Raw genomic sequence first — 57671 nt, 5'->3', positions numbered from 1 at the left:
GTGCTCTAATTTTATCATACTCCTTCCTTTAAAAGTAATTTGGAGTGCATAAAAATTATTTATTTTAATGATATTCAGTATAAAGGATTATAGACGCAGGGAACGATATCCATGAGGTGAGACAGATGACAGAAAGCAAAAAAACTTATTATATCAACATCAGTGATGGCGAGATTCAAAGCGTATCGACTGCCTCTCCATGGAATTTCAAAATCGAGGCAAATGATGAGGAAATCACTGCATTAAGGGAAATATTCGACCAGGGCCATTCTACCGGCTGGCAGAATTTCATGAGGGCGCATGTTCCATATGTCCAATACCATTATGACCGTGAAAACGATGCGCTTGACAGACAATTGCTCCAGACATATGAAATGATCTACAAACTCGGTGATGAAGAAGCGAGGAACCATATTGAGAGCATGGGAATCCTTCCTGAAAAATAAGGCAGCCGCAGACAAATCGTCTGCGGTTTATTCATTGTTTGTTTTTCTATATAATTAGATCATGATATAGATCGGGGAGAGGAATCGATCATGGAAAAGTTTAAAGCAATGAATGGTGAGGAAGTCATCATGTCCTTTCAGGAAAATGCCTTTGATAAAATGGCATGCCATGTGCTGGTCATCTGTAAATATCGAGGCGAGTGGCTATTGACTAACCATCGAGTCAGAGGGCTTGAGTTTCCAGGAGGCAAAATGGAAAAAGGTGAAACTTTGCATGAGGCTGCCCGCCGGGAAACCATGGAAGAAACCGGGGCAGTATTAAGCAGGCTTGAGTTTATCGGTGAGTATCAAGTTATGTCGAAGAAAGATTCCTTTGTTAAAAGAATCTTTTACGGTGAAGTGGAGAAAATCATTCCCCAGGATAACTATCTGGAAACATGGGGACCCGTGCTTGTAAGCGGAGATCTGCTGTCGGAACGAATGAGGGATGAGTACAGTTTTATCATGAAGGACGATGTAATCAAACACACGCTTGAATTTTTGAATAAGAAATGATGTAAGGATGGAGGCAGCTTGTGTGATCGCCGGCTTTTTTTAGTTGAATCAATAAAAGGAGGCAAAATTCACATCATAGTTGGCCATAACTAGTGCAGTCAGCTAACTTATTGGCGAAAAATTAATTTTATTGGCGGAGTTCACAATTTTATTGGCGAAAATCTGATTTTATTGGCGAAATTCACATCTTTATTGGCGAAAATCTGATTTTATTGGCGATGGCACAACTAATTTTAAAATGAGAATCATTATATCAAAAAAGCAGAAAAAGCCGGACATCCGGCTTTTTTTACTGGTTACTTTTAATCAGTTTCTTTTCAAGCAGCTCGACCAGCTGATACATCACGGTGGCGAACACGGCGATGACCAGCAGCGACAGGAACACGAGCGTGAAGTTGAAAACCTGGAATCCGTAGATGATCATATATCCGAGGCCTCGTGAGGATACGAGGAATTCTCCGACCATGACTCCCACCCAGCTCAGGCCGACGTTCACCTTCAAGGTTGAAATGATCGTCGGAAACGAGGCGGGGAGGATGGCTTCTCGGAAGCACTGGGTTCTTGTCGCACCAAAGGTTTCCAGCACTTTCAAATAGTTAGGGTCCACTTCTTTAAAAGCGGTGTAGACCACGATGGTCGTGATGATTACGGAGATGATGGCGCCCATGGCAATGATTGAGGTCATATTGGTCCCAAGGGCGACAATCAGGATCGGGCCGAGCGCGACCTTTGGCATTGAATTCAAAATGACAAGGTACGGATCCAATATTCTGGATAACAGCGGCGACCACCATAATATTGCCGCAAGGATGGTCCCGGCAAGAGTTCCGATGATGAATCCAAGGACCGTTTCTGTCAGTGTTATGCCAAGATTGACAGCGAGCGAACCGTCAAGCGTCTTCTCAATCAGCAGCTTCCAGACTTTTGAGGGTGAGCTGAAGAGAAGGGGGTCAATCCATTTTTTCTGGCTAGATATTTCCCAGCTCGCAAAAAAGGCGATGAAAATCAGCAACTGGTAGAGGCGGACTTTGAGCCGCTCTCTGCTTAGCTGTTTCAGGTATTGTTGATGGAGGAGTTCAGTTTTCTTCTGGTTCAATGGATTCCAACTCCTTCCATATCGTCTGGAACAACTCATTGTATAAAGGGTGGTTCCTCGCCTCAAAAGGACTCAGGTTCCTAAGCTCTTCTGGCATAGAGAAGGTTTTATGCAAGCGTCCTGGCCTTGGCGAGAACAGGAATATACGATCGCTCATCGCAATGGCTTCCCCGATATCATGCGTGACCAGAATCGCAGTTTTTCCAAATGTCTTGAATGTATTTGAAACGAGGTCCTCGAGCTTTAATTTCGTTTGGTAATCCAGGGCGGAAAAAGGTTCATCGAGCATGAGCAGCTTTGGCTCGGTTGCCAGTGTTCTCACCAGGGCAACACGCTGGCGCATCCCGCCGGACAGCTGTTTCGGATAAAGTTTTTCTACATTTTCCAGCCCCATCTGCCCCAGAAGCGCTAAAACTTCGTCTTTTTTTGTTTTTTCCAATGTTCCGCTGATCTTTAATCCCAGCAAGATATTCTCCTCGATCGTTTTCCAAGGGAACAAGTAGTCCTGCTGCAGCATGTATCCGGTCTGATTCGCAGCTTCCTTGACGGATTTATCTTCGAGTTTTACCTGGCCGTCAGAAGGATTGATCAACCCTGCGATAATCGAAAGCAGTGTCGTCTTGCCGCAGCCGCTCGGACCCAGGAAGGAGACGAATTCCCCTTCCTGGACATCGAGTGAAATGTTATTAAGCGCAGTGACAGCAGATGTTTTTGTAAAATAGGTGTGATGGATCCCTCTTAATGTCAAAAAGTCCATTAGGCTGCAACCTCCTGTTATTTCATGACTTTTCCTGCCACCTCAGTATTGACTAAAGTGTCATGGCTGACCTGTTTAGGAAGTTCCCCGGCTTCGTCCATGATGGTCTGGAGATTGTTCCACTCCTCCTCATCCAGGATTGGGTCTGTTGCGTATGAACCCTGGCTCTTATAGCGGTCAATAACTGTTTCGATTAGTGCAAGATCTGTATCTTTAAAATACTCCTGGATTGCTTCTGCGGTTTCCTTGGCGCTGTGGGAATCAACCCATTGCTGAGCTTTGTAGACCGCTCTTGTGAACTTTTCGATCGTTTCCGGGTTTTTCTTCATGTAGCTTTGTTTTGCCATGAATGTGGTATAAGGTACATGACCGGACTCCGTACCGAATGAAGCGACGATGTGACCTTTTCCTTCTTTTTCAAACATGCTTGCCTGCGGCTCGAATAGCTGCACAAAGTCGCCGGTTCCGGAAGCAAAGGCATTTGGAATATTCGCGTAATCAATATTTTGGATCATCTTTAAATCCTGTTTTGGATCGATGTCGTGTTTCTTGAGCACGAATTCACCGACCATCTGCGGCATTCCGCCTGTACGCTGTCCGAGATAGGTAGACCCCTTCAACTGATCCCATGTAAAATTGTCGATTTTCTCTCTGGAAACAAGGAAGGTGCCATCTGTCTGGGTCAGCTGGGCGAAGTTGATGACTGGGTCGTTTGAATCCTGCGCATAGACGTAAATGGAAGTTTCCGAGCCAACAAGGGCAATATCTGCCGCATTCGACAGCACGGCGGTCATCGTTTTGTCACCGCCCCAGGCTGTCGTGAGCTCGATTTTCAAACCTTCTTCCTCAAAAAATCCTTTGGCAAGGGCAACATATTGAGGAGCATAGAAAATCGAACGTGTAACCTCTGCCACTTTTACAGTCTGTACCTTGTCTTGACTGCAGGCTGCTAGAGGTATAATAAGTACGGCAACCAAAAATAAAGCAAAACCAGCTTTCAACCATTTTTTCATATACATGCCTCCTAAAATCTGTCTTAATTTGGGCTTACGATAATGTATGAGGGGCGGAAAAATGTGTGAATGCCCAGTAGCAAAATAGAAAAAAATTCATATAAGAGGAGTGATCACGGTGGAAAATGACGGTCAAATGATATCAGCTTATAAATTTCCTTCCCCCAACCCCTCGGTCGAGCTTGAAATGGTGACCTATATAGCAGGCGGACTGCGCGTCAAGGGTCTGCTGGCAAAACCGGCTGATGGAAGCGGGACAGAAGGATTCCTTTATCTCCGCGGCGGAATCAAAAATGTTGGAAAGGTAAGGCCGGCCCGGATTGCCCAGTTTGCTTCCGAAGGATTTACGGTTTTCGCCCCTTTTTACCGAGGCAACCAGGGTGGTGAAGGGGACGAGGATTTTGGGGGAGATGACCGTGCAGATGCTTATGCCGGCTTCAGGCTGCTCCAATCCTTGCCAGGGGTGGAAAGAGTCCATGTCTTTGGGTTCTCCCGCGGGGGATTAATGGCCCTGCTGACCGCCATTAAATTTCCGGAGACAGCCTCAGTTGTCACCTGGGGCGGCGTGACCGATATGTTTTTAACCTATGTGGAAAGAAAAGACTTGAGAAGGATGATGAAAAGGGTAATTGGCGGATCTCCGAAAAAGGTGCCGAACCGGTATAAATTCAGGACGCCCTTATACGAAATCGAAAACCTTGAATCACCTGTCCTGCTGATCCACGGGCGCAACGATCGCAATGTGTCTGCTGAACACTCCTATCGGATCGAGAAACGGTTAAAAGAGTTGGACAAGCCAGTGGAAAGCTGGTATTTTGATGAATATACGCACTATTTTCCACCGTTCATGAACAGGAAAGTGGTCACTGATTTAACGAATTGGATGAAATCCCAGCCACAACAATGATAGAATGGATTTGAAGTTATTTGTGAAGAGGAGCGAAAACGATGGGGATGCCATTAGAGTTGAATACAATGATCGTGACAAAGGGCCGCGAAAAAAGGCTCAAAGACAATTTCTTCTCTTTGAAAAAGGAAGGCTACAGGCTTTATCCAATTGACATTCCACTAGAAGTCAAAAAGACGATCGAAGGCGACCTGACTGGAACAGGGGTCATCTCAAAAGTCGAGTGGACAGAAAAAGAAACAACCATAACGTATCAATTAGTTTCCTTGAATTCTACGAACTGAGCAGGGCACAATTTTTGTGCTCTGTTTTTTTGTGGAACTGCAGGTGTGAACGGAAGAGAGGAAACGGGAAAAAGAAGGATTGTACTCAAAAAACAAAGGCCATCTCTTCTCCGGAGATGGCCTCGCTCAAATTCTTATTTAACGGTTGGTCCGCCTTTTTCTTCGATTTCAGAAGGTACGTTCGTGAACTTTTTGAAGTTATCGCGGAACTGGTCTGCGAGTTCGTTTGCTTTTGCGTAGTAGGCGTCTTTGTCGCTCCATGTTTTGACCGGCTGGAGGACATCGTCAGGTACACCTGGTACGTGCAGCGGGATATCGAGGCCGAAGATTGAGTCTTTGGCGGTTTCGACATTGTTCAGTTCGCCTTCAAGGGCTGCCTGGACCATTGCGCGTGTGTAAGCAAGCTTCATACGGCTGCCCGTTCCGTATTCTCCGCCTGTCCAGCCAGTATTCACCAGGAATACCTTCGCGTTATGCTCATCGATTTTTTCGCCGAGCATTTCCGCGTACCTTGTAGCTGCTAGTGGCAGGAATGGAGAACCAAAGCATGTTGAGAACGTAGCCTGCGGTGATGTGATGCCGCGTTCTGTTCCAGCAAGCTTCGAAGTGTATCCGCTTAAGAAATGATACATTGCCTGTTCCTTTGTCAGCATGGCGATTGGAGGCAGGACTCCGAATGCATCAGCAGTAAGGAAAACAATCGCGTTTGGATGTCCAGCGATGCTTGGATCCACGATGTTTTCGATAGCCTGGATTGGATAGGCTGCACGAGTGTTTTCAGTCAGACTGCCGTCATCATAATCGGCTACACGTGTGTCGTCATCGACTACGACATTCTCAAGGACGGATCCAAAGCGGATCGCATCAAAGATTTGCGGTTCTTTTTCCTTGGACAAATTTATGCATTTCGCATAGCAGCCGCCTTCGATGTTGAACACACCGTTAGCTGACCAGCCATGCTCATCATCACCAATCAACCGGCGATTATTATCAGCAGATAAAGTTGTTTTGCCTGTGCCAGATAGTCCGAAGAACAAGGCTACATCGCCTTCGCGTCCGACATTCGCAGAGCAGTGCATTGAAAGGATACCGTTTTCCGGAAGCAAATAGTTCATTACAGAGAAAATCGATTTCTTCATTTCACCCGCATATTCCGTTCCGCCGATCAAGACAACGCGCTGTTCGAAGGAAACGATGATGAACGTTTCTGAGTTCGTTCCATCGACCTCAGGATCCGCTTTGAAAGTAGGTGCTGAAATAACCGTGAACTCGGATTCGTGCTCAGCAAGCTCTTCCTCTGATGGACGGATGAACAATTGATGGACGAACAGGTTGTGCCATGCGTATTCATTGATGACCTGGATTGGCAGGCGGTATTTCTTATCCGCGCCGGCGAATCCCTTGAATACGAATACTTCCTCTTTATCTTTAAGGAATTTCAATACCTTATTATATAGCTTCGTGAACGATTCCTCGGAAATTGGCTGGTTGACAGAGCCCCAGTCAATTTTGTCTTTTACGGATTCTTCTTCGACAATGAATTTATCTTTTGGTGAACGGCCAGTATATTTACCAGTAGTCGCTCTTACTGCACCAGTCGATGTCAAAAGACCTTCATTGCGGTTCAGGACCTTTTCGACAAGCTGGGGAACAGATAGCTGTACCTGTACATTGTTTCCGTTTAATAGTGCTGAAAGTTCATTTGATATTCCTACAACGTTCATCGGAGGATACCTTCCTTTTTCAAAGATTAATATTTTGTAAGTGTTTACATCACGGTATTAGTATAACACATTGGAGCAATTAATCTATACTAATGATGAAAAAATTACCTTGTACCTACCTTGCGTTATATAATTCTTTCTTTATATAGTCAAGTAAAAGGGGTTGGTTTGTCCTCATTTTATTTAAAAGAATATCTTTCAACAACAATCGACAATTTTACCGAGAAAATGATTGACATGGCCTTACAGGTTCGTTATGATTTTGATTTGAACGGATACTCTCTTATCCCGAGCTGGTGGAGGGACAGGCCCAATGAAACCCAGCAACCTGCAAACGAGAAAAACAGCCTATGAATAAGCTGATCTTTTCCGGGCAAAGGTGCTAACCTGACGCAAGGGAATTGCCCTTGAACGATAAGAGCGAAAGGCGCGGTTAAAGCTAAAACCTTTCCTCACAATTGGAGAGGTTTTTTATATTGCTTTTTTCTGTCCGATGCATGGAAATGCAATCGGAATGCCTTCTTTGGTGTCATTGCTCCCGTGGGTGAAAATTAGGAAAAAAGAAATTCATCATGAATACTAAACAAATTTTTCTAATAAAAACTCAGCGTTTATTTCATACTACATAGGGAATGAGTACCGTATCAAACGAGGTCTGTATTGGGACAGCCTCGATCAATTTTTATACATGAGGGAGGAACTCAGATGTCAAACAAACGCCGTTTGTTCACTTCTGAATCAGTAACAGAAGGCCATCCGGATAAAATTTGCGATCAGATTTCTGACGCGATTTTGGATGCGATCCTTGCTAAAGATGCTAACGCACGTGTTGCTGCTGAAACATCAGTTACGACAGGCCTTGTACTAGTTGCGGGCGAAATCACTACATCTACATACGTAGATATTCCGAAAATCGTACGTGAAACAGTCAAGGAAATTGGCTACACTCGCGCGAAGTACGGTTTCGACGCTGAAACTTGCGCAGTTTTGACTTCAATCGACGAGCAGTCTGCTGACATCGCGATGGGTGTTGACCAGGCGCTTGAGGCACGTGAAGGCCAGATGTCCGATGCTGAAATCGAAGCAATCGGTGCTGGTGATCAGGGCTTGATGTTCGGTTTTGCATGTAATGAAACGAAAGAGCTTATGCCTCTTCCAATTTCATTGGCTCACAAGATTTCACGCCGCCTTACTTTAGTGCGTAAGGAAGAAATCCTTCCATATCTTCGTCCGGATGGAAAAACTCAAGTAACAGTTGAATACGATGAGAACGACAAGCCAGTCCGCATCGATACGATCGTTATCTCAACTCAGCACCACCCAGAAGTTTCGCTTGAGCAGATCCAGCGTAACCTTAAGGAACATGTCATCAACCCTGTCGTACCGGCAGAATTGATCGACGAAAACACAAAATACTTCATCAACCCAACTGGCCGTTTCGTAATCGGCGGACCACAAGGTGATGCAGGTCTTACTGGCCGCAAAATCATCGTTGATACTTACGGCGGATACGCTCGCCACGGCGGAGGCGCTTTCTCTGGTAAGGATCCGACAAAAGTTGACCGTTCAGCTGCATACGCTGCACGTTACGTTGCGAAGAACATCGTTGCTGCCGGCCTTGCTGAAAAAGTTGAAGTTCAGCTTGCATATGCAATCGGCGTTGCCCGTCCGGTATCCATCTCGATCGATACGTTCGGAACAGGCAAGGTAAGCGAAGATGTATTGATCGATGTTGTTGAAAGCAACTTCGACCTTCGTCCAGCTGGAATCATTAACATGCTTGACCTGCGCAAGCCGATCTACAAGCAGACAGCTGCTTACGGACACTTCGGCCGTTCTGACGTTGACCTTCCATGGGAGCGTACAGACAAGGCTGAAACACTTCGCACTCAAGCTCAAGGTAAATAAAAAGTACAAAGGGAGTTGCATAGAAATATGTAACTCCCTTTATTATTTGGCGTCTAACTAATGGAAGAGAGGATAGTCCTCAGGTTTGCATCTGGTCCAAAAGGTGTAAAATAGAGTATTACCTTAAATTTCCCTCAGATTTTACTGCAAAAATTTTGCGTTTAATGGTAGTATTAGATGGTATGTTTTTAGCAAGTAAAATTACTGGAAAATCACAATAAATTTTTTCTGAAATGGAGAAGGTGAAGTACATAATGTGTGGCTTTATCGGTTGTGTACATGAAAATGCACAGGAATTCAGCAGCGATGACAAGCAGCTGTTTAAAAATATGAATGATATCATCACCCACCGCGGACCTGATGATGACGGGTATTTCTATGATGAGCATATCCAGTTCGGCTTCCGCCGTCTGAGCATCATCGACCTTGAGGCTGGCCATCAGCCATTGACTTATGAAAATGAACGCTATTGGATCATTTTCAACGGTGAAATCTACAACTATCTTGAACTTCGTGAAGAGTTGATTGAAGAAGGGATGACTTTCGAAACACACTCTGACACTGAAGTCATAATTGCCCTTTACAGCCATCTTAAAGAGCAGGCTGTCGACAAGCTGCGCGGAATGTTCGCATTTGTCATCTGGGATAAAGAGGAGCAGGTTCTTTACGGTGCGCGTGACCATTTCGGCATCAAGCCTTTCTTCTACTTTGAAGATGAAAAACGCACATTCTTCGGATCTGAAAAGAAGAGCATTTTGCTGGCGCTTCAAAATGATGTCATTGATTACAAAGCACTGCAGCACTATTTGACTTATCAATTCGTTCCAGAACCTAACACGATGTCTGAAGGCATTTACAAGCTTGAGCCAGGGCATTATTTTACAAAGAAAATCGGTTCGCCGATGGAAATCAAGCGTTACTGGAAAGCGAGCTTTTCGCCAATCCACAAAACAGAGGATGAATTCACGAAGGAAATCAGGGACGTCCTGTTCGAATCAGTGAAAATCCATATGCGCAGTGATGTGCCGGTTGGTTCTTTCCTTTCAGGCGGAATTGATTCTTCGATCATCGCGTCGATTGCGAAGCAATACCATCCTGGAATCAAGACTTTCTCTGTCGGATTCGAACAGAATGGTTTCAGCGAGATTGATGTCGCCAAGGAAACGGCTGACCGACTGGGAGTTGAAAATATCAGCTACGTGATCAGCCCGCAGGAATACATGGATGAACTTCCTAAAATCATGTGGCATATGGATGACCCGCTCGCTGACCCGGCCGCTATACCTTTGTATTTCGTTGCCCGTGAAGCAAGAAAGCATGTAACGGTTGTCCTTTCAGGCGAGGGTGCCGATGAATTGTTCGGCGGTTATAATATCTACCGCGAACCACAGGACCTAGAGGTTTTCAATAAGATTCCCGGAGTAGGGAAGGCGATGCTCAAGGGCATCTCGAAAATGATGCCAGAGGGCATGAGAGGCAAGAGCTTCATTGAGCGCGGCGTGACTCCAATGCAAGAGCGCTATATCGGAAACGCGAAAATGTTCACTGAAAAAGAGAAGAGCGAGCTGCTTCACGTTTATAATGGCCAGTACGATTACAGGGATGTCACGAAGCCTTTATACCGCGAAAGCAGAGGCTACGACCCGGTTGATACCATGCAGTACATTGATATCCACACTTGGATGCGCGGCGATATTTTATTAAAGGCTGATAAGATGACGATGGCCCATTCTTTGGAGCTTCGCGTACCGTTCCTGGATAAGGTTGTTTTTGAGACAGCATCAAAGATTCCTACAAGCCTGAAGACAGCGAATAATACAACGAAGTATATTTTGCGTAAAGCGGCTGAAGGAGTGGTTCCTGACCACGTGCTTACCCGCAAGAAACTAGGCTTCCCGGTGCCGATCAGACACTGGCTGAAGAATGAAATGAACGAGTGGGCAAAGAACATCATCAAGGAAAGCAACACAGAACATCTCATCAATAAGTCTTATGTGTTAAGGCTATTGGATGAACACTGCCAGAACAAGGCGGATAACAGTCGGAAAATCTGGACAGTGCTGATGTTCATGATGTGGCATGATGTATATGTCGAAAAAAAATACTCCTTCCAGAAGGAGTATGAGGCTCAAAAAGTATTGCAGTCTTAATAATCAGGGAAGGTAGGTGATGGCCTGCCTTCCCATCTGCACCCAGGCTTCCACGAAGTCCTTGATGGGTGCTTTTTTATTTTTCTCGCCTGTTAGTGGGTCATTGAAGTAAGCGAAGTTTTCATCATAACCGGTAATCAGGACAGAATGCTCCTTCGTGGTAACCTTCATAGGACCGCCGGGCGTGTACCATGTCTGAAAAAAGCTATCGTCCAGCTTTTGGTATTCGGTATTAATGATCACCCAAATTGGTCTGTTATCTGAAAGGTGGATTTTCAGCTCCTGGAAGTCTGAGCCTGTCAGGTCCTTTATTTTACCGGGAAGATATTTTTCAGCCAGTTCAGCAATAGGCTTATGATAGACTCCGAGCCCGGGTTCGGTGTATGTGTACATATTGCCGACAAAGCCTTCATTCGGATCGCCAAAATAAATTTTCCCATTATTAAGTCGATACTCAGCCTGATTTTTTTTGACTTCCCTGGCGAGTGTCAGCTTGTCCGTCTTTATTCCCTGATGCTGCAGGAGCATGGCGAGGCTCGTTACCTCACATCCTCTCGGCAGCTCTGGCATTTGCCAGAGGGCTGGCGCCTCCAGGGTTACATGTTTTTTGATTGGGATGATCTCTGGTGCTTCTTCCTCCATGACAGCAGGTGCCTTTTCTGCTCTTGGTTCAGGCTCATCCAGCCAGTCTTTCACTGACTGGACGGCCTGGGCTACATGCGTAGCCTGCAGGTTCTCGAGTAGGAACGCACCGACAATTGAGGTAAAAACAAACAGGAACATCAGGATGGATTTCATCATGCTATTTTGTTTTCGGATTAGCAGATAAAACATGAGCAGCAAAGGGATAAGTGCTGCAATCGGTAAATACATTTTGTCCACGTCTATCACCCCGTCCGCATATTTAAATAAAAAAAGGGTATATTATATTATTTAGTATCGGACGGGTGAGGAGTTTCTTTTAGCGAATCATTCACCTTTGTTCTGCAAACTTTTATAGTATTGTCCTTTTTCAGCGTATTCTCTGGAAATGCGCTCCATATCGCGGATATCATCTTCGTTCAGTTCACGGATGACTTTTGCCGGACGTCCGAAAGCCAGTGTATTAGGTGGGATTTTCTTTCCCTGAGGAACAAGGCTGCCGGCACCGATGAAGGCACCTTCGCCGATTTCAGCCTGGTCAAGGATGATCGAGCCCATCCCGATCAGGGCTTTTTTCCGGATGATGCAGCTGTGGAGGATGACCTGATGCCCGACCGTCACCTGGTCTTCGAGGATCAATGGGTTGTTTGGGCTTTGATGCAGGACAGAGTTATCCTGGATGTTCACTTTATTGCCAATGATCGTTGGAGCGACATCGCCGCGGATCGAAGTATTGAACCAGACACTTGATTCCTCACCGATTTCGACATCTCCGGAGATTGTTACATAATCCGCGATAAAAGCGGAATCTGCTATTTTTGGTGTTTTGCCATTGTAAGGATAAATCATTGTGCACACTCCTGTGATTTTATAGTGCTTACGTTTTTATTTTTCACTAATTATATATTATAGTTCTTTTAAAGAAAGAAAAAGTATTTGAGTGGGGGAATGGTCATGTGGAAATGGGAAGCTGAAGGGGATGCTAAGGCTGTGGTCGTGATGATTCATGGTGCGCTGGAGCATCATCGCCGGTATGGCTGGCTGATTGAAGCCTGGCGTTCATCCGGATTTCATGTCATAATGGGTGATTTGCCTGGGCAGGGTATGACAAGCAGGGCGAACCGTGGCCATATTGATTCCTTTGATGAATATTTACTGGAAGCGAAAGAGTGGGTCGAAGCAGCGTATGACTTTGATCTCCCAGTATTTTTGCTGGGCCACAGCATGGGGGGTCTCGTAGCCATCCGCTTGCTGCAGGAGGAGCGGGTCGAAATTGCCGGCCTGATTTTGTCATCTCCTTGCCTCGGGTTGGTAAAGTATCCATCGAAAATGCTGAATATGCTCTCACATGGTCTGAATGTCATTGTTCCGACTTTCAGGATCTCCCCTGGTCTGTCTGTCGAAATGGCAACAAGGAATGAGGATGTCCGGGCAGTCGATGCGAATGATTCGCTATACATTACGAAGGTATCGGTGCGCTGGTACCGCGAGCTGTCAGCAGCGATGGAGCTGGCGTTTGACAATATGGATAAGGTTCAGGATGTTCCGACACTGCTATTGCAGGGCGGAGATGATAAGATTGTCGATAAGCGTGCAGTTAAGGAATGGTTTAACAACGCCCCGCTTTCAGAAAAACGATATAAAGAGTGGCCGAAATGCTACCACGAAGTCTTCAATGAACCTGAACGCGAAGAGGTTTTTGACTATGCGCATGATTTTGTCATGAGCCAGCTGAAGGCGATTGGATATGTTTATTAGAAATAGAAGGGGTGAAGCAGCATGATGATCCCATCCATGCCCGTCAGTTTGATGTACCGTGTGTACAGAAAAGTCCTGCCACAGGTACACCGGGAGCTGGCATACTGGAAAAGCAGGGCAGAGGAGATTCCGAATCCTGAATTAAGGAGGCAGGCACTGGCAAGCATCGAGCACAAGACTTTCCATTGTGAGGGCGGCGCGATTTTGAGCCTGACTGCGAAAAAACAATATAAAGAGGCCATCCGGTTCATTGTGGCGTACCAGACGATCAGTGATTATCTCGATAATCTATGTGACCGGAGCACATCATTGGATCCAGCCGATTTTGCGGCGCTCCATGAGTCGATGGCGGATGCCCTCAGCCTGGACAGCCAGCTGAAAAATTATTACCGCGAGCGTGAGGATCAGAACGATGGCGGGTATCTGATTGAGCTGGTGACCGTTTGCCGGGAAGTGCTTGCCGGGCTTAATCATTATCAGGATATCAAGAAGCATCTGGGTGAACTGTGCGATTATTATTGCGATTTGCAGATCCATAAGCATGTCGAGGTGAAAGAGCGTGTGCCAAGGCTGCAAACATGGTTCGATGGCCATCGTGAAAATATTCCCGACATGGAATGGTATGAGTTCTCAGCGTGCACCGGATCGACGCTCGGGATTTTTTGTCTCGTATCCTACGCGCTTCGCGATGACTTTAAGCCAGAATACGCCGACAGCATCCGCAACGGATATTTTCCATACATACAAGGGCTCCACATCCTTCTCGATTATTTCATCGACCAGGAAGAAGACCGCGAAGGCGGCGATCTGAACTTTTGTTTCTATTATGAAAATGAAGAAGCACTGTTTGAACGATTACGGCATTTTGTCGAAAATGCCGACCAGCACACAGCACGATTGCCGCACCGGAAATTCCACAAACTGATCAACCGAGGGCTGCTCGGCGTCTATCTGTCCGATGAAAAAGTAAGACGCCAGGAGCGGATAAGGAAGCTGGCCAGGGAAATGATCAAAACAGCCGGCCCCGTCAGCTACTTCTTTTATATCAATGGACGAGCTTATCGGTCCTTGCAGAGGTGGGTGCCTTCGGGGGTCGTGAAGGCGTTTATAAAGTAAGGTGGTTACAGCCAGGAGATTGATTTCCTGGCTGTTTTTGAATCAGGGAATCTGTCATCCGAATCAAAGAAAAAAGGTATAATTTGATTTCGGTCGCAGAGTGAGAAATGCTGCACCCGAAAAGAGGAAATCACTCGGATTACGGTCGCAGAAAAGGAGAAGCTGCGACCGAAAAGGAGTAAATGCCCAGATTACGGTCGCAGAAAAGGAGAAGCTGCNCCCGAAANGAGGAAATCACTCGGATTACGGTCGCAGAAAAGGAGAAGCTGCNCCCGAAAAGAGGAAATCACTCGGATTACGGTCGCAGAAAAGGAGAAGCTGCGCCCGAAAAGGAGTAAATGCCCAGATTACGGTCGCAGAACTCGGGAAAGGTGCCATGTAAACTTGGCGCCTAAAGTCAAAAAATCCCGTCATATATAAGCAAAACTTCACTCCCTTAAAAATGGTACAGCCTTCAAAGAAAAAAGCCCTCCCGATCTTGGGAAGGCTCTTCATCTCTTCTCAATCGCAATAATAAACGGCGGATTGTTCTTTTGGTTCAGGAACTTATATTCTAAAACGTGTGCGATATTTTGATCGAGGGATTTCACATAACGCAATAAATATTCCCGTTCTACTTTGCCTTCTGGATGACCGTGGTAAATCACGATCACGATGATGCCTTCCGGTGCCATGATTCCCAGCAGCTGGTCGATGGCATGGATGGTTGTTTTGGGTACGGTGACGATGTTTTTGTCTCCTCCTGGCAGATATCCAAGGTTAAAAACGGCACCGGTTATTTTACCGAAATGCAGCGGCGGGATGCATTCTGTGATGTTTTCATGTCCGTTATGGAACAGGGTGACCTGGTCCTGCAATTCGTGATCGCGGAGTTTTGTTTTGCATGCCATTAATGCTTCATCCTGAATGTCGAAGCCGTAAATCCGACCTGAAGGCCCTACAAGATTAGCCAAAAATAATGTATCATGTCCATTTCCCACCGTAGCATCTACCGCAATATCCCCCGGCTTAACCGACTGCTCAAGGAGATTCCGCGCAAATGGAAGGATTCTCTCAAGCTTCATTCTTAATCACCACTTTGTTTCCAGTATAGAATTTACCCTGCCAGCTGTCGCGGCGTTTCAGTTCTTTGTCAATCCCATTCAGCACTTCCCATTTGTTGACGCTCCACATCGGGCCGACCATCAGTTCAATCGGGCCGTCTCCTGTAATCCTGTGGATGATCATTTCCGGCGGCAGGATTTCGAGCTGGTCACAGACCAATTTCACATAATCCTCAAAGCTGAGGAATTCAAGCATGCCCTTTTCATACTGCTTGACCATCGGCGTGCCTTTCAGCAAATGGAGAAGATGGATCTTGATACCCTGGACATCAAGCTTGGCGACTTCTTGCGCCGTTTCCATCATCATTTCCGGAGTCTCCAATGGCAATCCGTTAATGATGTGCGAACAAACTCTGATGCCGTGTTTGCGTAGCTTGTCCACGCCTTCTTTGTATGTCTGGTAATCATGGGCGCGATTGATTAAATTGGCCGTTTTTTCATGGACAGTCTGAAGACCAAGCTCAACCCATAAGTACGTGCGTTCATTCAGTTCAGCAAGATATTCGACGACATCATCAGGAAGGCAATCAGGCCTAGTTGCGATGGAAATTCCTACGACACCTTCCTCGTTTAAAACTGTTTCGTATTTTTCCCGAAGGACCTCAACCGGTGCATGTGTATTCGTGAAAGCCTGGAAATAGGCCATATACTTGCCGTCTTTCCATTTCGTATGCATCTTTTCCTTTATCTTCTTGAATTGTGTGCCGAGATCTTCTACCCGGTCACCGGCGAAATCTCCTGAACCAGCTGCACTGCAGAAGGTGCACCCTCCGTGAGCCACCGTGCCATCACGGTTCGGACAATCAAAACCGCCATCAAGCGCCACCTTGAAGACCTTGTGGCCAAAATGGTTCCGCAAATGGTAATTCCATGTGTGGTACCGTTTATCATCTGTTGCGTATGGAAAAGGGTTGGCCTGTTTCATGCCAGTAACCTCCTTATAACCTGTCAGTCAGTAATAATAAAAATTGTACCACTTACAATAGGTGAATCCAATTGCAAAAACATTACAAAGGGTTGATTACGGCTTTTCGAATTGAAATGTCTATAAAAAGGCGTTTCTTGGACATTTCAGAAAAAGTTGCGCTCCAATATGTCTATAAAAAGAGGTTTCTTGGACATTTCAGAAAAAGTTGCGCTCNNANATGTCTATAAAAAGGCGTTTCTTGGACATTTCGGACAAAGTTGCGCTCCAAAATGTCTATAAAAAGAGGTTTCTTGAACATTTCGGACAAAGTTGCGCTCCAAAATGTCTAATTTTTAACAAAATCAATTGCCAACATTAAACATTAACGAAAACGTGATAGGAAAATCTATTGTGAACAAAATAAAGAAGAAGCGGACTTGCTTCAGCATCAAGAAAAGGAGGGGCTAAAATTGGCAACACGTCAATCGGTTGACCAGCTACTTCAGCAATGTGAGGATGCCATCAATCTTGCCCAGGAACAATATAAAAGCGCGGCAACTCAGCAGCATTATGATAACGGTGGTTTCACGAGCGCCCTGCAGGCGATTGAAGATGCTTACAATGATCTCGCCAAGCTTTCCTTCAGTGCGAATGCACAGCAGCGTGACCAGCTGCACAGAATGAGGCTGCAGCTTCAGCAGGTTCAAAACAATATGATTTTGCTTGATCATTAAACAGGAGGGATTACCTTTGAAAAAGCGCTCAAAGCAGAACAATCCTGAACAAAAGACGCGGAATGGAATAAACAACCAGGATCTGGAGCTTGGAATGGAGCATGACCCAATCAAAGAATCCAAGAAAAAGTATGAACAAAGCGGCGGGCAGCCTGTAAAGTCAAAATTCCATCCCGAATAAGGGCAATCTTCATAAATTTGTAACACCCTCACTTTCTTATAGGAAGTGGGGTTTTTTTATGGAGTCAATCGTCGCTGACTCACATACTTGTTTATTCAACAAATACCCCCCGTTCACAATTCGGATAAAACTGTCGGGAATTCCGTGATTTAAATCACAGATTGAAGTCTCTGAGAAATGGTTTAAATAAGGTAGCAAAGCACGAGCAGGAAATTTAAAAAAACGGCTGATTAAAAGTAATTCGATCTTAAGTGAAAGTTATCTTGTGAAAATATTCACGAATTCGTCACATATAGAAAGGAGTCAAGAAGATGAAAGTTTTTCAGCTAGCAATGTCCTTCATGTTATTGTTCATTTTTCAGCTGCCAGGCCTGGCAGGCGCAGAGGACAAATCAAATGTCCTGAATATGGAGGAGCTCACCATCCAGGTGATGCCCGAGTATTCTTACCATCCGAAAGATAAAAAGAAGAACCCTCCACTGCTGGTGGGTTACCATGGTGCCCTGAAAAATAATGCAGAACAACCGCAAAAAGGCCAGGTAGTCATTCCGCTCCCAATGGATGAGGAAAATTTCCGGATTGGATTCGCTGGTGATTATTCACGGGACCTTACTGAAATGAATGAAATCGAATATGAGCTGGATCAGGATAAAGGAACAATTTCCTGGGAAACGAGTGAGGAAATCCAGCCAGGGGAGATTTACAAATTTGTGATTGAGTACTACACCGACAGCATCAGCGAGAAAGACGGCACAAAAAAGCTCGCTTACGATTTTACAAGCTTTACGGAAATCGGTTTGCTGAACCTGATTTTCGTTGAACCGCTCAATTCGGAAACCTTCAAGCTCGAACCTGCTTCAGAGCAGCAGCAGAAAAATTCCTACAACATGAACATGTTCCTTTATCAGAGCCAGGGAATGAAAGCCGGTGAAGCAAAGAACATCAAGCTCGAATACAAACGAACTGATGGCAGGACGACAGCCGAGATCATGGAGGACATGGCCGGCGATGCGAAAAAGGCTGGCACCGTAAAACAGAATGACGAAAAAATGCCTTTGTGGCTTGTCATAACGGTAGTCGGAAGTGTCACACTCATCGCTGCTGTGCTCCTGATTTTCTTCATGAAGAGAAAAACAAAGCCAGCACAAGAAAATGCAGCCTCTGATATTGATCCGAAAAAGGCAAAACTCCGTGGAATGCTCGTGGAAGGAAGCATTACGGAAACAGAATATAATGAACTGCTTAAAAAGTTGGGAGGTAGAAAGTGATGTCCAAAAACAAAAAAATCATAATCGGCCTGGGACTTGCAGCTATTGCCTTCGTCATCATGATGTTTTCGACAATGCCAAGTGCCGGGAGCAAGGAAATTACGATCGCGGACCTGAACAAAAGCAGAGCAAGCTATGAGGGCGATTATATCATGACCCAGGGATTGCTCAATAAGGAATCGGTGAAATGGGATGCCGATAAGCTGGAGCTTCGTTTTGAGCTTTACGAGGAAGGCCAGGGCACACTGCAGGTATTCCATAAAGGAATCAAGCCAGATAACTTCTCAGAAGATGTCATTGTTTTAGTGGAAGGTTTCATCCAAAAAGACGGGGTGTTCGAAGCGGAGAAAGTCCAGACGAAATGCCCTACAAAATATGAAGGCGAAGACATGGAGAACTATGATAGCGAAATGCATAAGGAAATGTACAAAAATGACCAGCAGGAATAAAACAGATGGGTGGTTATCTGTATGTATTTGATCGGGAATATCTCAATCTACCTTGGAATCGTGATTTCACTGTATGGAATCATCGCCAACCTTACAGGAATAAAGAAGAAAAGCAGCAAGTGGTTTGAAAGTGCCAGAGGAGCCGTTCTCTCGCTGGCTTTCGTCGCGAGCATCGCATCGTTCCTGCTGCTCTACCTTCTCGGAACAAGCCAGTTCCAATATAAATATGTGGCTTCCTATACAAATGAAAGCCTGCCAATGGCTTACAAGCTGACAGCCTTCTGGGCTGGAAATGCCGGCTCCCTGCTGCTTTGGGCTTTCCTTTTATCAATCTATGCGGCAATGGTCGTTTTTTCAAAAGAAAAGAAGAACCCTATGATGCCCTATGTCTCAACCATCCTGCTGGTGAATATCCTGTTCTTTTTCACGGTGATGGCCCTGAATGTCAATCCTTTTGAAATGACTGATAAAATCCCGGCAGACGGAAAAGGATTGAACCCGATGCTGCAGAATCCAGGGATGATCCTCCATCCTGTGACGCTCTATATGGGCTATGTCGGATTGGCGGTTCCATTCGCGTTCGGGATTGCGGCACTGATCCTGAAGAGGATGGATTCGGAATGGATCAAGCTGACGCGAAGATGGACCTTGCTTGCATGGCTGTTCCTGACACTTGGGAACGTGATCGGCGGCTGGTGGGCTTATCTTGAGCTTGGCTGGGGAGGCTACTGGGCCTGGGATCCGGTTGAGAATGCTTCCTTCCTTCCGTGGCTGACCGTATCGGCATTCCTGCATTCGGTCATGATCCAGGAACGGAAAAACATGCTGAAAACCTGGAATGTAAGCTTGATCATTCTCTCTTACATCCTGACATTGTTTGGAACCTTCCTCGTCCGAAGCGGAGTCCTGACAAGTGTCCACGCATTCGGCGACAGTAACCTTGGGACTTACTTCCTTATTTTCATGGCGTTCATGATGCTCTTCTCGCTATATATCGTCATGACAAGATATGGACTGATCAAGAAAGACAGCAGTTCGATCGAAGCTTATTTTTCAAAGGAAAGCAGCTTCCTGCTGAACAACCTGATTTTCGTGGCGGCAGCATTTGCCGTCTTCTGGGGCACGATGTATCCACTGATTTCGGAAACGTTCACGGGAACAAAGGTCAATGTCGGAGCACCATACTTCAATAAAGTCATGGCCCCGATCCTGCTGGTGCTGATCGTACTGATGGGTATCTGTCCGCTGATCGCCTGGCAAAAAGCCGTATTTGATAAGTTCATGAAAAACATGCTCTGGCCGCTTGCAATGGGTGTGGTGACTGCCATCCTTCTGTTCGCATTCGGTGTTAGAGGAATATACGCCATGATCGGGTTATCGGCAACAAGCTTCATGTTTGGAACACATTTGCTTGAATTCGCAAGGGGCATTAGCGCAAGACGGAAAGCGACGAAGGAGAACATCCTGAAAGCCGCTTTCAAGCTTACGGTGAAAAATCAGCGCCGCTATGGCGGATATATCGTTCATATCGGGATTGCCCTGATTGCGGTGGGGGTCATATCTTCCCACTCTTACTCAACAGAAGTATTGAAAACCGTCGACGCTGGGAACAGCATCAAGATTGGCGAATACAACCTGAAATTCAACGAACTGACCGAACATATGAAAAATGGCAATGGAGTGGTCGCGGCGGATGTGGATGTGACTTATAAAGGCAAGGCCATCGGCAAAATCAAGCCGGAAAAAATCTTCTATGAAACATGGCCTGAGCCATCAACAGAGGTAGCGATCAAGACGAACTGGAGCCAGGACTTATACGTGGTGCTCAGTTCCTGGGAGAACAAAGACAAAGTCACGTTCATGGTAAAAGTGAATCCATTTGTCAGCTGGATCTGGCTTGGCGGTATCATCATGGTGATTGGCACTGCAATAGCTTTAGTTGGCGGCAGACCTGCTTCGATTCGCTATCAGACCAATAAAATCGCGGGAAGGTGATGGAGATGAACAAGAAAATTATCGTTGCGACATTTCTTTGCTTCATCCTGATTCCTGGCCTGACATCAGCTTTCACATATAACTCGAAGGAATTCAAGCACATCATCGCCCAGCTTGATATGCAGGGGCATGCAGACCATGATCTATCCACCTGTTCAATCAAGAAAATTTATTATGACGAAGTTGTCGAGATGCTGAATGGCGGCCAATCAGAGCCGGAAATCATCCAGTCCTATGTTGATGAATACGGGCAGGCAGCCTTAAGGACACCGGGCGGCGGCACAAGCGGCTGGATTGCCTGGGGAATGCCGGCTGCAGGGTTCGGCATCGGAACTGTGATCGTCGGAGTCTGGATCAGGAAATTAACAATCAAAAAGGCGGAAGCCAACGTTGAAGCCAATGCAGGATGGGATTCCGAAATCGAGAAGGAAATCGCATCAAAAACTTTTGACGAAGAGCGCCGAAAGCTTTTCTAGGAGTTGATGAAAATGGATTATGTATTTTTAATAATTGGATCACTCGTGATCATTACTTGCTTTTACTTCATTATCTCTCCCTTCTTTTCTTCTGGCGAGAGCCAGGCCGCGGGAACGGAAGCAGAGGGTGAAAGGTTGACACTTGAGCAAGTATACAGCGCAGTGAATGAACTGGAAATGGACTTTCTGATGAAAAAAATCAACCGTGAGGATTTTGAGAAAATGAAGGAAAATTATCAATTGCTCGCAGCTGACCTATTAAGGGAAGAAACAGAAACGCTTAAGCAAGGCAAAAGGATGCTGCCAAAAGGCAAGGGCAACTTGCAGGCTGACGAAGCGGAAGAAGAAATCCTCAGGGAACTGAGAAAAATCCGCCAGCATAAGGGGTGAGTTGAATGGCTCCTGCCTATCATCCTGAATGGCTCGTGAACTTCTGGCTGTCGACGCCTGGTTTGAACTTGTTGAATCCACATTATGTGCTGATGTTTCTGGGAGTTGTGCTCTTTCTATTGTGGCTTTTTCAACGGAAACGGGTTGCTGCACATGAGGTGATTGGCGAGGATGAAAAACTGTTCAGGCATCTTTTACTAAGGAAAAAAGTGATTGAGGAGGAGCTTGCCGGATTGGAAGGCAGGCTCGGCTCAGCAGAAATCACGGAAAAAATTTTTAACAAAAGAAAGCTTGATTACCAGGGCCAACTGGACCAGGTGAACAAGGAATTGGAACAATACACTGGATGAAAGAGTTGGGGACCATGCTGGAACTGCGAAAAATGACCAAAATGCTGGGAGATAAACTGATCCTGCGGAACATCACCCTTACACTTGAAAAAGGGGAAATCCTCGCAGTGATAGGGCCAAACGGCGCCGGCAAGAGTACGTTCTTCAAATGTACGGTCGGATTACTGCAGCCTACAAGCGGAGAGATTCTCCTTGATGGAAAGCTCATCAAGAAAAACTCGGCTCAGATCAAGCAGCGGATTGGGTTCTTAGGTCATGAATCATTCCTGTACAATAATCTGTCCCCGCTCGAGAATCTTAGATTTTACGGAAGGCTCTACAAGGTGAAGGACCTTGACAGGAAAGCGAATGAGCTTTTAAAGGAGGTTGGGTTATACCTTTTCCGCGATATGCCAATCTGCTCATTCTCAAGAGGAATGCTTCAGAGGCTGGCGATTGCACGGGTGCTCCTGCCTGATCCTGAAATCCTGATGCTCGATGAGCCGCACACCGGACTTGACCAGGAAGCCGTCGCGCTCCTGAATCAAATCATTAAAAACAAGCGGGACAGCGGGACATCAATCCTGATCATCTCGCATGATTTCGAGCAGGTGCATGCACTTGCTGACAGGGCTGCATTGCTGAAAAAGGGGAAAATCATCGCGACCAGGCCACTAGGTGAAGATGTCAGCCTGGCAGAGATGAAGCGATGGTATGAAGCAGAGGTGAAAAGCTCATGATGTCAATTTTCCGCGATGCCTGGACGATTGCCAGCAAGGACCTTCGCAATGAGGTGAAGTCGAAGCAGACGATTGGGATGATGATTATTTTCTCCAGTCTCGTCGTCCTCATCTTCAGCTTTGCCTTCGATCCAACCAACAATATGGTGAAGGCTGTCATTCCAGGTTTGGTCTGGCTGATCACCGTGTTTTCAGGGATCCTTGGCCTGAACCGCTCGTTTCTTTCGGAGCATGAAAATGATGCCCTGACTGGACTGCGCGCGGCGCCCATTGATCCTTCGAGTATTTATCTTGGGAAGGTGCTGGCGAATTTCATCCTTGTCACGGCTGTTCAGTTGGTAAGCATCCCGGTGCTGTTCCTGCTGTTCGACTACCGCTTTTTTGGAAAATTAAGCTGGTTCATTTTTATTGTTGTCATTGGAACACTGGGCTTTATCATCGTCGGCACATTCCTGGCTGCCCTGTCAGCGAATGCCAAAAACAGCGAAATGCTATTGCCGGTCTTGCTGCTGCCACTTTTAAGCCCATTGCTGATTGCCGGAGTCCAGGCGACAAGAATCGTTCTGGGAAATGAAATGATTGCGGACGCAGCGTCATGGATTAGCTTGATGGCTGCTTACGATTTGTTGTTCCTGGCAGCGTGCTTTTTATTATTTGAATTTATTATGGAGGGGTCTTGATGAAAAAGAATGCTGGTTTAGTAGACCGGATTTTGCTCTTTACGTTGATACCATCATTTTTTATCGCGCTTTACCTGATTTTTATCTGGTCGCCTGTCGAAAAGATGATGGGTGCCACGCAAAAAATATTTTACTTCCATGTTGGCAGTGCCTGGGTCGCATTCCTCGCATTTGGTGTCGTTGGCTATCACAGTGTCAGGGTACTGATCAAGCCGAGGCTTCAGCATCATATCAATGCCGGAATATCCGCTGAAATTGGTGTCCTTTTCACCACGATCACCTTGATCACTGGGATGATCTGGGGAAAATCAAGCTGGAATACGTGGTGGACATGGGAACCACGCCTTGCGACAACGCTGATCCTCTGGTTCATCTATGTCGCCTATCTTTTCGTCCGCAAGATGGATGGTTCAAGGGAAAAAATAGCCAGGCTGTCAGCGGTTTTTGGCATTATTGGTGTCATCAATGTGCCGATTGTCTTCATGGCGATTCGCTGGTGGAACACTAAGCTTCATCCAATTGTATTCGGTGAAGGCAAAAGTCAGTCAGGAGGCGGAATCGAGCCGGATATGCTTGTCACCTTGCTGTTCTCGATTTTTACCATCACCTTGCTTTATACATTCCTGATGCGAAAGGGCATCGAAATTGAAAAGATGAGGCATATCGTCAAAAAGGCGAAATCAAAAGCAATCGAAAAGCTTGCGGGCTAATAATTAAGGAGGAATGAAAAATGACTTACTTATTCATGGGGTATACAGTGATCTGGACATTGATTGCGGGGTATGTCGTTGTGCTTGGCCGCCGCCAGAAGCAGCTGAAAAAAGAGCTTGAACTACTCGAAGAATGGAACTCAGATTTTTAAAAAGCGGGTGATGAAAATGGGCAAAAAAATCGTTCCACTCATCGTGATTGCTGCTGTCATTGGGGTCCTTGGCTTTTTGGTCAGCGGATTGGGCGGGAAGGTATCCGCCAAGCCTGGTGACCAGTCGATCGACTTTGAACTGAAGGATATTGACGGCAAAACTTATAAACTGTCTGATTTTAAAGGCCAGACGGTCGTCCTCAATTTTTTCGCGACATGGTGCGCACCATGCATTGATGAGGCACCTGAACTGGAGGCATTCGGCAAAGAATATAAGGACGCAAAGCTGTTGATTCTCGCTAAAGGCGAATCGAAAAAACGGATGGAGAAATACATCGGAGAAAGCAAATCCAGCCTTACGTATCTTTTGGATACGAAAGAAGAGATTTCGAAGAATTACAATGTGATCGGACAGCCTGAGACCATCATCATCGATGGGGACGGTATCATTGTCGAGCGTTTTTCCGGCCCGACCACGGAGGAAGATTTAATCACTCTGATCCAGGAGAAAGTTTCACCATGACCTTGGTTAAAGCACATTCGTGTTTTAATAAGGCTGTTTTCGTAACAACAATGTGAGTACGAATGCGAAGACAGTTTTTAGTAGTTTGCTTTAAGGGAGGTGAAAGAGATGCTGAAAAAGCTGCTGGGAATAGACAAGAAGATGCTGTTATTCATTGGTGTGTTCGCTGGAATCATTGTTTCTGTCGTCACGGTCAAGACACTCGCTTATACGGATTCACCTGAATTCTGTTCAAGCTGCCATATCATGACAGAGGTCCATGACTCGTTTTCCGATTCCAACCACGCCGGGCTGGCCTGCGGGGACTGCCATTTGCCTCATGAGAACATGGTGAAAAAATACACCTATAAGGCAAAGGCGGGCATGACCCATGTGTACTACAATACGCTGGGGGAAGCGAAAATCCCGAAGGTGCTCCACGCAACGGAAAGCTCTGACGAAGTCATCAATGAGAACTGCATCAGCTGCCATGAAAACACGCTGGAAAATGTTTCGCACGATGCAAAGGACAGCTGTTCAAGCTGCCACCAGGCAGTTCCGCACGGCAAAGGCTTCAAGACAGAAGATTATTTTAAACCGCCGAAACCAGGCGAGCTTTTAGAGAAAAAAGGAGGTACGATGAACAATGGCTAAAAATTTCCGCTGGGCATATTTGCTCCTTGCGGCTGTCATGCTCATCATAACAGGCTGCTCCGGCTCAGAGGAAGAAGCGACTTCCGCAAGTGAGCTGAAAACGGGGCTAAGCAAGGATGAAATCAGCAATGAGGCCTTCAAGGACCTTTTTCCGCTACAATATGACAGTTATTTGCAAAATGAAAAAATGGAAGATACGAAATACAGCGGTTCTGTTAAACGAAGCAAATTCGACCATGATAAGGAGCCGTATTTGCCTGTTCTTTTTAACGGGTATGGGTTTGCGACCGAGTACAATGAGGACCGTGGTCATATTTATGCAAATGAAGATATCCGTGCGATCGCGCGGATCACTGACAAGTCAGTCGGTTCATGCTTAACCTGTAAGTCGACTGCCGTACCGCACATGATCGAGGAAATGGGTGATGACTACTGGAGCGGCAATTTCAACCAGGATATCTGGCCGAAAGCAGAAGCGATGGGCCATTCGCCAATCGGCTGTTCAGACTGCCATGACCCGCAGACGATGGACTTGCGTGTCACCCGCCCAAGCTTCATCAAGGCAATGGAATCACAGGGCATCGACATGTCCAACCCAACCAAGAATGACATGAGGAACTATGTCTGCGGCCAATGCCACGTAGAGTACTACTTTGCTGCTGACAATAGTGAAGTTACTTATCCTTGGGCAAACGGATTCAAGCCTGAAGACATGTATGAGTACTATGAGACTACCGCCAAAGAACAAGGTTTCGAAAAGGACTGGGTCCACAATATTTCTGGGACACCAATGCTGAAGTCCCAGCACCCTGACTTTGAGACACATATCGAAGGTCCGCATGGCGAGGCTGGAGTAACATGTGCAGACTGTCACATGCCATATGACAGGGTCGACGGCAAAAAGAAAATCAGTTCACACTGGTGGACGTCTCCTCTGAAGACAATGGATCAGTCATGCGCAACCTGCCATAGCAACAGGGATATTGATGAGCTGAAAGATCGCGTAATGGGAATCCAGGAAACACATATGGAAGCTCTTCATAAGGCCGAGGATATTTCGATTACTTCACACTATTACGTGAATAAGATGATTACCTCAGGAGTAAGTGAAGAAAAGATCAAGCAGGCGCAGGAGCACATCAGGAAAGGACAATGGTTCTGGGATATTGTAGCGGCTGAAAGTTCGGCTGGATTCCATAATCCGCAGGGAGCCATGGATTCATTGAGGGTTTCAATTGAAGAATCAAACGCGGCAATCAATATTGCCATCGAAGAATTGACCAGGAAAGGCGTCAATTTAGAAGAGCTCAAGACAGAGATTGAAAAGGTGAAGAAGGCTGTTTACGACGAAAAAGATAACTTCAAGAAGAAAGACAAAGCAATCAACAGTTACTTCCCGGCCCAACAGCCAGCTCCAAAAAAATAGAGAATAGTAAATTCAGAGAATAGATAAATAGGAAAACACTGTGCAAATGCTAGTTTGTACGGTGTTTTCTTTAGTTTTACAGAAAATGGGGTGGGTGTCAATAATCCAGGATTTGTTTTCACAAATTTCTGGAATACCACGTTTTTTTGGAGAAACTGACGTCGATTCTGCATAATTGAATGCATCCCCAAAAAAAATTATTCCGTGATTCCTTCTCATATTTCCGCGGACTAAAAAACAAAAGTAATTCCCTCATTCCAACTCAAAAAAAATAGAAAATTTCAACTTCGCATTTCTGCATAAATTCCTATTGCAACCAATTGTGAAAAGCTCTAGAATTACTTTGGTATTGTGTAGGAAATTAAAATTATATGCTGTTTGGGTTGCTGTATATGTTTTCTTAATCCAGCTCCAGCGCCTAGCCCCTCGAGTCACTTGTCTAGTGTCGCCTCCTAGAAACTCCGAAACTTCAACTCCGCCGGCAGAAGCAAAAAGCGCTTCTTTGTCGGAGTTTCCAGTTTCTGCGTTTCTGGACAGTCGGCTATACTTTTCGATTTCGGTCCGCCCAATGAAGTCAAAGAACGACTTCACTGGTCGGCCCTCCAGTGCTTGTCGGGGCTGAACAAGGCGCTTGCGCTTTTTGTTTTTTCGAAACTTATAGAATGAAAGAAGGCGTTTTTCATGCCTAGAGCCTTGTGGCTTTTGATTATTGGGATGGCAGTCAATGTTACTGGTTCCTCTTTTTTATGGCCTTTGAACACAATCTATATACATGATCACCTCGGCAAATCATTGTCTGTTGCCGGCATCGTCTTGATGCTGAATTCCGCTGCGAGCGTAATCGGCAATCTTTTTGGCGGCAGTCTTTTTGATAAAATCGGCGGTTACAAGTCTATTATTCTTGGAATCAGCATTACGATCGTGGCACTGCTCGGCTTGACTTTTTGGCCGGGATGGCCGCAGTATATTTTCTTTTTGACACTGGTTGGTTTTGGCTCTGGAATCGTATTTCCGGCGATGTACGCAATGGCTGGGTCGGTCTGGAAAGAAGGCGGCCGTAAAGCATTCAACGCCATTTATGTGGCTCAGAATCTCGGAGTTGCTGTTGGAGCAGCGCTTGGCGGACTCGTCGCATCCTATTCATTCCAGCTGATTTTCATAGCGAACGTAGCAATGTACCTGATTTTCATGATGATTGCTATTTTGGGCTATCGCGGTATTGACACCAGGGCTGCGAAGCAAACGAACGTCCTCCAGGAAAACGGCATGATCAAAAGCCATACCAAGTTGTATGCGCTTTTGATCCTGGCTGTCGGCTATTTGCTATGCTGGGTTGGATACGTCCAATGGCAAACAACGATTGCAGCGTACACTCAGGAATTGAACATTTCCCTGAACCAGTACAGTATCCTCTGGACCATTAACGGTGCATTGATCGTGCTTGGCCAGCCAGTCGTGAACAGGCTGATCAAGCCGTTCCAGAATAAGCTGAAACTGCAGATCATCATCGGAATGGTCATTTTCATGGTTTCCTACGCGGTGGCGGCAGGAGCTCATGCATTCTCAGGATTCGTTGCTGGCATGGTGATCCTGACGATCGGGGAAATGCTGATTTGGCCGGCTGTACCAACAATCGCTAATGACCTCGCTCCAAAAGGCAGGGAAGGCTTTTACCAGGGAATCGTCAACAGCACCGCTACTGGCGGCAGGATGATCGGGCCACTCATGGGCGGAATCCTTGTCGACCTGTACGGTATGCCCATGTTATTCGCAGTCCTGATTGCGATCATGTTCGCCGGGATCTTCACTACCGTAATTTATGACCGTAAATTAAAGGAATCTCACAATGTTGCTGCACAAGCATAACGGAAGGAGCTGGGCTAGATGTCCGGCTCCTCTTTTAATTGGTCACAATATATGCATTTTTTCTCGATGAAAAATGCATATTTTACATTTAAAATAAGATATAATCATATTTTGAAAGATAAGGGGGTGAATGGGTTGAAATTTAAAATCTTCGGAATTGTGTTTTTGGCTGCTGGTTTGTTAACTGCCTGCAATGGCAATGGCGGAGAAGAATCGGCTGAACCTGAACAACAACAACAGCAAAACATCAAGGAATTGGTGAGTGATTACAGCACAGGCAAGATTAAGGGCCACAATGCTTCCATCACCTCACATGAGCTGACGATTGCGGACAGTGAAGGGGACAAGCAAGTCTATGACATTTCGAAAGAAGACTTCTTCGTCTCAATCGCACCTTATGAAAATCAGACCCATCCTTGAACGAATCATAGCTTGACAGGTTGTCAAGGTGAATTGGTTGAAAAAGAGTTTGATGTATATATTGAGGATGAGGACGGAAACGTGATCGTTGACGAAAAGATGAAGTCCCAGCAGAATGGATTCATCGATTTATGGCTTCCACGTGATAACAAGTTCAAAACAAGGATTGAATCTGAAGGTAAAAGTGTTGAATCTCAAATATCCACTTTTGAGAATGACCAGACCTGCATCACGACCATGCAGTTAATGTAGGCGAAAGCACCTGTTTTGTTTCAGGTGCTTTTTTCATGTTGTATATTATTTTCAGAAAAATATGATAAAATCAAAAGAAAAACCAGGTGGCGGATTATGAATACGAAGCTTCTGCATATTCCAGCAGACATTATTGAGACGATTGTCGAGAATGCGTTTGAATGGCTTGTGGTCGTAGATCGGGAAGGAAGGATCATTTATATTAACCATAATTATTGTGAATTCCTTGAAGTCAACCGTGAAGAAACGATAGGCAGGCATGTGACTCAAGTCATCGAGAATACCAGGATGCATATTGTGGCCCAGACCGGCAAGGAAGAACTGGCAGACCTGCAGTACATCAAAGGCAATTACATGATTGCCAACAGGGTCCCGATCATAAAAAATGGAGAGGTTATAGCTGCATTTGGGACCGTGTTTTTCAGGGATACTCAGGAATGGATGAAAATGGACAGCCATGTGAAAAGCCTGCTCACAAGGATGCAGCCATACATCCAGAAAATTGATTCTGGCGTGAAATATACGCTTGATGACATTCTTGGCGAATCTCAGCAAATTGTCAGTTTAAAAGATAAAGTGAAAATGGTGTCAAACAGCGATATTTCGATTTTGATCAGGGGAGAGAGCGGAACAGGTAAAGAACTGTTCGCCCACAGTATCCACCAGTTAAGCAGCCGAAGCCAGAAGCCTTTCATCAAGGTGAACTGCGGCGCCATCCCCGAAAACCTTCTGGAATCCGAGTTGTTTGGCTATGAAGAAGGAGCGTTTACAGGCGCGAAAAAGGGAGGAAAGAAGGGGAAATTCCAGCTGGCCAATGGCGGCACCCTCTTCCTGGATGAGATTGGGGACATGCCGTTAAGCATGCAGGTTAAACTGTTGCGCGCCTTGCAGGATGGGGAAATTGAGCCGATTGGTTCAACGAAATCGATTTCGGTTGATGTACGGATAATTGCTGCCACCAACAGGCCGCTAGAGAACATGATTGAGGAAAAGCGGTTCAGGGAGGATCTGTTTTACCGGATCAATGTCGTACCGTTCAGTGTCCCTCCATTAAGGGAGCGAGCTGAAGACTTGAAGCTCCTGATCGCCTATTTTATCGACAAGGTCACGAACCGGTTAGGCAAGCGGATTGCAGGGATGGAAAGGAATGTGATGGAAATTCTGAAATCCTACAGCTGGCCGGGGAATATCCGCGAATTGCAAAATGTCATCGAAGCTGCGGTCCATTTGACAAAGGGAGAACAAATCACCATGGATTCCCTGCCGGATTACCTGCAAACACAGACTGCCATATATCGTTTCAACAATAAGAAGCTTAAGGATATTGTTGAAGAAACAGAAAAATGGGTACTGAAGCAAAGTCTTGAAAGGAATCATGACGACAAAGTCCTGGTGGGAAGGGAACTGGGAATCAGCAAGTCCACACTGTATGAAAAGCTTAATAAATACGGTCTCTTGTAGTCCGGAAATTCGGAATGCTGTCCGAGTTTCCGGACTTCCTTGTTTTCTAGCAAAATTAAGGTGGGTTTTCACTGTATGAATGTTATTAATCAACAGGAGAAGGACAGGTTAAAAAAGCAAATCTCTATTAAGGAAGATGAATAGAAGATTAATAGAGTCCGGAAATCCGGAAATAAATGACTGAAAATTATAAAAAATAACGGTCCCGTCCGCAATGAAAAGTTGGCACGATAGTTGCAATAAGATAAGACAGCAATTTTATTCAATCTTTTTGTAAGCGTTATCAATTCGAAGGACAGGGAGGGCAGTTTGCGGTTGTTTTCATTTAAAAAATACAAGGGGGAAAAAGTATGCTGAGTATGATTGGATTGATTGGCGGTTTGGCTTTATTGATTTATCTGACGATGAGGGGCATGAACCTTCTGATTGTCGGGCCGATTTCGGCGTTGTTCGTTGCTGTGTTGAGCGGGATGCCACTGTTTCCGCAGCTGGCTGAAGAAGGCGCGGCCAACTTTGTTGGGAACTATATGACTGGGTTTTCGGGATTCGTTACTGCATGGTACATGATGTTCCTGCTCGGGGCGATTTTTGGAAAAGTAATGGAGGACAGTGGCGCGGCTGACAGTGTGTCCGAATTCATTGTCGATAAGCTGGGCATGAAGTATGCTGTGCTAGCCATTGTCGCTGCCTGTGCCGTATTGACATATGGCGGAGTCAGCTTGTTTGTCGTAGCATTTTCTGTTTATCCAATGGCTTTAAGCTTGTTCAGGCAGGCAAATCTGCCAAGGCGTTTCATTCCAGCTGCATTGGCCTTCGGGTCGGTTACCTTCACGATGACGTCTGCCGGTTCTCCGGAGATCCAGAACTGGATCCCGATTGAATTCCTTAATACTTCTCCGCTTGCAGGCTGGGAGGTAAGCGCCATCGTTGCCGTCTTCATGATGATTTTTGGTTACTGGTGGCTGAAACGAATGATCACAAAGGCCGTCGCAAAGGGGGAGAAATTTGAAGCGCGAAAGACAGACCCGACGATGGAGAAACGCGAGCTGCCACATCCTTTAATGGGGCTGATTCCTTTGGTTGTGGTATTGGTGATTTCCTTCGTTTTCCATGATTCATTGAAACAATCAGCGCTGATCATCGCTTTGCTGGGTGGCGTTGTATCTGCCTACTTATTGAATCGTAAGTACTTCAAAAATTTCTGGGAAGCACTTTCAGAAGGAACGATGGGTGCCTTGATTGCAATCGGCAACACGGCTGCAGTCGTCGGATTCGGCGGTGTGGCGAAGGCAGTGCCGGCCTTCCAGACAGCGGTTGATGCGATGACGAATATCCCGGGAAGCCCGTTGATCGGGGCGGCGATTGCCGTCAGTGTTATTGCCGGGATGACTGGTTCAGCTTCAGGAGGCCAGGCAATTGCGCTTCCATTGCTCGCACCTCATTACATGGATATGGGCGTCAATCCGGAAGCCCTCCACAGGGTAGCAGCCATTTCCTCCGGTGCACTTGATTCCCTGCCGCATAATGGTTATGTGGTCACGACTGTCCGGGCCATCTGCGGCGAGTCCCATCAGGATGCATACAATCCAGTCGCAGCCGTGACTGTCATTGTGCCGCTGATTGGCGTGGCCATCGCGATTGTTCTGTTCTCTCTAGGATTAGGTATTTAAGGAAGGCTGTTTTCGTAAAGATTGTTGTTAAAATCCTAAAGCCGATTTTAACGTGATAATAGCCATTGTGTAGGTCGGTACTAAGTTTGCAAGCTCTTTTCTCATAATAGTCGTGAATTGTGTGAACAATCTTAACTAATTCAACCCTATTTTGTAGCATACAGCAACAAAGTTTTAGAAAAGAGCCTTAAGGAAAGGAGTTTCCCGATGGTAAAAGATAAAGTAATCCTGATTACCGGTGCCGCCCAGGGAATCGGATTTGAGATCGCACGTGGTTTTGCTCAGCAGGGCGCGAAGGTATTTTTAACGGATTTACAGGAAGAAGCTGTGGGAAAAGCAGCTGCCAGCCTGCGTGAAACTGGATATGAAGCAGCGGGTTTAAAATGTGATGTCACGAGCGAAAAAGACATTGAACAGGCAGTTGAGAATTGCGTTAGGCACTTTGGGCGTGTCGATGTTCTCATCAACAATGCCGGACTGCAATATGTTTCCCTGATCGAAGACTTTCCTACTGAAAAATTCGAACTGTTGATCAAGGTGATGCTGACAGCTCCGTTTGTAGCCCTGAAGCATGTGCTGCCAGTCATGAAAGAGCAAGGTTCTGGCCGGGTGATCAACATGGCGTCCATCAATGGGCTAGTTGGTTTTGCCGGTAAAGCAGCTTATAACAGTGCCAAGCACGGAGTCATTGGTTTGACGAAGGTAGCTGCACTCGAAGCGGCTGAGTATGGCATCACAGTGAACGCAGTCTGCCCCGGGTATGTCGACACACCGCTTGTGCGGAATCAGCTTTCAAGCCTTGCAGAAACAAGGAATGTCCCGCTTGAAAAAGTGCTTGAAGAAGTCATTTTCCCGCTCGTGCCGCAAAAGCGGCTGCTGGCTGTCGAAGAAATCGCCAGCTATGTGATGTTCCTCGCCAGTGATGCAGCAAAAGGAATCACTGGCCAGGCTGCTGTCATCGACGGAGGGTATACGATACAATAATCAAAATAAGCTGGCCACCTTTTCGGTTGCCAGCTTATTTTGAATTAATATGATCTATTCCCTAATTTTTTGCCTGGTCTATGTATTTATGGAGTATCATTTCGACGTTCTCGATATGGCTGAGCATCACACGCCTTGCTTCTTCTGCATCCTGGTCCTTAATCGCTTCGTAAATAGCATGATGTTCCTCATAGAGGCGATCTGTTGTAGTTTGTTTCGAGTAGAGCCAGAGCCTTCGTGTTTCCTTCATCGTTTCTCCCATCAGTCCTGAAACATGGTTCATCAGGCTGATCAACAATGGATTATGCGAGCTTTCAGCAATGGCCATATGAAATTGTAAGTCTGCCTTTTCACCAAGCTCCTCATCACCACTCGCACTCTTCATTTCCTCGAGCGCTTCCTTTATTGTCTGCAGCTGGTGTTCTGTCCGTTTCTTTGCAGCGGAAAAGACGGTACCGGCCTCAAGAATTTTCCTTACTTCCAACAGATGAGCTGTATCCTGTGCATTCATCAGGATGGCTGTCGATAAAGGGAAACTGATTTGCTCAGACTCGAACTGTTTCACATATGTTCCTTCGCCCTGCCTGATTTCGATGAGCCCTATCGCTCTCAAAGCTGTCAATGCTTCCCTGATGGCAGAACGGCCCACCTGGAAGTTCTCCGCCAGCTGCTGGACAGAATCCAATTTATCCCCTGGCTGCAATTCACCAGAACTGATCATCGTGTGGATTGCTTCTGCGACTTCTTCATATATCTTCTTAGGTTTTATTTTATTGTATTGCAAGGTATATCCTCCAAAGTTCGTTCTCTTGACTCTCATTATACAGTTTTATCCCATATCAATAATAATTTTTATTGGTAAGTAACGGGAAATTTCATTCATTATGCGGTACTTTACCTTAACAATATTTTACTAAATGTAAATATATATTGAAATTGCCCTAATGAACATTCTATAATTTGAGGTATGGTCATCTGATGACCATACCACTATTTTGTAAGCGATTCCTAATCGACTTTTTCAGGGGGATTGTTTTCGGTGAAAAAATAATATATCCGCAAAACAGCTCGCTTCACAAAAATGATTATTTCCGCTAATTTGCATTGATTGTTGTTTTCAAATTCTTATGTTCATGTCAGTCTTCGGCATTCTTCCATCGGCTCTGCTACGGTCGTAAAGAAACCAGAAGCTGAATCTTTCTTTTATCTGCGAGAACAGCAAAATTTTCAAGAACTGATGAATGGCTTTATTTAACTTTACGGAGGGGGAACACTCATGCTTACAAATACGGTCAAAGAAAAAATCGTTTCAATCGTAACTGCTGCCAATTTTGATGATTCCAAAACGGGGCGGCTTGTCTATTCATATGATGCTACACCTAATTTTCAATCAATGCCGGACGCGGTTGTAAGTCCACGCAACAAACAGGAAGTATCGCAGATTGTGAAAATATGCAACGAGAACCAAATCCCGATTGTCCCTCGCGGATCAGGAACGAATCTTTGTGCAGGCACTTGTCCGACAGAAGGCGGAATCGTGCTTCTTTTCAAACATATGAACAAAATCCTTGAGGTGGACGAAGAGAATCTTACCGTCACTGTGCAGCCAGGGGTTGTAACGCTTGATATGATCCGTGCCGTCGAACCCAAAGGCCTATTTTACCCACCAGATCCAAGCTCTATGAAAATATCAACCATCGGCGGCAATATCAATGAGAATTCTGGCGGCCTCCGCGGGTTGAAGTATGGGGTGACAAGGGATTACGTAATTGGGCTTGAGGCTGTGCTCCCAAACGGGGACATCATCACCACAGGAGGGAAATTGGCGAAGGATGTTGCCGGATATGATTTTACCAGGCTGTTGGTTGGTTCCGAGGGAACATTGGCCGTCATAACCGAAGCAACACTTAAACTGATTCCTATGCCTGAGACAAAACAAACCATGCTGGCTTTGTACCAAGATATAGAAGCTGCAGCTAAATCAGTTTCCAAGATTATCGCCAGCAAAATCATCCCGGCTACGCTGGAATTCCTGGATCAGCCGACTTTGAGAGTAGTAGAGGATTTTGCCAAGATCGGGCTGCCGACAGATGTCAAAGCAGTGTTATTGATTGAACAGGATGGTCCTAGAGAAGTGGTCGAGCGTGACATGGCGAGGATTGCCGAAGTTTGTAAAGAAGAAAAGGCTGTATCTGTGCAGCTTGCACAAACTGAAGCTGAGGCTGAAGCACTGAGGACTGCGCGCCGAAGTGCGTTGTCAGCACTTGCGAGATTAGCACCGACGACCATTTTGGAGGATGCGACTGTACCAAGGTCAGAGATTGCGAGAATGGTTAATGCCATCAATGAAATTGCTGAAAAGTATGACTTGAATATCTGCACTTTTGGCCATGCGGGAGATGGAAACCTTCACCCTACATGTGCTACAGATTCACGGAACCATGATGAAATGGAAAGAGTCGAGAAGGCATTTGCGGAAATCTTTGAAAAGGCGATTGAATTCGGCGGGACGATTACGGGTGAACACGGCGTTGGCGTCATGAAGGCACCTTACCTGGAGTTGAAATTAGGAGCAGCAGGAATTGCGGCTATGAAGGCAGTGAAAACGGCTCTCGACCCTAACAATATCATGAATCCTGGCAAGGTATTCGCGAAGGACAGCAGGAAACGGGTGGTGGTTTAACAATGACAACAATTCAAGAACAGCAGAGAATCCAGACAGAATTCCAGGAAAAGATGAACCACGACGAACTATTGAACTGCATGCGCTGCGGGTTCTGTCTGCCAACATGTCCGACCTATATCGAATCGGGCTATCAGGAATCACATTCACCACGCGGGCGGATCGCTTTAATGAAGGCCGTCGTCGATGGGGTCATCGAACCGGATGAGGATTTTGAACGGTCACTTGACCTTTGCCTTGGCTGCCGTGCGTGTGAACCGGTCTGCCCATCAGGGGTGAACTATGGCCATCTTCTCGAAGATGCCCGTGATATTGTCAATCAAAACAAGAAGTTTTCAATGCCGGTAAAAGTGGTCAGAAATGCTGTCTTCAAAGGTCTATTCCCGCATCAGGAGCGGATGAGGGGACTGACTGGACTGATTGGCTTCTATCAACGTTCCGGCCTGCAGAAAGTGGCGCGTGGAACAGGTGTGATGAAGCTGTTCCCTGAGTCGCTCGCAACGATGGAAAAGGTTCTTCCGCATGTGCCGACAATGAAGGAAATGAAAAATCGTCCTGAGCACCTTGAAGCAATTGGCACGAAGACGCATAAGGTCGCATTTTTCAGCGGCTGCCTGATGGATACGATGTTCCTGGAAACAAACAATGCAACGATGAAGCTCTTGCAGCTTGCAGGCTGTGAAATTGTCATTCCGAAGGACCAGGCCTGCTGCGGAGCGCTTCATGGACATAGTGGTGAAAAGGAAGGTGCGAAGGAGCTTGCCCGCCGCAATATTAAAGCCTTCGAGGACACAGGGGTCGATTTCATCATCACCAATGCAGGGGGCTGCGGTGCCTTCCTTGTTGACTATGACCACTTGCTTAAGGATGATCCGGAATGGAAGGAAAGAGCCCAGGCATTTGCCGATAAAATCATGGATATCTCCCAAATCCTGGTCGAAGTAAGCTTCCATGAAAAAGTGGACTTGAAGCTCCCGCATCAAATCATTACGTACCAGGATTCATGCCATCTTCGCAATGTCATGAAAACAGCTTCAGCACCGAGGACATTGCTGCAGTCCATCAAGGGAATTCAATACCAGGAAATGCAGAATGCTGACCGTTGCTGTGGTTCAGCAGGCATATACAATATCGTCGAGAGTGAAATGTCCATGCAGCTCCTCGATTCCAAAATGGTAGAGGCAAAGGCCACCCATGCAACAACGATTGTAACCGCAAATCCAGGCTGCCTTCTTCAAATGAAGCTCGGGGTTGAGCGTGAAGGACTCTCTGGCAAAATGAGAGGCGTCCATATTGTTGATTTGCTTTTAGAGGCCGCAGAAACGGAAAAGTAAACACCTAGAACCCATCTGAATCTGCAGATGGGTCTTTTAAGTCCACGCCCTTTATGTAAAAGGCTGCACCAAAAGGCATTACAAGCATATACTACTCACTATCATCAAAAATTCTATCCCCGCTTGCATATGCGAGGGAATTTTATTACAATAACTCTATATTGATAACGAAAGACTTCGACAAGGAGTAGTAGTGGTGCAAAACCTGTGCAAGAGAGCTGGCGGCCGGTGCAAGCCAGACAGGATCCATCACGAACTCGCCTTTGAGTCGCATACGTGAACACAAAAGTAGCGTTTGCCGTTTTCCGCGTTAAGGATGAATGAAGCGAGTGTTACACACTAATTTGGGTGGTACCGCGGGAGATCATACATAACCTCTCGTCCCTTTTACAGGGGCGGGAGTTTTTTATTTGCATAAATTCAACCGCTAAAATAAATCGAAACCAAACAGGAGGACATTGACGATGAGTTTCAACCATCAGGAAATCGAGAAAAAATGGCAAGCTTATTGGGAACAGAACAAAACATTCAAAACAACTGAAGATAAAGGGAAAGAGAAGTTTTACGCTCTTGATATGTTCCCTTATCCATCCGGAGCAGGTCTTCACGTTGGCCACCCGGAAGGATACACGGCGACAGATATCCTTTCCCGCTTGAAAAGGATGCAAGGCTTCAACGTCCTTCATCCAATGGGCTGGGATGCATTCGGTCTTCCGGCAGAGCAATACGCATTGGATACAGGAAATGACCCTGCAGAATTCACAGAGAAGAACATCAATACATTCCGCCGCCAGATCAAAGCATTAGGTTTTTCATACGACTGGGACCGGGAAGTCAACACGACGGATCCGGAATACTACAAGTGGACGCAATGGATTTTCCTTAAGCTATATGAAAAAGGCCTTGCCTACATTGACGAAGTAGCTGTTAACTGGTGTCCGGCACTTGGAACAGTTTTGGCGAACGAAGAAGTAATCGATGGAAAAAGTGAGCGCGGCGGACATCCGGTGGAACGCCGTCCGATGAGACAGTGGATGCTGAAGATCACTGCGTATGCAGACCGTCTTCTTGAGGACCTTGATTTGCTTGATTGGCCGGAAAGCCTGAAGGATATGCAGCGCAACTGGATCGGCCGTTCAGAGGGTGCTGAAGTCACATTCAACATCGAAGGACATGACGGAACGTTCACGGTTTTCACAACTCGTCCTGATACACTTTTCGGTGCAACTTATGCGGTGCTTGCACCAGAACATCAGCTTGTTGATTCAATCACGACAGCTGAACAGAAGGCTGCAGTCGAAAAATATATCGATGAAATCAAGAGCAAGAGTGACCTTGAGCGAACGGACCTTGCGAAGGACAAAACAGGCGTCTTCACCGGCGCTTACGCCATCAATCCGGCCAACGGCGAAAAAATGCCAATCTGGATTGCAGACTATGTCCTTGCTTCATATGGTACTGGTGCCATCATGGCAGTACCTGGCCATGACGAGCGTGACTATGAGTTTGCGAAAAAGTTTGATTTAGAGATCAAGGAAGTCGTAGCCGGCGGAAACATCGAAAAAGAAGCTTACACAGGCGACGGCGAACACGTTAACTCTGAATTCCTAAACGGCATGAACAAAGAAGAGGGCATCAGCAAGATGATCGCATGGCTTGAGGAAAAAGGCATTGGTACGAAGAAGGTCACTTACCGCCTTCGTGACTGGCTGTTCAGCCGCCAGCGCTACTGGGGTGAGCCAATTCCAATCATTCACTGGGAAGATGGCACAATGTCTGCTGTTCCTGAAGACCAGTTGCCTTTAGTTCTTCCTAAAACGACGGATATCAAGCCTTCTGGTACAGGCGAGTCTCCACTTGCCAATATTCATGACTGGGTGAATGTCGTGGATCCTGAAACAGGCAAAAAAGGCCGCAGGGAAACGAACACAATGCCACAATGGGGTGGCAGCTGCTGGTACTATCTGCGCTATATTGATCCGAAGAATGATCAGGCACTTGCAGATAAGGAAAAATTAAAGCAATGGCTGCCTGTTGATATTTATATCGGAGGCGCAGAGCACGCAGTACTTCACTTACTTTACGCTCGTTTCTGGCACAAGGTCCTTTATGATGTAGGCGTAGTCCACACGAAAGAGCCATTCCAGAAGCTTTTCAACCAGGGAATGATTCTTGGTGAAAATAATGAAAAAATGAGTAAGTCAAAAGGAAATGTCGTCAATCCGGATGAAATCGTTGCTAGCCACGGCGCGGATACACTTCGCCTTTACGAAATGTTCATGGGACCACTTGAAGCATCGATTGCATGGTCTACAAATGGCCTTGATGGTTCACGCCGCTTCCTTGACCGCATCTGGCGCCTGTTCGTCGAAGAAAATGGCAGCCTGAGCTCGAAGATCAAGGATGTTGAAAACCAGAACCTGGAAAAGGTCTACCACCAGACGGTTAAAAAGGTAACTGAAGACTATGAGGGACTTCGTTTCAATACAGCGATCTCACAAATGATGGTCTTCATTAACGAAGCGTATAAGGCTGAGGAACTCCCTAAGACATACGTCGAAGGTTTCGTGAAAATGCTTGCGCCAATAGCGCCGCATATCACAGAAGAACTTTGGCAAAAGCTTGGCCACAGCGATTCGATCACATATGCAGCATGGCCAGCATATGATGAAGCCAAACTTGTCGATGACGAAGTCGAAATCGTTGTCCAGGTGAACGGGAAGATCAAAGCGAAGATGATGGTTCCTGCAGATGCCAACAGAGAAACACTTGAGCAGATCGCAATGGGAGACGATGCCGTTAAAGAGCAAATCGACGGCAAAACAGTCCGTAAAGTAATCGCAGTACCAGGAAAGCTTGTCAATATTGTCGCTAACTAAATATTTTGCAAAGGATCGCCGTGGCGGTCCTTTGTTTGCAAACGCGAAATACCCCATAAGGTTTTTTCTTTGTATTATAAAAAGAGTTTTTATATAATAGATAGGGGAAAATACATTATGGTATCGAATCCTTTAAGAAGGATAAATCTTTATTGAAAATTGGAGGAAATGACTTATGAATAAAATCGAAACAATCTCAACTGAAGAACTTCAAAAGAAACTGGAATCAGGCGAAAAGCTTGAAATGGTTGATGTACGTGAACATGACGAAGTTGAATCCGGCATGATCCCGGGAGCCAAGCACATCCCAATGGGCGAAATTCCTGAAAGAATGAACGAATTCGATAAGGACAAGGAATACATCTTCATCTGCCGTTCAAGCGCACGCAGCGGCAACGTCTGCCACTATATGAACGAGCAAGGCTACAAAGTCCGCAACATGGTTGGCGGAATGATGAGCTGGGGCGGAGAAACAAAACGACCATAATTATAAAATTCTGAAAATCTGGCCAGAATGGATGGTAAAAAGGAAGGAAGATTACCTTGATCCAGGTCAGAGTGTTTGATCATGAGCATGAAAAAGATCTCGAACAGGATATGAACGTGTTTCTTGAAAAGCTAGATGAAAAAAAACTTCTCGACATTAAATACAATGTCGCGGTCATACCCGAAGAAGAGGATGAAGAGCAGATTTACTGTTTTTCAGCCATGATTGTGTACAGAGCCTGAGATTTGAAGCAGGCTCTGTTTTTATGTAAGACCATTTTTTAAGAAATTGCTGCTTTTTTACTGCATTTTTAAGATTTTTTCTAAATAAATAGCCGGAAGAATTCCGCTTATTTAGGAAACTAGTTGTAAACTTGCTGAAATAGCCGGAGAAATTCCGCTTATTTGATTTTAAACCGCGAAAATTGGGGACTTTTAACTGAATAGACGGAAAAACTCCGCTTATTTCCGCTTAAAATAACTTCATTTTAAAAATAACCGGAAAACTTCCGCTTATTTTTTGCTCATCGGTTACCCTATATGCCGTTTTTTCGCAGTTAAATCCATCACCCTTTATCCATGACAACATAGTTTACGAAAAAAGCAATTTGTGACATCCCATATACATAGAGAGTGTCTGTCATCAAGTCCCTGACGGACAAAAACCGATTGAAACTGAACAAAAGTGTCCATCATCGAGGTTATGACGGACAAAAAACAGCAAATAATCAAAAAAAGTGTCCATCACGTCAAGCTGTGATGAACACTAAATACATATTTCTAATTCTCCAGCGCATACCCGGCTGCATTGCTTCCGGCTAACCTTCCGGTGACCAGTGCTGAGGTAATGTTATATCCTCCTGTATATCCATGGATATCGAGGATTTCACCGCTGAAATACAGTCCTTCTGCTTTCTTGGATGCCATTGTTTGCGGCTCGACTTCTTTGACGGATACGCCGCCGCCGGTGACGAAGGCTTTATCAAGCGGCAGGGTGCCATTGACTTTGAACTCGAACTGCTTCACTGACCTCGCGAAGTTCCTGATTTTTTCATGGCCCAGCTGTCCGCCCTGCATGGCCGGATCGATTTCGTTCCGCTCCAGCAGGAACATCAAGTAGCGTTCAGGCAAAAGGCCTTTGAGCAAGTTTTTCACCGCTTTCTTTGGCTCCGCTTTTATCAACTTATTGATTTCCTGGAACACTTCTTCTTCCTTCATGTCAGGAAGGGCATCCAGGGACATGACGACTTCTTTCAAATCCCATTTCTGCATCGCTTTGACGACGAATTGGCTGCAACGCAGGACGGCTGGCCCGCTGATGCCAAAATGGGTGAAGATCATGTCCATCTTGTGTGTGATCAGAGCTTTTCCTTTAGGGTTCAGGACACTGAGCGCAATCCCTCTCAAGGAAAGTCCCTGCAGAATCTTTTCCTTTATAAAAGGTTCGGAAGAGGTCACGGGCACTTCGGTCGGAAAAAGGGTTGTGATGGTGTGGCCTGCTTTTTCTGCCCAGGCGTACCCATCACCAGTCGAACCGGTATGGGGCACGGATTTGCCGCCGACGGCAATGATCACGCTGTCTGCTAAAATCTTTTCACCATTTTTCAATTCGACAGCTTCAACTTTTCCATCCTTGTAATGAACATCGGCCACAGGAGTATTAGTCTTTATTTCTACTTTTAAATCTCTAAGCTTTGATAAAAGAGCATCCACAACGGATTGCGCCTTGTCTGAGACCGGGAACATCCGGCCGTGGTCCTCTTCTTTCAGCTGGATGCCGAGCCCTTCGAAAAAAGAAATGATATCTTCATTGCTAAAAATCGACAGCGCGCTGTATAGGAACCGTCCATTTCCGGGTATATGTTTAATGATTTCATCCACAGGGAGGCGATTAGTCACATTGCAGCGTCCGCCGCCGGAGATGGCCAGCTTGCGGCCTAGCTTGTCCCCTTTATCGATCAGCAGCACCTTAGCACCTTGCTCACCTGCAGCAATCGCAGCCATCAAGCCAGAAGGCCCGCCGCCGAGGACGATTACATCGTATTTCATTGCTTCACCAACTTTTCGTTTCACTTTTTTGAAATGCAGTCACGCACTTTTCTTATTATAATGCATCTCTTCTTTAAAAACATTGCCATGACTGAGAAATTCAAACCTCTTCAGCCTGAAAACTGGCAGTCAGCCTGAAGAAGGAGTAAACTAGGGAATGCAGGAAATTTCTGCATCCATTGATAAATATCACAGTGCCGGATAATGTTTATGGTAAAATACAAGTTTGTAAACTGATTTTATTTTATAGATTGAAAAGTAGGGATTATATGTCATCTAAGCTATTACGAGGGACGTTCATACTGACGATTGGCACGATTTTATCCAAAGTATTGGGATTGTTTTATGTCATTCCCTTTTTTGCGATCGTAGGAGATTATGGGACCGCCTTATATTCGTTCTCTTACATTCCATATACAATTTTCATAAGCATCGCCACAGCCGGTGTGCCGCTGGCTGTATCGAAATTTATAGCAAAATATAATGCTCTTGAAGAGTATGGGGTCGGCAGGAAGCTGTTTAAGTCAGGAGTCGCAGTCATGCTTGCGACAGGCATTTTGTCATTCCTGATCATGTATATAACGGCACCTGGTCTGGCAGATATTGTCATGAACACTAGTGGAGAAGATCATGCGAAAATAACGGCAGATGATGTGACAACGGTTATCCGGGCAGTCAGTTTCGCGCTGATCGTTGTTCCGTTCATGAGCTTGATCCGGGGCTTCTTCCAGGGACATCAGTCGATGGGACCTTCTGCAGTATCCCAGGTAATCGAGCAGATCGTCCGGATCATTTTCGTGCTCGCGGGCGCATATTTTGTCCTCAATGTCCTGAAAGGCGACATGGTTACAGCTGTAAGTGTCGCCACGTTCGCGGCGTTCATAGGTGCACTGGGCAGTCTGGCAATACTGGGATGGTATTGGGTAAAAAGAAAGCCGCACTTGGATAAATTGCTGGAAGAAGATAAAAAGACGATGGATATTTCCTTAAAGGATATTTATAAGGAAATCCTTCTTTATGCAGCTCCATTTGTATTCGTCGGGATAGCCAATCCGCTGTTCCAGTTTGTTGATATGATGACCTTCAACAGAGCGATGATGGCAATTGGCAATAGCCAGAATGAAGCGAATACCGCGTTTTCGGTGCTGAATTTCCAATCCCATAAGCTGGTTATCATTCCTGTTTCGCTGGCTACGGCTTTTTCATTGACACTGGTTCCAAGCATCACGAAGGCTTTTACAGAAAACGACCGGAAGGGAATGCGGAGGCAGCTTGATCAAACATTCCAGGTCCTGATGTACCTGACAGTGCCGGCTGCAGTCGGAATTGCCCTTCTGGCAGAACCGATGTACACCGTCTTCTATGCACATAATGATCTCGGAACAGAAGTATTGGCCACGTACGCCCCAGTTGCCATCCTATTCGCGTTATTTTCCGTAACCGCGGCAATCCTGCAGGGAATCAATGAACAGCGTTTTACGATCTTAAGCCTGCTCACGGGATTGTTGGTAAAATTAAGCCTTAACATCCCGTTAATCAAGCTGTTTGAAACACAGGGGGCAGTGATTTCAACTGCGATAGGATATATTGTTGCGATTCTCATCAATATGCTTGTGATCAAAAAGTTCGCAAAGTATCCAATGGGATTTGTGGCGAGAAGGATAATTCTTATTCTTGTATTCTCTGGTTTGATGGCAGGTGTAACAGCTGCATTCTATGGAATGCTTGTCCAGTTCCTGTCACCGGCTGCCAAGTTCCAGTCAATTGTGATCATCGTAATTTCTGCTGTTGTTGGTGCAGGTGTGTATTTTTATCTTGGTTTCCGGACCAAACTGGTGGACAGGCTCTTCGGGGATCGGGTCACCAAAATCAAGCGCAAATTAAGGCTGCCGGTTTAATAGGAAAATGGCCTTCGGTTACGAAGGCCATTTTTAATTCATTCTAATAGTAAAACTGTTGGTCATTGTCGCGGATATTCAGGCGGCGCTCAATCCTGTCGACCCTGCGCTCCAGCCGGTCCAGCTGGTTGTTCAATCTTTGGATCTGCCGTTCAATGCGGTCTATTTGGCCGCCGCCCGGATATCCGCCGCCCGGATATCCGCCACCCGGATATCCACCTCCTGGATAGCCTCCGCCCGGCAGTCCGGGAAGCGGGATGTACAAGCCTTGCCCTTGTTGACGATAATTCATTTTCAGGTCATCTCCTCGTAATATAAAGTAAAGTATGATATTAGTCTATGTATGGCAAAACGAAATGGAATGGGCATATGCCCATGTGAATTAGAGGAGGTATACGATGAGGATAGATAAAGTGCTCTCCAACCTTGGTTATGGGAGCAGGAAAGATGTGAAAAAGCTTTTAAAAGATGGTGCTGTCAAAGTGAATGGCCAATTCATCAAAGATGCCAAGCAACATGTGGATCCTGAAAATGACACTATCACTCTGAACGGAGAGCAAATCCATTATCGCGAGTTTATCTATTTAATGATGAACAAACCGCCTGGGGTCATTTCTGCAACGGAAGATAACCATGATGAGACTGTCATCGACCTGCTTGAGATGGAAGATCTGGTCTTTGAGCCATTTCCAGTCGGAAGGCTTGATAAGGATACGGAAGGCCTTTTATTGATCACGAATGACGGCCAGCTGTCCCACCGGCTGCTATCACCGAAAAAGCATGTTCCGAAAACGTATTTCGCGGTGATCGAGGGGGAAGTGACAGAAGAAGACATTGAAGACTTCAAACATGGTGTCACTCTTGATGACGGATACAAAACGAAACCCGGAGAGCTTGTGATTTTAAAGTCAGGCCTGACTTCGGATATTGAACTGACCATTACGGAAGGGAAGTTCCACCAGGTGAAGCGCATGTTCGAGGCTGTTGGCAAAAGGGTTGTTTACCTGAAGCGTTTGTCAATGGGCCCGCTTCAGCTTGATGAAACACTCGAGCTTGGAGAGTACAGGGAGCTTACCGACGAAGAATTGGATATGTTGCAAAATTATGAAGTATAAAAAATCGCCGAGGGTGATCCCCCGGCGATTTTTTGCTTATATTTAATTGTTAAGTGCTACTTGAGGATTTACTTTTATGTTTCGACTTTCTACTAAGACGACATCTTTACTTTTTTCTGGGTCGTTGTCCATTTACCTCGGCTCGGACTTTTCACTAAGTCGTTATAAGCCAGGACATTCAAATCCCTCTGGATGGTTCGAGGAGTAATTCCGAATTCCTCTACAAGATCTTGAGTTGTGACAGTTCCATTCTGACATATATACATGTAGATGGATTTGATGCGGTTTATCATCCGGTTAGTCGAAGGTTTCAAACAACCACTCCCTATCCTTTTTTAAACCCCTTTGTCATATTCCTGCAACCGACGTTGATTGAAGACGAATCCTCAAGTATGTAGTTTTCTTCTTTCCAGACAGCTCCTTTTGCGTCCATTTTAAAAAGGAAGTCATAAGATGTCCTACCTTTTGGACTATTTTACACTTTAATCTGATAAAATTCCAGATTATTCACTGTTTTTTATGAAAATTTAACAATTAGTTATTGATCTGCCTCCTTCTATACGGTTTATATACTTAACGATATGGTGTTAAATAAGCTAAATATGACAGTTATTAGAAAATTTAAAAATTTTATCAGGATCTTTTTCATACCCAAAAAGTTTACGGATAAAGAAAAGTAGGAGTAAAATAATATTCAAGTTTTGATGTGGGGATTTGCGGTACAATAAAAACATCTTCCCGCTTAAGTTATTCCTTTCAGGGGAAAGAAAGAGATACATACTACTCTCATTTGGAGGTTTTGACCATGACATCCATCAACTGGACTATGGAAGTAGAAAAAAGAAAAGCGGATTTGATCAAAGATGCTCAAGATCTGCTGAAAATCAAGAGTGTACTTGATGAGGAAAACAGCACTCCTGAAGCGCCGCTTGGTGAAGGTGTGAAGGAAGCGTTGGACTTCATGCTTCGATTAGGCGAAAAGGATGGCTTTACCGCCAAGAATGTTGGCAATCTTGCCGGCCATCTTGAATTCGGGCAGGGAGAGGAAATTGTTGGAGTCCTCTGCCATGTCGATGTCGTGCCGGAAGGGGATGGCTGGTCGAGCGATCCTTATGGTGCAGAAATCCGCGACGGGAAAATCTATGCCCGCGGCGCCATTGATGACAAAGGACCAACCATGGCTGCATATTATGCTATGAAAATCGTCAAAGAATTGGGCTTGCCCCTCAATAAGCGTGTCAGGATGATCGTTGGCACAGATGAAGAAAGTGATTGGCGCTGTGTCGATCATTATTTTGAGCATGAAGAAATGCCTTCGATGGGATTTGCCCCGGATGCTGATTTTCCAATCATCTATGCAGAAAAAGGAATCGCTGATTATGACTTAGTATGCAAGGCGGCAGGTATTGAAAAAGAGAACTTTGATGCCGAAGTAATCGAGTTTTCATCTGGACGCCGCTATAATATGGTGCCGGATTACGCAAAAGCCGTGCTGTCTGTGCAGCAGGGGCAGACAGATGTTGTCCAGCGCTTTGATGAATTTAAACGGAAAAATGAATTGGATGGCAAGGCGACCGTCGAAAGCGGCAGGCTTGTCCTTGAGCTCGAAGGAGTTTCAGCCCACGGCATGGAGCCGGACAATGGGAAAAACGCAGGCCTGTATATGGCAGCCTTCCTTTCTGAACTAAACCTTGATGGAAACAGCGAAAAGTTCTTTCAGTTTACCGCGAAATACCTGGGCAAGGACTCACGCGGCAAGGAAATGGGCGTTGCCTTCGCAGATGATATCACTGGAGATTTGACAATCAATGTCGGCAAACTCTCATATAACACTGAGAACGGAGGGCGTGCCGGATTGAACATGCGCTATCCGGTAACGACGGATCTGGAAAAAACGAAAGAAACCCTGCAACAGCTTTTGGATGCTGAAGGATTGGCCATTGAGAATTTCACGAATTCCAATCCACATCATGTCGATGAAAATGATTTCCTGATCCAGACCCTGAAAAAGGTGTACGAGGAGCAGGTTGGTGAAAAAGCAGAGCTAATCTCGATTGGTGGCGGAACCTATGCAAGGTCATTGGAATCCGGCGTGGCATTTGGCCCGCTGTTCCCTGGCAGACCGGATATCGCACACCAGAAGGATGAATATATGATTGTTGAGGATCTCCTGAGGGCAACTGCGATTTATGCTCAGGCTATTTATGAATTGGCAAAGTAACTGAAAATCAAGGAGGGAAAGCGAGTGGAATATGTAATTGTAGACGGTGAAGTGCTGGACAGGACCGAAGCAAAGGTTGACATAGAGGACAGAGGCTACCAGTTTGGCGATGGGGTATACGAGGTCATCCGTGTGTATAACGGAAAAATGTTCACGGGAATCGAGCATTTGAAACGGCTTGCAGAGAGTGCTGAAAAAATCAGGATGAAGCTCCCTTACAGCCCTGAAGAACTTTTATCCAGAATGGAAGAGCTGATTTCAAAAAATGAATTGGACACTGGCACCGTGTATATGCAGTTCACAAGAGGAACTTCACCACGCAACCATGTTTTTCCTGGCGGAAATGTAGCGCCAACCTTTGTCGCTTATACGCGCAAGGTTGCACGCCCTGTGGATCCGATGGAAAAAGGTGTGCGTGCCATCCTTGATGAGGATATCCGCTGGCTTCGCTGTGACATCAAGAGCCTGAATTTACTTGGAAATTTACTTTCCAAACAAAAAGCGGCAGAAGCAGGCTGCTTCGAAGCCATTCTCCATCGCGGAGAAACTGTGACCGAGGGCAGCCATTCCAATATCTCAATTGTCAAGGACGGTGTGATCATCACCCACCAGGCTGATAACCATATCCTTAATGGAATCACAAGACAAAAGGTATTGGAAATCTGCAGGAATGAGGGCATTCCTTTTGAGGAGCGAGCGTACACGCTTGACGAATTATCCTCAGCCGATGAAGTCTTCTCCTCAGGTACAACTGTCGAAGTCATGCCAGTTGTCGAGGTGGCTGGCAAACCTGTCGGGAACGGGCAGCCAGGAACAGTCACGAGGAAGCTTCAAACCCTTTTCAAGACAGAAATCGAACGCCAATGCGGCAATATTTAATACTGAACCTGCGGCTTAAAAGCTGCAGGTTTTTTAGGTGTGTAAGAATTCATTTCCTTTACCCATCCTGTTTGCCATTATCGCTCGCTTTGTTTTTTCTTGACAGGAATGGGTATCATAAAAATATTTAAAACACCAGGACTGCTTTGTTCATTCAGACAATGTACAGCAGAAAACCGAACAGGGGGAACGGAAATGAAATTCACACCTGAACAGCATATTGAACTGCATGGGTTCAATAATCTCACGAAATCATTAAGCTTTAATATGTATGACATCTGTTATACAAGGACGAAGGAAGAGCGAGAAGCTTACATCGAATATATTGATGAACAGTATAGTGCCGAACGGCTTACAAAGATTCTTACGCATGTGTCAGATATCATTGGAGCCCATGTCCTTAATGTGGCCAAGCAGGACTATGTGCCGCAGGGAGCCAGTGTGACCATCCTCGTATCCGAAGGGCCGGTCGTCGAGGTTCCTGATGAAGCGTATGATGAATCGCCAGGACCGCTGCCGGATAATGTTGTATTGCAGCTTGATAAAAGCCATATCACCGTCCATACGTATCCTGAGTTCCACCCGGACGAAGGAATCAGTACATTCCGTGCCGATATCGATGTCTCAACCTGCGGGGAAATCACTCCGCTGAAAGCCCTGAATTACCTGATTCATTCCTTTGAAACCGATGTGATGACGATTGATTATAGGGTAAGAGGCTTCACGAGGGATAAAGAGGGGAACAAGCTGTTCATCGACCACGACATAAGCTCGATTCAAAACTACATCCCGGAAAATGTGAAAGACCAATTTGATATGGTCGATATCAATGTCTATCAAGAAAACATCTTCCATACCAAATGCAAGCTAAGAGAATTTGACCTGGATCATTATCTTTTTGGCTATACGAAAGAATCCCTGTCTCCGGAAGAAAGGGAAGAAATCACCGAAAGAATCCAGGCAGAAATGGAAGAAATCGTGTCCGGAGTGACACTCCATTCAGGCACGATTTTTGAAGAGGAAGACGAAGAAGAAGAGACGGAAAAAGAGAAATAAGAAGGCATGTACTGACAAAATGTAGAGGCTGCAGACGAACTTTTGTTTGTCTGCAGTTTTTGATTTGTCAGGATAGAATGGGGAGTTACCGAAAGATACCCTTATGCAAGGGAAAGCCGATCCATAAGGGTACTATTAAGCCCGAAAGATACCCTTATGCAAGGGAAAGCCAATCCATAAGGGTACCATTACCCTTATGCAAGAGGAACTGACCACATAAGGGTACCATTAAGCCCGAAAGATACCCTTATGNAAGNNAAANCCGATCCATAAGGGTACTATTAATNCAGAAAGATACCCTTATGCAAGGGAAACCGATCTCATAAGGGTACTATTAGGCCCGAAAGATACCCTTATGCAAGAGGAACTGACCACATAAGGGTACTAAAACCCCAAAAAGGGATGATTCTCTTATAAAAAAACTCGCCATCTCATGGCGAGTCCTCAAATGGTTAATCATCAAACTTGAATAAATCGCTGGATAGATATCTCTCTCCGGTATCGCAGGCTATGCAGATGACGACTTCATCGGGCTTTAGCTGTTTTGCGACATTGATGGCTGCGAAGCATGCGGCGCCTGATGATGGGCCGACAAGGATGCCTTCTTCCCGTGCGAGCCTTCTGGCGGTTTCGTAGGCATCTTCATCTTCGATCTTATGGATTTTTTCGTACACATCTTGATTGAGGATTTCTGGGATGAAGCCTGGGCTTGTGCCGACCAGTTTATGCTTTCCTGGCTTGCCGCCTGACAGGACAGGGGACCCTGCTGGTTCGACGACATGCACTGCCACGTCTGGGTATTCTTCTTTCAATGCCTCGCCCGTGCCAGTGATCGTTCCGCCTGTTCCGGCTGTAGCCACGAACGCGCCAAGCGGTTTTTTCAGTTCCTTCATCGCTTCGATGATTTCCTTTGCCGTTGACTTGCGGTGGGCATCAGGATTTGCATCATTTTCGAACTGCATTGGCATATAGCTGTCTGGTATTTCCTTCAATAACTCTTCTGCTTTCTTGATTGCACCCGGCATTTTTTCGTCTCCCGGTGTGAGTACGACTTCGGCGCCATAGGCTTTTAACAGGTTGATTCTCTCAATCGTCATCGTATCAGGCATGACGAGGATCGCTTTATAGCCTCTTGCCGCCGCGTTCATCGCGAGCCCGATTCCGGTGTTGCCGCTAGTTGGTTCAATGATTGTAGAGCCCGGCTTCAGCTTTCCTTCATTTTCTGCTGCCACAATCATGTTGAAAGCAGCTCTGTCTTTTACGCTTTTGCTCGGATTGAAGTATTCAAGCTTCAGGTAAACTGATGCTCCGCCCTCAGGTGCCAGGCGGTTTAATTTTACCAGCGGTGTTTCACCGATTAATGCTGCAATATTATTAACGACTCTCATAAGATAGCCTCCTTGAATGTACTCGATTGCTTTAGTATTTCCATCTAAGTGAATAATTGATTATCAGCAATTGAAAAATAATGTTAACTTCTCTTTATCATATAAAAAAAGACTATTCCTATCAACTTGTAGGGATTAGAAAAGTTCAAAAGGAAATTCTGCCAATATCACATGCCATTTGCTACAATAAATTCAAGCGGACGAGAAAGGGTGTTGATCATTAATGGGGCAGCATGCTCATTTTTTCTATGCTCTTGAACTTCCTTGGGAAGTCAAAGAAGTATTCAAGAGCAAAATGGAACACCTGCAGGAAGAATTCCCATTCAAAACCTGGGTGCATCCTCAGGATCTGCATATCACACTGGCGTTTCTTGGGAATGCTCCCGATGACAAAATAAAAGTTGCCAGTGAACGGATTGAAGCGGTAATGAAGTTAAGGACTTCATTCGACATAAACATCAATCATCTGGGCATTTTCGGCCGCAGCGATGCTCCGAGGATTTTCTGGGCGGGGCTCGAAGAATCACAGGAGTTGAAGGAAGTCAGACAGGATGTGTTTTCCGCATGCCTCGGAGCAGGCTTCACCCTTGAAAAACGTCCTTTCAGCCCCCATATCACGATCGCCAGGAAATGGAACGGGGAGGCAGCTTTTTCATCTGCAACACTTGAGTCGGTGAACCCTTTTATAAACAAAGAATTTTCTTTTCAGGCCGGAAGGGTCGTTTTGTACAAGACCCATCTGGGGAAAAGTCCTAAATATGAACCAATCAAACAATTCCCGCTTGCTTCCGGTGATTAAATCCACTCGGAAGCAGGAATGAAGGCAGGTCAATCTATGGCACAATTAATCAAACTTCAAGACTATGTATCACGCTATGCCCAGGATATTTATCTTTATCCTTCGAGATATGTCCGGCTGAAGAAAAAGCAATGGGAGGGGTTGAAGGAAAAATGGGAAACCAGTCCTGACCAGCCAGTTAAAGACTACGAATCATCACCAGAACTGCCTGATTCCATCTTTGGAAAAATTAAAAGCAGGATCCGCCAGCCTGGTTCAGCCAAGGAAGAAGAAATTGTTCCTGAGGGCCCGGTACAAAGCGATGACCAGGATATAATGATGTCTGCCGATACCTTCCAATCAATCAGCAAGTTTAAAACGGAAGATGAATTGAAGCAGCATTTCCTTGACGGATTGCTGCCATTCCAGCTGAAGTGGGCGAGCTCCACATTGACGGAAAGATCATTTATCGCAAAAGAATTCACCCATGATCCGACCCTGAAGTTTTTGCTTCAGCGTTTTCCGGATACTTTCCTCATTTTATATAAACCTATCTTTTTACTGAAAAAAGCGCCGGTCGAAGCCGAACTGGTACTCGTCACTCCTGCTGCAGCCATTTGTATTTCATTTGTTGAAGCAGAAAAGGATGCTGCTTTTGTCGGGTCGAAGGAACGATTCTGGATTAAGAAGACGAAAAGCAGGGAAACGAAAATCCTCAATCCGCTGATTGCCTTGAACAGGACAGAAAAAATCGTCAAATCTCTTTTTGACATGTACGGAGTCGATCTGCCTGTGCAAAAATTGCTGCTGAGCCGTAATGGCTACTTCGATTATCCCCTGCAGCCATATGGCGTGCAATTCATCGATAAACGGAATTTTGAGGAATGGTTCATGGCCCAGAGAGGAATGAAATCTCCTTTAAAGCATATGCAATTAAAAGCGGCACAGGTGCTGCTCCAGTTTTGCCAGACAACATCAGTCAGGAGACTTGAATGGGAAAACCGGCCAGGGGGAGAAAAGTAAGAGATTTGCAAAGTTAAGAACCTAATAAATAGATAAAGGTTTGATCATATGGAGAAAATCTATTTCATCGTCAATCCGAACGCGAAAAATGGGAGCTGCAGGGAGATTTGGAGAAAGGTAGAGGCAGAGCTGGAAACGATGGATATACCGTATCTTGCCTTTTTCACCGAACGTGCCGGACATGCGTCAGAGCTCACAGAGTCAATCGCGCGCAAGTTATCCGGCAGACAGGCAGTCATTACGGCAGTTGGAGGAGACGGTACGCTGCATGAAGTAGTGAATGGTGCGGCAGCGTATCCTAATCTTATTATTGGTTTCATACCAGGCGGGTCAGGTAATGATTTTTCAAGGGGATTTTCGATTCCCAAAAAGGCAGCGGAAGCCTTGCGTCTGGTTATGCACCAGAGCAATTCCCGTACTTCCGAAATTGACATTGGAAAAATTCAGCACAAGGAATTACAAGAGACCTACTTCATGAATAATATGGGTGTAGGCTTTGATGCCGCTGTCGCGAAAGAATCGAATGAGTCAAGGATGAAATTGCTGCTGAACCGTGTTTCACTGGGCAGGCTCGTCTATGTCTATATCCTAGCAAAAAAACTGCTGACTTTCCGAACCATCCCGCTTCATCTGATTATTGACGGGAGGGAGTTTCATTATGATGATGCCTGGTTTGTGACCGTTTCGAACCAGCCATACTACGGAGGGGGCATGAAAATCGCTCCGGAAGCTCTCCCGGATGATGGGATTCTCGATGTCACAGTCGTTCACCGCCTATCCCGATGGAAGCTGCTGCTGGTATTCGCCAGTGTCTTCTGGGGAAAGCATACAAGGTTCAAGGAAGTTGAGCAATATACCGGCAAAAGCATCACCATTGAGTCACCAGAGGGAGTATTGGCACATGCCGACGGGGAAGCAATTGGGCATACACCGATGAAAATCCATGTGTGTCCAAAAGCATTAAGGATTTTAACAGGAAAAAACAATCCAGGGCATACCGAGGAGTTGAAAATAAATGATTGCCATTGAAAGGGACTTTTACGCCTATCTTGATGAAGTAGATCTGATTACAGTTTTGCTGCCTTATTCTTATTTTAATGGTGACTCCAAAGAGTTCCGCCTCAAAGGAGAGGGCGTTGATTTGCCTTTGGCAATCCAGGAAAAGGTATTCCTTGAGGGGACAGTGAAATATATTTGCTTGACCAGTGTAAGGCCGGAAATCGGCAAACTTTATAAAATATCGGATGATCATGGCGGCGAAACCGATTTGCAAATTGGAGCTGTCATCCGTACAGAGGAATTTGACAGTTTATTTTTTTACGAGGGAAAAGATCTTGGGGTCAGCTATACACCTGAAAACACTATTTTCAGGCTTTGGGCCCCGACCGCCGGGAAAGTCAGGCTGAATCTGTTCAAGGGTGATCATGACAACCCTGAATTCATTAATATGAAGCGATCCGGAAAAGGTGTCTGGAGCATTTCGGTAGAACGGGACCTCGAGCTTTACCGCTATTCGTTCCTGGTGTGTATCAATCTTGAATGGAGAGAAGCGGTTGATCCCTATGCAATCGCTTTAACGGTCAATGGGGAATATGGAGTGGTGGTCGATCCTGCAAAAACCAGGGGGACAGCAAGCGGTTATACACCATTGGAAAGTCCGGTGGATGCGATCATCTATGAAGCCCATATCAGGGATCTGACGATGCATCCGAACAGTGGGGCTGTCAGGAAGGGAACGTACCTGGGCGCCGCGGAAATCGACACCGCGACTCCGCTGGGGGAGAGTACCGGCCTTTCCTATATACGACAGCTCGGTGTCACCCATATTGAGCTCCTTCCTTTCCATGATTTCGAAGGTGTGGATGAAAGGGACACTACCAGCTCCTATAACTGGGGGTATAATCCTGTCCATTATAATGCCCCTGATGGCAGCTATGCGAGTGATCCGGAAGATCCCTATAACCGGATCACCGAACTTAAGCAGCTGGTTTCCGCGATACACAAAATGGGAATGGGCGTGATCATGGACGTGGTTTATAATCATGTCTACATCCGGGAAGATTCCCCTTTTGAAAAAATCGTCCCCGGTTATTTTTTCCGTCATGATGAACATGGCCTTCCCTCGAATGGAACAGGAGTGGGAAACGATATTGCTTCTGAAAGGCTGATGGTGCGGAAATACATCATTGATTCTGTCCTTTACTGGCTTAATGAGTATGAAGTTGACGGCTTCCGTTTTGACTTGATGGGAATCCTTGATACCGAGACGATGGCGGCTGTCAGGAAGGCTGTGGATGTTGTAAAACCTCATGTCATGATCATTGGCGAGGGCTGGGACCTGAACACACCGCTGCCTGGTGATAGGAAAGCCAATATTGCCAACCAGGCAAAGCTTCCGGGGATCGGGCAGTTCAATGACTGGTTCCGTGATTCCATCAAGGGCAGTACCTTCAATATTTATGATAGAGGATATGCTCTAGGCAATGAGCGCTACCAGGAAGCTGCAAAACAGGTTATGGCAGGAAGCGTTGGAATCGGCAAGCGGAAAGCTGGCCTGTTCCTGCAGCCGGGCCAGTCGGTGAATTATATTGAGTCACATGATAACCATACATTGTGGGATAAGCTGAAAATATGCACACCAGACGTGGATGAAGCTATTCTGAAAAAGCAGCACAGGCTGGCAACATCGATGGTTTTGCTGGCCCAGGGTATCCCTTTTCTGCACAGCGGCCAGGAATTTTTCCGGAGTAAGAAGGGTGTTGGCAACAGCTACCGGTCCCCAGATGAAATAAACTGGCTAGATTGGGATCTTCGTGATGACAACCTGGATAATGTCAACTACATCAAAGGGATCATCGCAATACGAAAAGCGAACGGAGCCTTCAGGCTGGGAGACAGCGAAGAAATCCGCAGACGAATGACATTTTTGCCATTGCTTGCACCGTTGATCGGTTATGAACTTCAAGAAGGCACAGACTGGGAAAAAATCCTCGTGCTGATCAACCCATCACTCCACCAGCAGCTGGCCGAACTCCCGGAATTGGCAAAATGGAATGTCCTGGCTGATCATGAAAATGCCTCCGCACAGCCATTTCGCCATACGGAAGGAAATAAAGTCCTGCTTGAGCCATGCTCACTGTTCGTGGCGGCAAAATAGCTGGATCCTTGATTTGATAACTTTTTCACAATATTAATTTAAAGTTGTTGGGGTTGACGTACCGAGCCTTCGGGGATAAAATTTATAAGATAGCTATTGTGTGTATTTTCCTATCAATAGCTGTCTTTTTACTTTATAAGATATTTAATTTCTTTACTTTAGATTAGTGTCCAGCTCCAGCACCTAGCCCCTCGAGACGTTTCGGTACGTCCAATGAAGTCAAAAAGCGACTTCACTGGACGGCCCTCCAACGCTTGTCGGGGCTGACCAAGGTGCTTGCACTTTTCTTATTTCCGATAATAAGTACAACGGTGAATTTGATTTTATAAAATCCATTTCCGGTTTTTCAGCACAAGGGAAATAGTGATAAATGAAGGTGACTAACTTTGGAACATTTATTTGGACAGGATTGGGAGATCGTTCCTGCTGGCGGCGCAACCGGTGCTGCCTATTTTGCACAGCATGAAGAACAAAGGCTGTTTTTAAAACGAAATTCATCCCCTTTTCTTGCTGTACTCTCCGCAGAAGGAATCGTACCCAAGCTTGTTTGGACTAAAAGGTTAGAAAACGGAGATGTTATAACAGCGCAGCAGTGGATGAATGGAAGCGAGCTGAAGCCCGGGGATATGAACAATGACCGCGTGGCCAGGCTTTTGAAGAAAATCCATGGATCAGATCCGCTTCTTGGGATGCTTACCAGGCTGGGAAAGAGCCCGCTGAAGCCCGAGATTTTCCTTCAAGCCCTTAATGAAGACTTGGATTGGGAGCTTCGTACAAAGCCTGCAGTCATTGATGCCATGAAATTCCTGACCGACAATGTCGGCAGTGTCGACTATGCAGAAAAAGTGGTTTGCCATTGCGATGTGAATCATAACAACTGGCTGCTTACCGAAGACAACCAGTTGTATTTAATTGATTGGGACGGCGCGCTGATCGCTGACCCTGCCATCGATCTGGGGCTTCTCCTTTATTCCTATATACCAGTGGAAGAATGGGAAGCCTGGCTGGACAAGTACGGCA

The 57671-nt window shown here is 45.8% G+C and carries 56 protein-coding genes, 1 riboswitch and 1 other annotated feature (1 of these 58 cut by a window edge); of the genes, 43 read left to right on the top strand and 13 right to left on the bottom strand.

Annotated elements, in window-relative coordinates; translation table 11 throughout:
- Positions 1-125 precede the first annotated feature (125 nt).
- Together ACNAZ4_RS15615 and ytkD are read left to right on the top strand one after the other, a co-directional pair.
- Positions 126-446: a hydrolase gene (locus ACNAZ4_RS15615; protein ID WP_415815778.1), complete on the top strand. Its 321-nt coding sequence runs from the start codon at positions 126-128 to the stop codon at positions 444-446.
- 90 nt (positions 447-536) lie between these two features.
- Positions 537-1001, top strand: a complete 465-nt coding sequence (gene ytkD / locus ACNAZ4_RS15610) for an RNA deprotection pyrophosphohydrolase (RefSeq protein WP_415815776.1) — start codon at positions 537-539, stop codon at positions 999-1001.
- Positions 1002-1290: 289 nt separating this feature from the next.
- On the opposite strand, the gene ACNAZ4_RS15605 is transcribed toward ytkD, so the two are convergent.
- The 3 genes from ACNAZ4_RS15605 to ACNAZ4_RS15595 are packed head-to-tail and all read right to left on the bottom strand — an operon-like array spanning position 1291 to position 3867.
- A complete protein-coding gene (locus ACNAZ4_RS15605; protein ID WP_415815774.1) occupies positions 1291-2097 on the bottom strand; it encodes an ABC transporter permease in 807 nt (268 codons plus the stop codon).
- Positions 2078-2854, bottom strand: a complete 777-nt coding sequence (locus ACNAZ4_RS15600) for an ABC transporter ATP-binding protein (protein WP_415815772.1) — start codon at positions 2852-2854, stop codon at positions 2078-2080. Before ACNAZ4_RS15600 ends, ACNAZ4_RS15605 begins: the two co-directional genes overlap by 20 nt.
- A gap of 17 nt (positions 2855-2871) precedes the next feature.
- The gene (locus tag ACNAZ4_RS15595) at positions 2872-3867 is read right to left on the bottom strand and encodes an ABC transporter substrate-binding protein (RefSeq protein WP_415815770.1); all 996 of its coding nucleotides are present in this window, start codon (positions 3865-3867) and stop codon (positions 2872-2874) included.
- Positions 3868-4003: 136 nt separating this feature from the next.
- On the opposite strand from ACNAZ4_RS15595, the gene ACNAZ4_RS15590 reads away from it, so the two are divergent.
- Both ACNAZ4_RS15590 and ACNAZ4_RS15585 read left to right on the top strand, forming a co-directional pair.
- Complete coding sequence (locus ACNAZ4_RS15590; RefSeq protein WP_415815832.1) at positions 4004-4774, top strand: alpha/beta hydrolase family protein; 771 nt, start codon at positions 4004-4006, stop codon at positions 4772-4774.
- Between the two features lie 41 nt (positions 4775-4815).
- Positions 4816-5058 (top strand): DUF2584 domain-containing protein, encoded by a 243-nt coding sequence (locus tag ACNAZ4_RS15585; protein ID WP_415815768.1) that lies wholly within the window; start codon positions 4816-4818, stop codon positions 5056-5058.
- 134 nt (positions 5059-5192) lie between these two features.
- Here the strand turns inward: ACNAZ4_RS15585 and pckA are convergent, their stop codons facing one another.
- Positions 5193-6782, bottom strand: coding sequence for a phosphoenolpyruvate carboxykinase (ATP) (gene pckA, locus ACNAZ4_RS15580; protein WP_415815766.1), 1590 nt, complete (start codon positions 6780-6782; stop codon positions 5193-5195).
- A gap of 280 nt (positions 6783-7062) precedes the next feature.
- Positions 7063-7203, top strand: a riboswitch (SAM riboswitch).
- Between the two features lie 284 nt (positions 7204-7487).
- On the opposite strand from pckA, the gene metK reads away from it, so the two are divergent.
- Complete coding sequence (metK, locus tag ACNAZ4_RS15575; RefSeq protein WP_415815764.1) at positions 7488-8690, top strand: methionine adenosyltransferase; 1203 nt, start codon at positions 7488-7490, stop codon at positions 8688-8690.
- 254 nt (positions 8691-8944) lie between these two features.
- Positions 8945-10840, top strand: coding sequence for an asparagine synthase (glutamine-hydrolyzing) (gene asnB / locus ACNAZ4_RS15570; protein ID WP_415815762.1), 1896 nt, complete (start codon positions 8945-8947; stop codon positions 10838-10840).
- Positions 10841-10843: 3 nt separating this feature from the next.
- Here the strand turns inward: asnB and ACNAZ4_RS15565 are convergent, their stop codons facing one another.
- Positions 10844-11713, bottom strand: a complete 870-nt coding sequence (locus ACNAZ4_RS15565; RefSeq protein WP_415815830.1) for a C39 family peptidase — start codon at positions 11711-11713, stop codon at positions 10844-10846.
- A 96-nt stretch (positions 11714-11809) separates the two neighbouring features.
- On the bottom strand, positions 11810-12331 hold the full coding sequence (locus tag ACNAZ4_RS15560; protein ID WP_415815760.1) for a gamma carbonic anhydrase: 522 nt from the start codon (positions 12329-12331) through the stop codon (positions 11810-11812).
- 105 nt (positions 12332-12436) lie between these two features.
- Here ACNAZ4_RS15560 and ACNAZ4_RS15555 point away from each other — a divergent pair, with 105 nt between their 5' ends.
- On the top strand, positions 12437-13240 hold the full coding sequence (locus ACNAZ4_RS15555) for an alpha/beta hydrolase (protein WP_415815758.1): 804 nt from the start codon (positions 12437-12439) through the stop codon (positions 13238-13240).
- A gap of 21 nt (positions 13241-13261) precedes the next feature.
- Entirely contained in the window at positions 13262-14356 is a 1095-nt protein-coding gene (locus ACNAZ4_RS15550; RefSeq protein WP_415815756.1) for a tetraprenyl-beta-curcumene synthase family protein, read from the top strand.
- A gap of 491 nt (positions 14357-14847) precedes the next feature.
- Here ACNAZ4_RS15550 and mnmM read toward each other — a convergent pair whose 3' ends face one another.
- On the bottom strand, positions 14848-15420 hold the full coding sequence (gene mnmM, locus ACNAZ4_RS15545; RefSeq protein WP_415815754.1) for a tRNA 5-(aminomethyl)-2-thiouridylate-methyltransferase MnmM: 573 nt from the start codon (positions 15418-15420) through the stop codon (positions 14848-14850).
- The gene (mnmL, locus tag ACNAZ4_RS15540) at positions 15410-16384 is read right to left on the bottom strand and encodes a tRNA modification radical SAM protein MnmL/YtqA (protein WP_415815752.1); all 975 of its coding nucleotides are present in this window, start codon (positions 16382-16384) and stop codon (positions 15410-15412) included. Before mnmL ends, mnmM begins: the two co-directional genes overlap by 11 nt.
- A 452-nt stretch (positions 16385-16836) precedes the next feature.
- Between mnmL and ACNAZ4_RS15535 the strand changes: the two genes are divergently transcribed.
- The 20 genes from ACNAZ4_RS15535 (at position 16837) to ACNAZ4_RS15440 (ending at position 33705) form a co-directional block, all read left to right on the top strand.
- Entirely contained in the window at positions 16837-17100 is a 264-nt protein-coding gene (locus ACNAZ4_RS15535) for a YtzC family protein (RefSeq protein WP_415815750.1), read from the top strand.
- 16 nt (positions 17101-17116) lie between these two features.
- Complete coding sequence (locus tag ACNAZ4_RS15530) at positions 17117-17281, top strand: glycogen biosynthesis protein GlgD (RefSeq protein WP_415815748.1); 165 nt, start codon at positions 17117-17119, stop codon at positions 17279-17281.
- 311 nt (positions 17282-17592) lie between these two features.
- Entirely contained in the window at positions 17593-18549 is a 957-nt protein-coding gene (locus ACNAZ4_RS15525; protein WP_415815746.1) for a hypothetical protein, read from the top strand.
- Positions 18549-18998, top strand: coding sequence for a cytochrome c maturation protein CcmE (locus ACNAZ4_RS15520; RefSeq protein ID WP_415815745.1), 450 nt, complete (start codon positions 18549-18551; stop codon positions 18996-18998). The genes ACNAZ4_RS15525 and ACNAZ4_RS15520 overlap by 1 nt, the downstream gene beginning before the upstream one ends.
- 21 nt (positions 18999-19019) lie before the next feature.
- Entirely contained in the window at positions 19020-20993 is a 1974-nt protein-coding gene (locus tag ACNAZ4_RS15515; RefSeq protein WP_415815743.1) for a heme lyase CcmF/NrfE family subunit, read from the top strand.
- 5 nt (positions 20994-20998) lie between these two features.
- Positions 20999-21469, top strand: a complete 471-nt coding sequence (locus tag ACNAZ4_RS15510; protein ID WP_415815741.1) for a cytochrome c-type biogenesis protein CcmH — start codon at positions 20999-21001, stop codon at positions 21467-21469.
- 12 nt (positions 21470-21481) lie between these two features.
- Positions 21482-21859 carry a hypothetical protein gene (locus tag ACNAZ4_RS15505; RefSeq protein WP_415815739.1) on the top strand — a complete coding sequence of 126 codons (378 nt, stop codon included), beginning with the start codon at positions 21482-21484 and terminating at the stop codon, positions 21857-21859.
- A gap of 5 nt (positions 21860-21864) precedes the next feature.
- Positions 21865-22209, top strand: a complete 345-nt coding sequence (locus tag ACNAZ4_RS15500; protein ID WP_415815737.1) for a hypothetical protein — start codon at positions 21865-21867, stop codon at positions 22207-22209.
- A 14-nt stretch (positions 22210-22223) separates the two neighbouring features.
- Positions 22224-22928 carry a heme ABC exporter ATP-binding protein CcmA gene (gene ccmA / locus ACNAZ4_RS15495; protein WP_415815735.1) on the top strand — a complete coding sequence of 235 codons (705 nt, stop codon included), beginning with the start codon at positions 22224-22226 and terminating at the stop codon, positions 22926-22928.
- Entirely contained in the window at positions 22925-23608 is a 684-nt protein-coding gene (locus tag ACNAZ4_RS15490) for a heme exporter protein CcmB (RefSeq protein ID WP_415815733.1), read from the top strand. The genes ccmA and ACNAZ4_RS15490 overlap by 4 nt, the downstream gene beginning before the upstream one ends.
- The gene (locus ACNAZ4_RS15485; protein ID WP_415815731.1) at positions 23608-24318 is read left to right on the top strand and encodes a cytochrome c biogenesis protein; all 711 of its coding nucleotides are present in this window, start codon (positions 23608-23610) and stop codon (positions 24316-24318) included. The genes ACNAZ4_RS15490 and ACNAZ4_RS15485 overlap by 1 nt, the downstream gene beginning before the upstream one ends.
- Before the next feature lie 20 nt (positions 24319-24338).
- Positions 24339-24470 (top strand): CcmD family protein, encoded by a 132-nt coding sequence (locus ACNAZ4_RS15480; RefSeq protein ID WP_214709193.1) that lies wholly within the window; start codon positions 24339-24341, stop codon positions 24468-24470.
- Positions 24471-24486: 16 nt separating this feature from the next.
- Positions 24487-24993 (top strand): TlpA family protein disulfide reductase, encoded by a 507-nt coding sequence (locus tag ACNAZ4_RS15475; protein ID WP_415815729.1) that lies wholly within the window; start codon positions 24487-24489, stop codon positions 24991-24993.
- Positions 24994-25101: 108 nt separating this feature from the next.
- A complete protein-coding gene (locus ACNAZ4_RS15470; RefSeq protein ID WP_214709189.1) occupies positions 25102-25626 on the top strand; it encodes a cytochrome c3 family protein in 525 nt (174 codons plus the stop codon).
- On the top strand, positions 25619-27052 hold the full coding sequence (locus tag ACNAZ4_RS15465) for an ammonia-forming cytochrome c nitrite reductase subunit c552 (RefSeq protein WP_415815726.1): 1434 nt from the start codon (positions 25619-25621) through the stop codon (positions 27050-27052). The genes ACNAZ4_RS15470 and ACNAZ4_RS15465 overlap by 8 nt, the downstream gene beginning before the upstream one ends.
- A gap of 681 nt (positions 27053-27733) precedes the next feature.
- Positions 27734-28918, top strand: a complete 1185-nt coding sequence (locus ACNAZ4_RS15460) for an MDR family MFS transporter (RefSeq protein WP_415815724.1) — start codon at positions 27734-27736, stop codon at positions 28916-28918.
- A 135-nt stretch (positions 28919-29053) separates the two neighbouring features.
- Positions 29054-29590, top strand: a complete 537-nt coding sequence (locus ACNAZ4_RS15455; protein ID WP_415815722.1) for a CueP family metal-binding protein — start codon at positions 29054-29056, stop codon at positions 29588-29590.
- Between the two features lie 96 nt (positions 29591-29686).
- Complete coding sequence (locus ACNAZ4_RS15450; RefSeq protein WP_415815720.1) at positions 29687-31051, top strand: sigma-54 interaction domain-containing protein; 1365 nt, start codon at positions 29687-29689, stop codon at positions 31049-31051.
- A 350-nt stretch (positions 31052-31401) separates the two neighbouring features.
- Positions 31402-32721 (top strand): GntP family permease, encoded by a 1320-nt coding sequence (locus ACNAZ4_RS15445; protein WP_415815718.1) that lies wholly within the window; start codon positions 31402-31404, stop codon positions 32719-32721.
- Between the two features lie 207 nt (positions 32722-32928).
- Positions 32929-33705, top strand: coding sequence for a 3-hydroxybutyrate dehydrogenase (locus tag ACNAZ4_RS15440; protein WP_415815716.1), 777 nt, complete (start codon positions 32929-32931; stop codon positions 33703-33705).
- A gap of 61 nt (positions 33706-33766) precedes the next feature.
- On the opposite strand, the gene ACNAZ4_RS15435 is transcribed toward ACNAZ4_RS15440, so the two are convergent.
- Positions 33767-34489, bottom strand: coding sequence for a FadR/GntR family transcriptional regulator (locus ACNAZ4_RS15435; RefSeq protein WP_415815714.1), 723 nt, complete (start codon positions 34487-34489; stop codon positions 33767-33769).
- 492 nt (positions 34490-34981) lie between these two features.
- Between ACNAZ4_RS15435 and glcD the strand changes: the two genes are divergently transcribed.
- The 5 genes from glcD (at position 34982) to ACNAZ4_RS15410 (ending at position 41330) form a co-directional block, all read left to right on the top strand.
- A complete protein-coding gene (gene glcD / locus ACNAZ4_RS15430) occupies positions 34982-36388 on the top strand; it encodes a glycolate oxidase subunit GlcD (protein WP_415815712.1) in 1407 nt (468 codons plus the stop codon).
- 2 nt (positions 36389-36390) lie between these two features.
- The gene (locus ACNAZ4_RS15425) at positions 36391-37722 is read left to right on the top strand and encodes a (Fe-S)-binding protein (protein ID WP_415815710.1); all 1332 of its coding nucleotides are present in this window, start codon (positions 36391-36393) and stop codon (positions 37720-37722) included.
- Between the two features lie 168 nt (positions 37723-37890).
- Positions 37891-38111: a binding site (T-box leader), on the top strand.
- A 75-nt stretch (positions 38112-38186) separates the two neighbouring features.
- Positions 38187-40601, top strand: a complete 2415-nt coding sequence (gene leuS / locus ACNAZ4_RS15420) for a leucine--tRNA ligase (protein ID WP_415815708.1) — start codon at positions 38187-38189, stop codon at positions 40599-40601.
- 175 nt (positions 40602-40776) lie between these two features.
- Complete coding sequence (locus ACNAZ4_RS15415; protein ID WP_415815706.1) at positions 40777-41088, top strand: rhodanese-like domain-containing protein; 312 nt, start codon at positions 40777-40779, stop codon at positions 41086-41088.
- 56 nt (positions 41089-41144) lie between these two features.
- Entirely contained in the window at positions 41145-41330 is a 186-nt protein-coding gene (locus tag ACNAZ4_RS15410) for a sporulation protein Cse60 (protein ID WP_144477167.1), read from the top strand.
- 537 nt (positions 41331-41867) lie between these two features.
- Here ACNAZ4_RS15410 and ACNAZ4_RS15405 read toward each other — a convergent pair.
- Positions 41868-43136, bottom strand: coding sequence for a BaiN/RdsA family NAD(P)/FAD-dependent oxidoreductase (locus ACNAZ4_RS15405; RefSeq protein WP_415815704.1), 1269 nt, complete (start codon positions 43134-43136; stop codon positions 41868-41870).
- A gap of 269 nt (positions 43137-43405) precedes the next feature.
- On the opposite strand from ACNAZ4_RS15405, the gene ACNAZ4_RS15400 reads away from it, so the two are divergent.
- On the top strand, positions 43406-45034 hold the full coding sequence (locus tag ACNAZ4_RS15400; protein WP_415815702.1) for a putative polysaccharide biosynthesis protein: 1629 nt from the start codon (positions 43406-43408) through the stop codon (positions 45032-45034).
- A gap of 43 nt (positions 45035-45077) precedes the next feature.
- On the opposite strand, the gene ACNAZ4_RS15395 is transcribed toward ACNAZ4_RS15400, so the two are convergent.
- Entirely contained in the window at positions 45078-45326 is a 249-nt protein-coding gene (locus tag ACNAZ4_RS15395; protein ID WP_415815700.1) for a hypothetical protein, read from the bottom strand.
- Between the two features lie 106 nt (positions 45327-45432).
- On the opposite strand from ACNAZ4_RS15395, the gene ACNAZ4_RS15390 reads away from it, so the two are divergent.
- The gene (locus ACNAZ4_RS15390) at positions 45433-46149 is read left to right on the top strand and encodes a pseudouridine synthase (protein WP_415815698.1); all 717 of its coding nucleotides are present in this window, start codon (positions 45433-45435) and stop codon (positions 46147-46149) included.
- A gap of 92 nt (positions 46150-46241) precedes the next feature.
- Here the strand turns inward: ACNAZ4_RS15390 and ACNAZ4_RS15385 are convergent, their stop codons facing one another.
- Entirely contained in the window at positions 46242-46463 is a 222-nt protein-coding gene (locus ACNAZ4_RS15385) for a DeoR family transcriptional regulator (RefSeq protein ID WP_023626930.1), read from the bottom strand.
- A 491-nt stretch (positions 46464-46954) separates the two neighbouring features.
- Here ACNAZ4_RS15385 and pepV point away from each other — a divergent pair, with 491 nt between their 5' ends.
- From pepV to speD, 3 genes are all read left to right on the top strand, one after another.
- Entirely contained in the window at positions 46955-48370 is a 1416-nt protein-coding gene (gene pepV, locus ACNAZ4_RS15380) for a dipeptidase PepV (protein WP_415815696.1), read from the top strand.
- A 24-nt stretch (positions 48371-48394) separates the two neighbouring features.
- Complete coding sequence (gene dat / locus ACNAZ4_RS15375) at positions 48395-49249, top strand: D-amino-acid transaminase (RefSeq protein ID WP_415815694.1); 855 nt, start codon at positions 48395-48397, stop codon at positions 49247-49249.
- 195 nt (positions 49250-49444) lie between these two features.
- Positions 49445-50305 carry an adenosylmethionine decarboxylase gene (gene speD, locus ACNAZ4_RS15370; protein WP_415815692.1) on the top strand — a complete coding sequence of 287 codons (861 nt, stop codon included), beginning with the start codon at positions 49445-49447 and terminating at the stop codon, positions 50303-50305.
- 452 nt (positions 50306-50757) lie between these two features.
- Here speD and cysK read toward each other — a convergent pair whose 3' ends face one another.
- Complete coding sequence (gene cysK, locus ACNAZ4_RS15365) at positions 50758-51693, bottom strand: cysteine synthase A (RefSeq protein WP_415815690.1); 936 nt, start codon at positions 51691-51693, stop codon at positions 50758-50760.
- Positions 51694-51916: 223 nt separating this feature from the next.
- Here cysK and thpR point away from each other — a divergent pair, with 223 nt between their 5' ends.
- The 5 genes from thpR to ACNAZ4_RS15340 all read left to right on the top strand — a co-directional run.
- Positions 51917-52492, top strand: coding sequence for an RNA 2',3'-cyclic phosphodiesterase (gene thpR, locus ACNAZ4_RS15360; protein ID WP_415815688.1), 576 nt, complete (start codon positions 51917-51919; stop codon positions 52490-52492).
- Between the two features lie 36 nt (positions 52493-52528).
- Positions 52529-53494, top strand: coding sequence for an NERD domain-containing protein (locus ACNAZ4_RS15355; RefSeq protein ID WP_415815686.1), 966 nt, complete (start codon positions 52529-52531; stop codon positions 53492-53494).
- A 48-nt stretch (positions 53495-53542) separates the two neighbouring features.
- Positions 53543-54523, top strand: a complete 981-nt coding sequence (locus tag ACNAZ4_RS15350; protein ID WP_415815684.1) for a diacylglycerol/lipid kinase family protein — start codon at positions 53543-53545, stop codon at positions 54521-54523.
- Positions 54510-56651, top strand: coding sequence for a type I pullulanase (pulA, locus tag ACNAZ4_RS15345; RefSeq protein WP_415815682.1), 2142 nt, complete (start codon positions 54510-54512; stop codon positions 56649-56651). The genes ACNAZ4_RS15350 and pulA overlap by 14 nt, the downstream gene beginning before the upstream one ends.
- Before the next feature lie 386 nt (positions 56652-57037).
- Positions 57038-57671 carry the 5' portion of a phosphotransferase gene (locus ACNAZ4_RS15340; RefSeq protein ID WP_415815680.1) on the top strand. 140 nt of this gene lie beyond the right edge of the window, so only the first 634 of its 774 coding nucleotides appear in the window; its start codon is at positions 57038-57040; its stop codon lies off the right edge, out of view.

Source organism: Mesobacillus thioparans (assembly GCF_965138835.1).
In the GTDB taxonomy this organism is placed as follows: domain Bacteria; phylum Bacillota; class Bacilli; order Bacillales; family Cytobacillaceae; genus Mesobacillus; species Mesobacillus thioparans.
The sequence above is the reverse complement of the archived record's forward strand: the minus strand, read 5'-3'. Positions and strand labels throughout refer to the sequence as shown.

Bases quoted from the DNA above. Each gene is read 5' to 3' on its own strand.
- ACNAZ4_RS15400 (WP_415815702.1), top strand. From the start codon at position 43,406: ATGTCATCTAAGCTATTACGAGGGACGTTCATACTGACGATTGGCACG.
- ACNAZ4_RS15485 (WP_415815731.1), top strand. From the start codon at position 23,608: ATGAAAAAGAATGCTGGTTTAGTAGACCGGATTTTGCTCTTTACGTTG.
- ccmA (WP_415815735.1), top strand. From the start codon at position 22,224: ATGCTGGAACTGCGAAAAATGACCAAAATGCTGGGAGATAAACTGATC.
- ACNAZ4_RS15460 (WP_415815724.1), top strand. From the start codon at position 27,734: ATGCCTAGAGCCTTGTGGCTTTTGATTATTGGGATGGCAGTCAATGTT.
- speD (WP_415815692.1), top strand. From the start codon at position 49,445: ATGAAATTCACACCTGAACAGCATATTGAACTGCATGGGTTCAATAAT.
- ACNAZ4_RS15505 (WP_415815739.1), top strand. From the start codon at position 21,482: ATGGATTATGTATTTTTAATAATTGGATCACTCGTGATCATTACTTGC.
- ACNAZ4_RS15415 (WP_415815706.1), top strand. From the start codon at position 40,777: ATGAATAAAATCGAAACAATCTCAACTGAAGAACTTCAAAAGAAACTG.
- ACNAZ4_RS15450 (WP_415815720.1), top strand. From the start codon at position 29,687: ATGAATACGAAGCTTCTGCATATTCCAGCAGACATTATTGAGACGATT.
- ACNAZ4_RS15480 (WP_214709193.1), top strand. From the start codon at position 24,339: ATGACTTACTTATTCATGGGGTATACAGTGATCTGGACATTGATTGCG.
- ACNAZ4_RS15500 (WP_415815737.1), top strand. From the start codon at position 21,865: ATGGCTCCTGCCTATCATCCTGAATGGCTCGTGAACTTCTGGCTGTCG.
- ACNAZ4_RS15615 (WP_415815778.1), top strand. From the start codon at position 126: ATGACAGAAAGCAAAAAAACTTATTATATCAACATCAGTGATGGCGAG.
- mnmM (WP_415815754.1), bottom strand. From the start codon at position 15,420: ATGAAGCTTGAGAGAATCCTTCCATTTGCGCGGAATCTCCTTGAGCAG.
- ACNAZ4_RS15555 (WP_415815758.1), top strand. From the start codon at position 12,437: ATGTGGAAATGGGAAGCTGAAGGGGATGCTAAGGCTGTGGTCGTGATG.
- ACNAZ4_RS15390 (WP_415815698.1), top strand. From the start codon at position 45,433: ATGAGGATAGATAAAGTGCTCTCCAACCTTGGTTATGGGAGCAGGAAA.
- ACNAZ4_RS15395 (WP_415815700.1), bottom strand. From the start codon at position 45,326: ATGAATTATCGTCAACAAGGGCAAGGCTTGTACATCCCGCTTCCCGGA.
- metK (WP_415815764.1), top strand. From the start codon at position 7,488: ATGTCAAACAAACGCCGTTTGTTCACTTCTGAATCAGTAACAGAAGGC.
- ACNAZ4_RS15445 (WP_415815718.1), top strand. From the start codon at position 31,402: ATGCTGAGTATGATTGGATTGATTGGCGGTTTGGCTTTATTGATTTAT.
- asnB (WP_415815762.1), top strand. From the start codon at position 8,945: ATGTGTGGCTTTATCGGTTGTGTACATGAAAATGCACAGGAATTCAGC.
- pepV (WP_415815696.1), top strand. From the start codon at position 46,955: ATGACATCCATCAACTGGACTATGGAAGTAGAAAAAAGAAAAGCGGAT.
- pckA (WP_415815766.1), bottom strand. From the start codon at position 6,782: ATGAACGTTGTAGGAATATCAAATGAACTTTCAGCACTATTAAACGGA.
- ACNAZ4_RS15405 (WP_415815704.1), bottom strand. From the start codon at position 43,136: ATGAAATACGATGTAATCGTCCTCGGCGGCGGGCCTTCTGGCTTGATG.
- ACNAZ4_RS15475 (WP_415815729.1), top strand. From the start codon at position 24,487: ATGGGCAAAAAAATCGTTCCACTCATCGTGATTGCTGCTGTCATTGGG.
- cysK (WP_415815690.1), bottom strand. From the start codon at position 51,693: ATGAGAGTCGTTAATAATATTGCAGCATTAATCGGTGAAACACCGCTG.
- pulA (WP_415815682.1), top strand. From the start codon at position 54,510: ATGATTGCCATTGAAAGGGACTTTTACGCCTATCTTGATGAAGTAGAT.
- ACNAZ4_RS15550 (WP_415815756.1), top strand. From the start codon at position 13,262: ATGATGATCCCATCCATGCCCGTCAGTTTGATGTACCGTGTGTACAGA.
- ACNAZ4_RS15425 (WP_415815710.1), top strand. From the start codon at position 36,391: ATGACAACAATTCAAGAACAGCAGAGAATCCAGACAGAATTCCAGGAA.
- ACNAZ4_RS15465 (WP_415815726.1), top strand. From the start codon at position 25,619: ATGGCTAAAAATTTCCGCTGGGCATATTTGCTCCTTGCGGCTGTCATG.
- ACNAZ4_RS15590 (WP_415815832.1), top strand. From the start codon at position 4,004: ATGATATCAGCTTATAAATTTCCTTCCCCCAACCCCTCGGTCGAGCTT.
- ACNAZ4_RS15565 (WP_415815830.1), bottom strand. From the start codon at position 11,713: ATGTATTTACCGATTGCAGCACTTATCCCTTTGCTGCTCATGTTTTAT.
- ACNAZ4_RS15470 (WP_214709189.1), top strand. From the start codon at position 25,102: ATGCTGAAAAAGCTGCTGGGAATAGACAAGAAGATGCTGTTATTCATT.
- ytkD (WP_415815776.1), top strand. From the start codon at position 537: ATGGAAAAGTTTAAAGCAATGAATGGTGAGGAAGTCATCATGTCCTTT.
- ACNAZ4_RS15585 (WP_415815768.1), top strand. From the start codon at position 4,816: ATGGGGATGCCATTAGAGTTGAATACAATGATCGTGACAAAGGGCCGC.
- ACNAZ4_RS15525 (WP_415815746.1), top strand. From the start codon at position 17,593: ATGAAAGTTTTTCAGCTAGCAATGTCCTTCATGTTATTGTTCATTTTT.
- ACNAZ4_RS15600 (WP_415815772.1), bottom strand. From the start codon at position 2,854: ATGGACTTTTTGACATTAAGAGGGATCCATCACACCTATTTTACAAAA.
- ACNAZ4_RS15560 (WP_415815760.1), bottom strand. From the start codon at position 12,331: ATGATTTATCCTTACAATGGCAAAACACCAAAAATAGCAGATTCCGCT.
- ACNAZ4_RS15440 (WP_415815716.1), top strand. From the start codon at position 32,929: ATGGTAAAAGATAAAGTAATCCTGATTACCGGTGCCGCCCAGGGAATC.
- ACNAZ4_RS15490 (WP_415815733.1), top strand. From the start codon at position 22,925: ATGATGTCAATTTTCCGCGATGCCTGGACGATTGCCAGCAAGGACCTT.
- ACNAZ4_RS15520 (WP_415815745.1), top strand. From the start codon at position 18,549: ATGTCCAAAAACAAAAAAATCATAATCGGCCTGGGACTTGCAGCTATT.
- ACNAZ4_RS15510 (WP_415815741.1), top strand. From the start codon at position 20,999: ATGAACAAGAAAATTATCGTTGCGACATTTCTTTGCTTCATCCTGATT.
- ACNAZ4_RS15515 (WP_415815743.1), top strand. From the start codon at position 19,020: ATGTATTTGATCGGGAATATCTCAATCTACCTTGGAATCGTGATTTCA.
- ACNAZ4_RS15355 (WP_415815686.1), top strand. From the start codon at position 52,529: ATGGCACAATTAATCAAACTTCAAGACTATGTATCACGCTATGCCCAG.
- thpR (WP_415815688.1), top strand. From the start codon at position 51,917: ATGGGGCAGCATGCTCATTTTTTCTATGCTCTTGAACTTCCTTGGGAA.
- glcD (WP_415815712.1), top strand. From the start codon at position 34,982: ATGCTTACAAATACGGTCAAAGAAAAAATCGTTTCAATCGTAACTGCT.
- ACNAZ4_RS15350 (WP_415815684.1), top strand. From the start codon at position 53,543: ATGGAGAAAATCTATTTCATCGTCAATCCGAACGCGAAAAATGGGAGC.
- leuS (WP_415815708.1), top strand. From the start codon at position 38,187: ATGAGTTTCAACCATCAGGAAATCGAGAAAAAATGGCAAGCTTATTGG.
- ACNAZ4_RS15595 (WP_415815770.1), bottom strand. From the start codon at position 3,867: ATGAAAAAATGGTTGAAAGCTGGTTTTGCTTTATTTTTGGTTGCCGTA.
- mnmL (WP_415815752.1), bottom strand. From the start codon at position 16,384: ATGAAACAGGCCAACCCTTTTCCATACGCAACAGATGATAAACGGTAC.